The organism is Actinomadura monticuli (assembly GCF_041463655.1).
Taxonomy (GTDB): domain Bacteria; phylum Actinomycetota; class Actinomycetes; order Streptosporangiales; family Streptosporangiaceae; genus Spirillospora; species Spirillospora monticuli.
In genome coordinates, this window is sequence record NZ_JAXCEI010000007.1 from 55,419 (window position 1) to 110,240 (window position 54,822).

Annotated in this window: 60 protein-coding genes (2 of these 60 running past the window's edge); 40 read left to right on the forward strand and 20 right to left on the reverse strand. The window is 73.8% G+C overall.

Going from position 1 to position 54,822, the window contains the following annotated elements; all coding sequences use genetic code 11:
• Positions 1–147, reverse strand: the beginning of a protein-coding gene (locus tag SM611_RS17145; RefSeq protein WP_371950558.1) for an SDR family NAD(P)-dependent oxidoreductase. 285 nt of this gene lie to the left of the window's left edge; only the first 147 of its 432 coding nucleotides appear in the window; its start codon is at positions 145–147; the stop codon falls past the left edge of the window.
• A 74-nt stretch (positions 148–221) separates the two neighbouring features.
• On the opposite strand from SM611_RS17145, the gene SM611_RS17150 reads away from it, so the two are divergent.
• From SM611_RS17150 to SM611_RS17200, 11 genes are all read left to right on the forward strand, one after another.
• Positions 222–695: a CBS domain-containing protein gene (locus SM611_RS17150; RefSeq protein ID WP_371950559.1), complete on the forward strand. Its 474-nt coding sequence runs from the start codon at positions 222–224 to the stop codon at positions 693–695.
• Between the two features lie 247 nt (positions 696–942).
• The gene (locus tag SM611_RS17155) at positions 943–1,119 is read left to right on the forward strand and encodes a hypothetical protein (RefSeq protein ID WP_371950560.1); all 177 of its coding nucleotides are present in this window, start codon (positions 943–945) and stop codon (positions 1,117–1,119) included.
• Positions 1,116–2,096: an inorganic phosphate transporter gene (locus tag SM611_RS17160; RefSeq protein ID WP_371950561.1), complete on the forward strand. Its 981-nt coding sequence runs from the start codon at positions 1,116–1,118 to the stop codon at positions 2,094–2,096. The genes SM611_RS17155 and SM611_RS17160 overlap by 4 nt, the downstream gene beginning before the upstream one ends.
• The gene (locus SM611_RS17165; RefSeq protein WP_371950562.1) at positions 2,093–2,752 is read left to right on the forward strand and encodes a DUF47 domain-containing protein; all 660 of its coding nucleotides are present in this window, start codon (positions 2,093–2,095) and stop codon (positions 2,750–2,752) included. The genes SM611_RS17160 and SM611_RS17165 overlap by 4 nt, the downstream gene beginning before the upstream one ends.
• Before the next feature lie 88 nt (positions 2,753–2,840).
• Positions 2,841–4,034: an ABC transporter substrate-binding protein gene (locus tag SM611_RS17170; RefSeq protein ID WP_371950563.1), complete on the forward strand. Its 1,194-nt coding sequence runs from the start codon at positions 2,841–2,843 to the stop codon at positions 4,032–4,034.
• A 63-nt stretch (positions 4,035–4,097) separates the two neighbouring features.
• The gene (locus SM611_RS17175) at positions 4,098–5,921 is read left to right on the forward strand and encodes an ABC transporter permease (protein WP_371950564.1); all 1,824 of its coding nucleotides are present in this window, start codon (positions 4,098–4,100) and stop codon (positions 5,919–5,921) included.
• Positions 5,922–5,924: 3 nt separating this feature from the next.
• Complete coding sequence (locus SM611_RS17180) at positions 5,925–7,055, forward strand: ABC transporter ATP-binding protein (RefSeq protein WP_371950565.1); 1,131 nt, start codon at positions 5,925–5,927, stop codon at positions 7,053–7,055.
• The gene (locus SM611_RS17185; RefSeq protein WP_371950566.1) at positions 7,052–7,831 is read left to right on the forward strand and encodes an HAD family hydrolase; all 780 of its coding nucleotides are present in this window, start codon (positions 7,052–7,054) and stop codon (positions 7,829–7,831) included. The genes SM611_RS17180 and SM611_RS17185 overlap by 4 nt, the downstream gene beginning before the upstream one ends.
• 190 nt (positions 7,832–8,021) lie before the next feature.
• Positions 8,022–8,840 carry an inositol monophosphatase family protein gene (locus SM611_RS17190; RefSeq protein WP_371950567.1) on the forward strand — a complete coding sequence of 273 codons (819 nt, stop codon included), beginning with the start codon at positions 8,022–8,024 and terminating at the stop codon, positions 8,838–8,840.
• Complete coding sequence (locus tag SM611_RS17195) at positions 8,837–9,655, forward strand: Cof-type HAD-IIB family hydrolase (RefSeq protein WP_371950568.1); 819 nt, start codon at positions 8,837–8,839, stop codon at positions 9,653–9,655. The genes SM611_RS17190 and SM611_RS17195 overlap by 4 nt, the downstream gene beginning before the upstream one ends.
• Positions 9,652–9,789 (forward strand): MBL fold metallo-hydrolase, encoded by a 138-nt coding sequence (locus SM611_RS17200; protein WP_371950569.1) that lies wholly within the window; start codon positions 9,652–9,654, stop codon positions 9,787–9,789. The genes SM611_RS17195 and SM611_RS17200 overlap by 4 nt, the downstream gene beginning before the upstream one ends.
• A 36-nt stretch (positions 9,790–9,825) precedes the next feature.
• Here SM611_RS17200 and SM611_RS17205 read toward each other — a convergent pair whose 3' ends face one another.
• The 3 genes from SM611_RS17205 to SM611_RS17215 form a co-directional block, all read right to left on the reverse strand.
• Positions 9,826–10,752 carry a LacI family DNA-binding transcriptional regulator gene (locus SM611_RS17205; RefSeq protein WP_371950570.1) on the reverse strand — a complete coding sequence of 309 codons (927 nt, stop codon included), beginning with the start codon at positions 10,750–10,752 and terminating at the stop codon, positions 9,826–9,828.
• 76 nt (positions 10,753–10,828) lie between these two features.
• Complete coding sequence (locus SM611_RS17210) at positions 10,829–12,175, reverse strand: phytase (protein ID WP_371950571.1); 1,347 nt, start codon at positions 12,173–12,175, stop codon at positions 10,829–10,831.
• 124 nt (positions 12,176–12,299) lie between these two features.
• Positions 12,300–13,037, reverse strand: a complete 738-nt coding sequence (locus SM611_RS17215; protein ID WP_371950572.1) for a GntR family transcriptional regulator — start codon at positions 13,035–13,037, stop codon at positions 12,300–12,302.
• A 166-nt stretch (positions 13,038–13,203) separates the two neighbouring features.
• On the opposite strand from SM611_RS17215, the gene SM611_RS17220 reads away from it, so the two are divergent.
• The 6 genes from SM611_RS17220 (at position 13,204) to SM611_RS17245 (ending at position 20,708) form a co-directional block, all read left to right on the forward strand.
• Complete coding sequence (locus tag SM611_RS17220) at positions 13,204–14,085, forward strand: TIM barrel protein (RefSeq protein WP_371950573.1); 882 nt, start codon at positions 13,204–13,206, stop codon at positions 14,083–14,085.
• Positions 14,082–15,026 (forward strand): 5-dehydro-2-deoxygluconokinase, encoded by a 945-nt coding sequence (gene iolC, locus SM611_RS17225; RefSeq protein ID WP_371950574.1) that lies wholly within the window; start codon positions 14,082–14,084, stop codon positions 15,024–15,026. Before SM611_RS17220 ends, iolC begins: the two co-directional genes overlap by 4 nt.
• A complete protein-coding gene (locus tag SM611_RS17230; RefSeq protein WP_371950575.1) occupies positions 15,023–15,928 on the forward strand; it encodes a Cgl0159 family (beta/alpha)8-fold protein in 906 nt (301 codons plus the stop codon). The genes iolC and SM611_RS17230 overlap by 4 nt, the downstream gene beginning before the upstream one ends.
• Positions 15,925–17,781, forward strand: coding sequence for a 3D-(3,5/4)-trihydroxycyclohexane-1,2-dione acylhydrolase (decyclizing) (gene iolD / locus SM611_RS17235; RefSeq protein ID WP_371950576.1), 1,857 nt, complete (start codon positions 15,925–15,927; stop codon positions 17,779–17,781). Before SM611_RS17230 ends, iolD begins: the two co-directional genes overlap by 4 nt.
• Positions 17,782–17,792: 11 nt before the next feature.
• Positions 17,793–19,286 (forward strand): CoA-acylating methylmalonate-semialdehyde dehydrogenase, encoded by a 1,494-nt coding sequence (locus SM611_RS17240; protein WP_371950577.1) that lies wholly within the window; start codon positions 17,793–17,795, stop codon positions 19,284–19,286.
• Between the two features lie 105 nt (positions 19,287–19,391).
• Complete coding sequence (locus tag SM611_RS17245) at positions 19,392–20,708, forward strand: alkaline phosphatase PhoX (RefSeq protein ID WP_371950578.1); 1,317 nt, start codon at positions 19,392–19,394, stop codon at positions 20,706–20,708.
• On the opposite strand, the gene SM611_RS17250 is transcribed toward SM611_RS17245, so the two are convergent.
• The gene (locus tag SM611_RS17250) at positions 20,705–21,022 is read right to left on the reverse strand and encodes a hypothetical protein (RefSeq protein ID WP_371950579.1); all 318 of its coding nucleotides are present in this window, start codon (positions 21,020–21,022) and stop codon (positions 20,705–20,707) included. The genes SM611_RS17245 and SM611_RS17250 overlap by 4 nt on opposite strands.
• A gap of 75 nt (positions 21,023–21,097) precedes the next feature.
• Here SM611_RS17250 and SM611_RS17255 point away from each other — a divergent pair, with 75 nt between their 5' ends.
• From SM611_RS17255 to SM611_RS17265, 3 genes are read left to right on the forward strand one after another with little or no spacing between them, the layout of a single operon-like run.
• The gene (locus SM611_RS17255; protein ID WP_371950580.1) at positions 21,098–21,517 is read left to right on the forward strand and encodes a hypothetical protein; all 420 of its coding nucleotides are present in this window, start codon (positions 21,098–21,100) and stop codon (positions 21,515–21,517) included.
• Entirely contained in the window at positions 21,514–21,942 is a 429-nt protein-coding gene (locus SM611_RS17260) for an SRPBCC family protein (RefSeq protein WP_371950581.1), read from the forward strand. The genes SM611_RS17255 and SM611_RS17260 overlap by 4 nt, the downstream gene beginning before the upstream one ends.
• A 15-nt stretch (positions 21,943–21,957) precedes the next feature.
• Positions 21,958–22,542: a DNA-3-methyladenine glycosylase I gene (locus SM611_RS17265; protein WP_371950582.1), complete on the forward strand. Its 585-nt coding sequence runs from the start codon at positions 21,958–21,960 to the stop codon at positions 22,540–22,542.
• Between the two features lie 158 nt (positions 22,543–22,700).
• On the opposite strand, the gene SM611_RS17270 is transcribed toward SM611_RS17265, so the two are convergent.
• From SM611_RS17270 to SM611_RS17280, 3 genes are all read right to left on the reverse strand, one after another.
• Positions 22,701–25,286 carry an FtsX-like permease family protein gene (locus SM611_RS17270; protein WP_371950583.1) on the reverse strand — a complete coding sequence of 862 codons (2,586 nt, stop codon included), beginning with the start codon at positions 25,284–25,286 and terminating at the stop codon, positions 22,701–22,703.
• A 5-nt stretch (positions 25,287–25,291) separates the two neighbouring features.
• Positions 25,292–26,056, reverse strand: a complete 765-nt coding sequence (locus SM611_RS17275; protein WP_371950584.1) for an ABC transporter ATP-binding protein — start codon at positions 26,054–26,056, stop codon at positions 25,292–25,294.
• A 91-nt stretch (positions 26,057–26,147) separates the two neighbouring features.
• Complete coding sequence (locus SM611_RS17280) at positions 26,148–26,933, reverse strand: enoyl-CoA hydratase-related protein (RefSeq protein ID WP_371950585.1); 786 nt, start codon at positions 26,931–26,933, stop codon at positions 26,148–26,150.
• A gap of 177 nt (positions 26,934–27,110) precedes the next feature.
• Here SM611_RS17280 and SM611_RS17285 point away from each other — a divergent pair, with 177 nt between their 5' ends.
• Positions 27,111–27,278, forward strand: a complete 168-nt coding sequence (locus tag SM611_RS17285; RefSeq protein ID WP_083980698.1) for a DUF3117 domain-containing protein — start codon at positions 27,111–27,113, stop codon at positions 27,276–27,278.
• A 110-nt stretch (positions 27,279–27,388) separates the two neighbouring features.
• On the forward strand, positions 27,389–28,855 hold the full coding sequence (locus SM611_RS17290) for a leucyl aminopeptidase family protein (RefSeq protein ID WP_371950586.1): 1,467 nt from the start codon (positions 27,389–27,391) through the stop codon (positions 28,853–28,855).
• 24 nt (positions 28,856–28,879) lie between these two features.
• Here the strand turns inward: SM611_RS17290 and SM611_RS17295 are convergent, their stop codons facing one another.
• Positions 28,880–29,491 (reverse strand): hypothetical protein, encoded by a 612-nt coding sequence (locus tag SM611_RS17295; RefSeq protein WP_371950587.1) that lies wholly within the window; start codon positions 29,489–29,491, stop codon positions 28,880–28,882.
• Between the two features lie 24 nt (positions 29,492–29,515).
• The gene (locus SM611_RS17300) at positions 29,516–30,175 is read right to left on the reverse strand and encodes an O-methyltransferase (RefSeq protein ID WP_371950588.1); all 660 of its coding nucleotides are present in this window, start codon (positions 30,173–30,175) and stop codon (positions 29,516–29,518) included.
• Between the two features lie 183 nt (positions 30,176–30,358).
• On the opposite strand from SM611_RS17300, the gene sigE reads away from it, so the two are divergent.
• The 5 genes from sigE to SM611_RS17325 all read left to right on the forward strand — a co-directional run bounded on the left by sigE (position 30,359) and on the right by SM611_RS17325 (position 35,342).
• On the forward strand, positions 30,359–31,108 hold the full coding sequence (gene sigE, locus SM611_RS17305) for an RNA polymerase sigma factor SigE (protein ID WP_371950589.1): 750 nt from the start codon (positions 30,359–30,361) through the stop codon (positions 31,106–31,108).
• A gap of 65 nt (positions 31,109–31,173) precedes the next feature.
• The gene (locus SM611_RS17310; protein ID WP_371950590.1) at positions 31,174–31,800 is read left to right on the forward strand and encodes an anti-sigma factor family protein; all 627 of its coding nucleotides are present in this window, start codon (positions 31,174–31,176) and stop codon (positions 31,798–31,800) included.
• Positions 31,797–32,924, forward strand: coding sequence for a sigma-E factor regulatory protein RseB domain-containing protein (locus SM611_RS17315; RefSeq protein ID WP_371950591.1), 1,128 nt, complete (start codon positions 31,797–31,799; stop codon positions 32,922–32,924). Before SM611_RS17310 ends, SM611_RS17315 begins: the two co-directional genes overlap by 4 nt.
• Before the next feature lie 137 nt (positions 32,925–33,061).
• Positions 33,062–34,891, forward strand: a complete 1,830-nt coding sequence (locus tag SM611_RS17320) for a trypsin-like peptidase domain-containing protein (protein ID WP_371950592.1) — start codon at positions 33,062–33,064, stop codon at positions 34,889–34,891.
• A 97-nt stretch (positions 34,892–34,988) separates the two neighbouring features.
• Complete coding sequence (locus SM611_RS17325; RefSeq protein WP_371950593.1) at positions 34,989–35,342, forward strand: sec-independent translocase; 354 nt, start codon at positions 34,989–34,991, stop codon at positions 35,340–35,342.
• A 190-nt stretch (positions 35,343–35,532) separates the two neighbouring features.
• Here SM611_RS17325 and SM611_RS17330 read toward each other — a convergent pair whose 3' ends face one another.
• Positions 35,533–36,672 carry an Mrp/NBP35 family ATP-binding protein gene (locus SM611_RS17330; protein WP_371950594.1) on the reverse strand — a complete coding sequence of 380 codons (1,140 nt, stop codon included), beginning with the start codon at positions 36,670–36,672 and terminating at the stop codon, positions 35,533–35,535.
• 110 nt (positions 36,673–36,782) lie between these two features.
• Between SM611_RS17330 and SM611_RS17335 the strand changes: the two genes are divergently transcribed.
• A complete protein-coding gene (locus tag SM611_RS17335) occupies positions 36,783–37,238 on the forward strand; it encodes a MarR family winged helix-turn-helix transcriptional regulator (RefSeq protein WP_371950595.1) in 456 nt (151 codons plus the stop codon).
• A gap of 39 nt (positions 37,239–37,277) precedes the next feature.
• On the opposite strand, the gene SM611_RS17340 is transcribed toward SM611_RS17335, so the two are convergent.
• Together SM611_RS17340 and SM611_RS17345 are read right to left on the reverse strand one after the other, a co-directional pair.
• Positions 37,278–37,757 carry a DUF1003 domain-containing protein gene (locus SM611_RS17340; RefSeq protein ID WP_371950596.1) on the reverse strand — a complete coding sequence of 160 codons (480 nt, stop codon included), beginning with the start codon at positions 37,755–37,757 and terminating at the stop codon, positions 37,278–37,280.
• Positions 37,758–37,771: 14 nt separating this feature from the next.
• On the reverse strand, positions 37,772–39,070 hold the full coding sequence (locus tag SM611_RS17345; RefSeq protein WP_371950597.1) for a magnesium transporter MgtE N-terminal domain-containing protein: 1,299 nt from the start codon (positions 39,068–39,070) through the stop codon (positions 37,772–37,774).
• Positions 39,071–39,299: 229 nt separating this feature from the next.
• Between SM611_RS17345 and SM611_RS17350 the strand changes: the two genes are divergently transcribed.
• The gene (locus SM611_RS17350) at positions 39,300–40,214 is read left to right on the forward strand and encodes an RNA polymerase sigma-70 factor (protein ID WP_371950598.1); all 915 of its coding nucleotides are present in this window, start codon (positions 39,300–39,302) and stop codon (positions 40,212–40,214) included.
• A 16-nt stretch (positions 40,215–40,230) separates the two neighbouring features.
• On the opposite strand, the gene SM611_RS17355 is transcribed toward SM611_RS17350, so the two are convergent.
• Positions 40,231–40,746, reverse strand: coding sequence for a hypothetical protein (locus tag SM611_RS17355; RefSeq protein ID WP_371950599.1), 516 nt, complete (start codon positions 40,744–40,746; stop codon positions 40,231–40,233).
• A gap of 40 nt (positions 40,747–40,786) precedes the next feature.
• Between SM611_RS17355 and SM611_RS17360 the strand changes: the two genes are divergently transcribed.
• Both SM611_RS17360 and SM611_RS17365 read left to right on the forward strand, forming a co-directional pair.
• The gene (locus tag SM611_RS17360; protein WP_371950600.1) at positions 40,787–41,725 is read left to right on the forward strand and encodes an HpcH/HpaI aldolase/citrate lyase family protein; all 939 of its coding nucleotides are present in this window, start codon (positions 40,787–40,789) and stop codon (positions 41,723–41,725) included.
• Positions 41,726–41,992: 267 nt separating this feature from the next.
• Positions 41,993–43,108, forward strand: a complete 1,116-nt coding sequence (locus tag SM611_RS17365) for a CPBP family intramembrane glutamic endopeptidase (protein WP_371950601.1) — start codon at positions 41,993–41,995, stop codon at positions 43,106–43,108.
• Positions 43,109–43,119: 11 nt separating this feature from the next.
• Here SM611_RS17365 and SM611_RS17370 read toward each other — a convergent pair whose 3' ends face one another.
• On the reverse strand, positions 43,120–43,554 hold the full coding sequence (locus tag SM611_RS17370; protein ID WP_371950602.1) for an NUDIX hydrolase: 435 nt from the start codon (positions 43,552–43,554) through the stop codon (positions 43,120–43,122).
• A gap of 84 nt (positions 43,555–43,638) precedes the next feature.
• Between SM611_RS17370 and SM611_RS17375 the strand changes: the two genes are divergently transcribed.
• From SM611_RS17375 to SM611_RS17390, 4 genes are read left to right on the forward strand one after another with little or no spacing between them, the layout of a single operon-like run.
• On the forward strand, positions 43,639–44,295 hold the full coding sequence (locus SM611_RS17375; protein WP_371950603.1) for a DUF6758 family protein: 657 nt from the start codon (positions 43,639–43,641) through the stop codon (positions 44,293–44,295).
• The gene (locus tag SM611_RS17380) at positions 44,295–45,161 is read left to right on the forward strand and encodes a PHP domain-containing protein (protein ID WP_371950604.1); all 867 of its coding nucleotides are present in this window, start codon (positions 44,295–44,297) and stop codon (positions 45,159–45,161) included. Before SM611_RS17375 ends, SM611_RS17380 begins: the two co-directional genes overlap by 1 nt.
• Positions 45,162–45,171: 10 nt before the next feature.
• Positions 45,172–45,876, forward strand: a complete 705-nt coding sequence (locus SM611_RS17385; protein ID WP_371950605.1) for an MBL fold metallo-hydrolase — start codon at positions 45,172–45,174, stop codon at positions 45,874–45,876.
• A gap of 49 nt (positions 45,877–45,925) precedes the next feature.
• Positions 45,926–46,855, forward strand: a complete 930-nt coding sequence (locus tag SM611_RS17390; protein WP_371950606.1) for a RecB family exonuclease — start codon at positions 45,926–45,928, stop codon at positions 46,853–46,855.
• Here the strand turns inward: SM611_RS17390 and SM611_RS17395 are convergent.
• On the reverse strand, positions 46,852–47,760 hold the full coding sequence (locus SM611_RS17395) for an oxygenase MpaB family protein (protein ID WP_371950607.1): 909 nt from the start codon (positions 47,758–47,760) through the stop codon (positions 46,852–46,854). The two genes, SM611_RS17390 and SM611_RS17395, sit on opposite strands and share 4 nt — an antisense overlap.
• 161 nt (positions 47,761–47,921) lie before the next feature.
• On the opposite strand from SM611_RS17395, the gene SM611_RS17400 reads away from it, so the two are divergent.
• From SM611_RS17400 to SM611_RS17410, 3 genes are all read left to right on the forward strand, one after another.
• Positions 47,922–48,380: a MarR family winged helix-turn-helix transcriptional regulator gene (locus SM611_RS17400; RefSeq protein ID WP_371950608.1), complete on the forward strand. Its 459-nt coding sequence runs from the start codon at positions 47,922–47,924 to the stop codon at positions 48,378–48,380.
• Positions 48,377–49,825 (forward strand): MFS transporter, encoded by a 1,449-nt coding sequence (locus SM611_RS17405; RefSeq protein ID WP_371950609.1) that lies wholly within the window; start codon positions 48,377–48,379, stop codon positions 49,823–49,825. The genes SM611_RS17400 and SM611_RS17405 overlap by 4 nt, the downstream gene beginning before the upstream one ends.
• 96 nt (positions 49,826–49,921) lie before the next feature.
• The gene (locus tag SM611_RS17410) at positions 49,922–50,215 is read left to right on the forward strand and encodes a DUF1330 domain-containing protein (RefSeq protein WP_371950610.1); all 294 of its coding nucleotides are present in this window, start codon (positions 49,922–49,924) and stop codon (positions 50,213–50,215) included.
• A gap of 70 nt (positions 50,216–50,285) precedes the next feature.
• On the opposite strand, the gene SM611_RS17415 is transcribed toward SM611_RS17410, so the two are convergent.
• Positions 50,286–50,582 carry a hypothetical protein gene (locus SM611_RS17415; protein ID WP_371950611.1) on the reverse strand — a complete coding sequence of 99 codons (297 nt, stop codon included), beginning with the start codon at positions 50,580–50,582 and terminating at the stop codon, positions 50,286–50,288.
• A 5-nt stretch (positions 50,583–50,587) separates the two neighbouring features.
• The gene (locus tag SM611_RS17420; RefSeq protein ID WP_371950612.1) at positions 50,588–50,773 is read right to left on the reverse strand and encodes a DUF1059 domain-containing protein; all 186 of its coding nucleotides are present in this window, start codon (positions 50,771–50,773) and stop codon (positions 50,588–50,590) included.
• A gap of 152 nt (positions 50,774–50,925) precedes the next feature.
• Here SM611_RS17420 and SM611_RS17425 point away from each other — a divergent pair, with 152 nt between their 5' ends.
• Entirely contained in the window at positions 50,926–52,509 is a 1,584-nt protein-coding gene (locus tag SM611_RS17425; RefSeq protein WP_371950613.1) for an FAD-binding oxidoreductase, read from the forward strand.
• Positions 52,510–52,556: 47 nt separating this feature from the next.
• Complete coding sequence (locus SM611_RS17430) at positions 52,557–54,095, forward strand: serine/threonine-protein kinase (protein ID WP_371950614.1); 1,539 nt, start codon at positions 52,557–52,559, stop codon at positions 54,093–54,095.
• Between the two features lie 305 nt (positions 54,096–54,400).
• Here SM611_RS17430 and SM611_RS17435 read toward each other — a convergent pair whose 3' ends face one another.
• Both SM611_RS17435 and SM611_RS17440 read right to left on the reverse strand, forming a co-directional pair.
• Entirely contained in the window at positions 54,401–54,721 is a 321-nt protein-coding gene (locus SM611_RS17435; protein ID WP_371950615.1) for a DUF397 domain-containing protein, read from the reverse strand.
• 19 nt (positions 54,722–54,740) lie between these two features.
• Positions 54,741–54,822, reverse strand: partial view of a helix-turn-helix domain-containing protein gene (locus SM611_RS17440; RefSeq protein ID WP_371950616.1) — the end only. The gene runs 764 nt beyond the window's last position; the window shows 82 of its 846 coding nt (coding positions 765–846); its start codon lies beyond the right edge, outside the window; the stop codon is at positions 54,741–54,743.

Below are 54,822 nucleotides of genomic sequence, written 5' to 3' on the forward strand. Positions count from 1 at the left end.
CTCGCCGCGCGCCAGCAGTGCGATCTTCGCGCCGCGCCGCGTCGCGCGAACGCGACGGCGGCGGCCCGGCCGATGCCGCCGCTGGCGCCCGTGATCACGACGACGCCGTTCTCGTCGATCCGATGTTTCGTCAGCACCCAGTCCCACTGCCCGAGCCGCCGGCTCTTTAACGCGGGACCGGCCGGACGGCCGTCCGGCCGCCCCTCGGATACGGTCGGAGGGTGCGCGCCCGCGAACTCGCCGTCGACTACCCGACCGTCACCCCGGCCGGCTCCGCGCTGGACGCCGCCCGCCTCCTCGCGGACGAGCGGCTGCCCGGCCTCGTCGTCGTGGACGACCGGCGGCGCGCGGTCGCGGTGATCCCCGGCTCGCAGCTGCTGCGCGGGATCGTCCCGCCGCACGTCCGGGACGATCCGGCGCTCGCCCGCGTCTACGACGAGCGCCACGCCGACCGGCTCGCCGCCAGGCTCGGCGACCGGAGCGTCGGCGAGCTGCTGGAGGACGGCCGGACGGCGCTCCCCGTCGTCGGCCCGGAGGCCACCGTGATGGAGATCGCGAGCGTCATGGCGGGCGCCCGCTGCCCGGTCGTGGCGGTCTCCGACGACGACGAGCACCCCGCGAAGGGCGCCCTGATCGGCGCCGTCACCGCCGCCCACCTGCTGGACCGCCTCCTCGCCGCGCCCGGGGACGGCTGACCCGCGCCGCCTCCGGCCCGTCCCGCGCCCCGGTCGCCGGACCGGGCTGCCAGGTTGTGATGGCTTCAAGTAAGAACGTCTAGATGTAAGAACAAAGTATTGACTGGCGTTCCGGCGCGGGCTAAAAATTGGCGGCAGGCCACACGACGATGACGAGCGAATGATCGGCAGGCGCCAGCCGCCGCCTGTCCCTGTCCCTCAGGTGAACTCGCCATCTGATCGGACCGGACGGGTCAGGGGAGGCGCCATGCTGGTCGGACTGTCGGGCGCGGGGCGGATCGAGATTGGAACGTTCCTAGAGATGGCCGCGGGCAACGCTCCGAGCCCCCGCACCGTGGACGAGGCGGAGGCGTTCCTCGTCGCCGAGGCCGCCACGGCGCCGCTGCGCGAGGGCCGCCGGGTCCAACCTGCGGAGCTGCGATGATCTGGGCGGTGGCGTTCGGCGCGGTCGCGCTGGCCTTCGTCTGGGTCACCGGGGTCAACGACGGCGCCGCCCTGCTCGGCCTGAGCGGGCGCTACCCCCGCTCGCCCGGGCTCCTGCTGATGGCGCTGGCGCTCATGCCGCTGGTACTCGTCCCGCAGCTCACCGTCGCGGTCGCGCGGACGTTCACCGAGGGGCTCACCGACCTCGGCGACCGGCGCGGCGCGCTCGCCTTCCTGCTCGGCGTGACCGTCGCGCTCGCCGTCGTCGCCGGCCTGTCCCGGCGGGGCCTGCCGACCAGCCTGACACTCGCGATCGTCGGCGGCATCGGCGGCGCCGGGCTCGGCACGGGCCTCGACGTGTCCTGGCGCGGGCTCGCCCTCGTGCTGACCGTCGGCGCGGCGGCGCCGCTCGTCGGGGCGTCCGTCGGCTACGGGCTCGGGCTCGCCGCCCGGCGCGTCCCGTCCTTCACCCGGATGGCCGGCGCCGTGCGGGCCGCGCACGTCCTCGCCTACGGCGCCCAGTGCGCCGCCTACGCCGCCAACGACGGGCAGAAGATGCTCGCCGTCGTCAGCGTCGCGCGGCACGTCGTCTCCATGCGGCAACTCGGCGCGATCGGGCCCGTCCAGCCCACCCCGGTGGTGCTCATCGCGATCGCCGTCGTGTTCTGCGCCGGCGCGCTCAGCGCCGTCCACCGGGTGGGGGAGCGGCTCGGCCGCGGGCTCGTGCTGGCCCGGCCGCTGCACGTCGTCTCCACCGAGGCGGCGGCGGCCGCGTCCGTCGCGGCCAGCGCGATGGCGGGCGCGCCGGTCAGCATGACGCAGTCGGTCACCGCCGGGGTCGTGGGCGTCGCCGCCAGCGAGGGCGCCGCGCGGGTGCGCTGGCCGAACGTCCTCGGCGTCGGCGCGGCCTGGGTGCTCACCCTCCCGCTCGCGTTCGCCGCCGGCGCACTCGGCGGCCTCGCGATGAGGGCGCTGTGAGGGCGCCCGCGCGGCCCGTCCGGAGGTTCCGGCTCGCCTGGGACGACCTGCGCGGCCGATCCGGCGACCGGGTGATCGGGCAGGTCGCCCGGCAGGTCCGTGCCGTCCGCGACGGCGCCGAGCTGGCGCGGGAGATGGCCGCCGGGCGGGTCCCGCCGGGCGCCGCCCGCGCCCGGATGACCGAGATCGAGCACGCCGGCGACGCCGAGCGGGCCGCGCTCGCCGCGATGCTGCGCAGCGTCCTCGCCACCCCCATCGACCGGGAGGACCTCTACCGGCTCTCCCGCTCCGTCGACGACGTCCTGGACAACCTCCGCGACTTCGTCCGCGAGACCGACCTGTTCGGGCCGCCCGGACTCGGTTTCGCCGTCCCGCCGCTCGACGCGGTGCTGGAGGGGCTGACCGCCCTCGACACCGCCGTCCGGAAGGTCCTCGCCGAGCCCGCCGCGGTCACCATCGCGGCGCTGGGCGCGCGCAAGGCGGGCAACCGCGTCCGGGAGAACCGGCAGGCCGCGCTCGCGCAGCTGTTCGCCGGGCCGCTCGACCTCGACGTCCTGCGCAGCCGGGAGCTGCTCGACCGGCTCGACGCGGTGGGGCGGCGGCTCGGCGAGGCGGCCGACGCCCTCTCGGACGCGATGCTCAAACGCAGTCACTGACCGTCCCCCCCACCCACCCCCACCCCCACCCCCACCCACCCCATCCAGTCGCAGGTCGGGGGCCTGCGGGCGCAGCAAGGAGACGACCATGATCCGCACCATCCCGAGCGGCCGCGCGGCCCGAGCCGGCGCCGCCATGCTCGCCGTGCTCGCCACGGCCGCGCTGAGCGCGTGCGCGCCGTCCAGCGGCGGGCAGCAGGCGGCGGGCGAGCCGCTGCCGACCGCCACCGTCGAGGACGCCGCGTCGTTCGACCTGAACGCGCTGATCGCCGCCGCGAAGAAGGAGGGCAGCCTCCTCGCCTACGACGGCAGCGGCGACGTCAAGGACATGGCGGCGGCGTTCGAGAAGAAGTACGGGATCAGGGCCGAGGGCGTGAAGTCCAAGGCCGCCGCCACCGCCGAGAAGATGACCCGGGAGGCGCAGGCCAAGAACGTCACCATCGACGTCAGCCTGTTCGAGGACGGCCCGATGCTGGTCGGCCAGCTCCTCCCGCAGAAGATCGTCAAGACCTGGATCCCGCCGGACCTCGCCACGGACATCGACGAGAAGAACCGGAACCCGCTCATGATGCTCTCCAAGGCGTACGTGTTCGCCTACAACCCCAAGCTCAACCCCGGCGGCTGCCCCGTGAAGAACATGTGGGAGCTCACCGACCCCAAGTGGAAGGGCAAGGTGATGATGCAGGACCCGCTGGGCAAGGAGGTCTTCACCCAGTGGTTCACGCAGATGTCGGAGCAGGGCTCGGACAAGCTCGCCGCCGCCTACGAGCAGCTCGGCAAGGGCAGGCTGGAGACGAGCGAGAAGGATCCCGCCCACGAGTGGGTGAAGCGACTCGCGAAGAACGACCCGGTCCTCACCAGCGAGGACGAGGACGTCGCGACCGCCGTCGGCGCCCCCAACCAGACCCGCACCACCATCGGGCTGTTCTCCATCGCCAAGTTCCGCGACCTGGAGGACAAGAAGTTCAACATGAAGGTCTGCGAGGGCCTGGCCCCGTGGACCGGCTTCGCCTACCCGAAGTTCGCCACGATCGCGACCGGCTCCAAGCACCCGAACGCCGCCAAGCTGTTCGTCCACTTCGCCATGGAGAAGGAGGGCTTCGACCTTGAAGCCCACTCGGGCGGCGTGTCCGGCAACGACGCGGTCGGGGTGAGCCCGCACAACCCGCCCGGCCTCACCGACTGGAACACCCAGCTGTACTGGTTCTCCTCGGCGCAGCTGACCGCCGACTTCCGCGCCCGCCAGGACATCAAGGACTTCTGGCGCGTCAACCACTCCTGACCACCGTCTCCCGGCGGGCCGCGGTGGCGGCCCGCCGGGCTCCACCCCCCGGAGGAACCCCCCATGGCGGTCGCCGCCCCCGCACGGCCGGCGTCACGCGGCCGGCGCGTGCTGTACCGGGCACGCGTGCTCCTGCGTGACCCCACCGTGCTGCTCGGCCTCGCGTTGAGCGCCGTCCTGCTCTACCTCGTCATCGCCCCGCTCGTGTCCGTCGTCTCGGACGCCGCCCGGGTCCAGTACGGCGACGAGGCCCGCTCCGGCCAGGAGTCCGGCTCGTGGACGGGGTACTACCTGTGGCGGGTGTTCCGCTCGCCCGTCAGCAGGCTGCTGTTCTGGGAGCCGCTGCTGCACACCGTCACGGTCGCGGTCGGCGTCATCGCGTTCGCGCTCGTCGTCGGCGGGTCGATGGCGTGGCTCGTGACCCGTACCAACGTGCCGGGACGCAAGTTCCTCGCCGGCGCGCTGGTCGTCCCGTACATGCTGCCCTCCTGGACGTTCGCGCTCGCGTGGCTGTCGCTGTTCAAGAACGAGCGTTCCGGCGGGCAGATCGGCTACCTGCAGGGCGCCGGGATCCACACCCCCGACTGGCTCGCCTACGGGCCCCTACCGATCATCGTCACGCTCGGGCTGCACTACTACCCGTTCGTGCTGCTGCTGTTCGGCAACGCGCTGCGCCGCATCGACTCGCAGCTGGAGGACTCGGCCCGCATCCTCGGCGCCGGCGGCCGGACGGTCGTCCGCCGCATCACGCTGCCGCTGATGCTGCCCGCGCTGTCATCGGCGGTGCTGCTCGTCCTCGGCCGCGTCCTCGGCACGTTCGGCACCCCCTACATCCTCGGGCTGCCGAGCGACTACAACGTACTGTCCACCGGCCTCTACCACGCCATCCGCGACCGCAGCACCGGTGTCGCCTCGACGCTGGCGGGCGTCATCGTGCTGATCGGCGTGCTCGTCGTGATCATTGACACCCGGCTCGTCCGGGAGCAGCGCAGGTTCGTCACGGTCGGCGGCAAGGGCGCCATGGACCGCCGCAGTGACCTGCGCCGCTGGCGCTGGCCCGCGTTCGGGCTCGGCATGGCGGTGTTCGCCGCGAGCGTCATCGTCCCCGTGCTGACGCTGCTGCTGTCGACCGTCACCAAGACGCCGGGCGTGTTCAGCGCCGACAACTTCACGCTCAAGTACTGGTTCGGCGCGAAGATCGAGGGCGCCGTCGGGTTTCCGCACGGCGTGCTGCGCGGCTCCGAGCTGTGGGAGGCGGCCTGGAACAGCCTCCGGATCGTCGGGGTCGCCGCGCTGGTGTGCGGTTTCCTCGGGCTGCTGATCGGCTACGTGGTGGTGCGCGGCGCCGGGAGCCGGGTCTCCACGTTCCTGCGGCAGGTGTCGTTCCTGCCGTACCTGGTGCCGGGCATCGCGTTCGCCGCCGCCTGCCTGTCGCTTTTCGCCGTCCGGCGCGGCCCGGTCCCGGCGCTGTACGGGACGATCACGCTGCTCGTCCTCGTGATGGTGGTGACGCACCTGCCGTACTCGTCGCGGTCGGGGATCTCGGCGATGATGCAGCTCGGCCGGGAACCGGAGGAGGCCGCGCAGATCAGCGGGGCCCGCTGGGCGACCCGGATGACGCGGATCATCATCCCGATCCAGCGGGGCGCGCTCGTCACCGGAGTGGTGCTGCCGTTCATCTCGGGGCTGAAGGAGCTCAGCATCGTCATCATGCTGACCACCGCCGGCACCCAGCTGCTGACCACCCTGTCCATCGGGCTCGTCGAGTACGGCTACACCCAGCTCGCCAACGGGGTCGTGCTCGTCATCGCCCTGCTCTCTTTCACCATGACCTACCTGGCCCAGCGGCTCACCAAGAGCAGCCTGGCCTCGGGCATCGGAGGTTGACCCATGCCGGCCATCACCCTCAGCGGAGTGGTCAAGACCTATCCCGGCGGCACCCGACCGGCGGTGAGGGACCTCGACCTCACCATCCCGGACGGCTCGTTCACCTGCCTGCTCGGCCCGTCCGGCTGCGGCAAGACCACCACCCTGCGCATGATCGCCGGGCTGGAGCAGCCCACCCGCGGTGAGATCGCCGTCGGCGACCGGGTCCTGGACGCGGTGGAGCGCGGCGTCTACGTCCCGCCGGAGAAGCGCGACATGGGGCTGGTGTTCCAGAACTACGCGCTCTGGCCGCACCTCACCGTCCGCGGGAACACCGAGTTCGGGCTGCGGATGCGCAAGGTCCCGGCCGACAAGCGCAAGGCCCGCGCCAAGGAGGCGCTGGAGAAGGTGCACGTCGCCGACTGCATGGACCGCTACCCGTCGCAGCTGTCGGGCGGTCAGCAGCAGCGCGTCGCGCTCGCCCGCATGCTCGCCGTCGACCCCGGCGTCCTGCTGCTGGACGAGCCGCTGTCGAACCTGGACGCGCGGCTGCGCCTGGAGATGCGCACCGAGTTGAAGCGCATCCACGACGAGACCGGTGCGACCGTCGTGTTCGTCACGCATGATCAGATGGAGGCCATGACGATGGCCACGCACATCGCCGTCATGTCGGAGGGGGAGTTGCAGCAGGTGGCGCCGCCGATGGAGATGTACGAGCGGCCGGGCAACCGGTTCGTCGCCGAGTTCGTGGGCAGCCCGCCGATGAACATCGTGCCGATTTCCGAAGAGCCGGAAGGGCTCGCCGGGTCGCTGCTCCGCTATGTGGAGAAGCGCTCCGTGGGGACGCCGGGCTGCGTCGGCGTCCGGACGGAGGCGCTGAAACTGGCCCGCACGGCCGATGACGTGCCGGACACCGCCTGGTCGGACGAGGCCGTCGTCGAGACCGTCCTGCCGACCGGCGCGAGCTGGACCGTGCAGCTCCGCGTCCTCGACACCGAGCTGTTCGCCGTCACCCACGAGGACCCCGAGGCCGGGCCGGGCGACCGCCTCACCTGCTGGGCGCGGCCGAAGCGGCTGCACCTGTTCGCCGCGGACGGTTCGAGGATGGACGCCTGGGACGACGCCGTCGCGCCCGTCGCGAAGGCGGCCTCATGACCCTGCCCAAGCCGCGCGCGCTCCTGCTCGACTTCGGCGGTGTGCTCGTCGAGACGTCCCGCCGTCCGGGCTGGTCGGCGGCGCTCGCGAAGGAGGTCCACGCGTCCCTCATCCGCGCCGGATGCCATGCCCTCGACGTCGCGGCCGTCGAGACCGACATCAAGGCGGGCGTCGCGGCGGACCGGTGCTGGAAGGACGCCATGTCCCGCCCGTACGCGCCGCCCGAGATGACGCACGCCGCGTTCTGGGGCGACTACGTGGCCGCCGACTGGCCCGCGTCCGCCCGGCAGCTCGTCATCGCGCACGCGACCCCGCTGTGCAAGCGGATGGGGGAGCTGCGGCAGGAACGCCGCATCCGCCCCGGCATCCCCGAGCTGCTCGACGCCGCCGACGGCCTCGGCATCCCCTGCGCGGTCGTCAGCAACTCGCTGTCGGGCGCCGTCCACCGGGACTTCACCGCCGCGACGGGCTTGGACGGCAAGCTGGCCTTCGAGGTCTACAGCGACGAGGTCGGCGTGCGCAAACCCAACCCGGAGATGATCTGGATCGCGACCCGGGCCCTCGGCATCGAGCCGGCGGTCGCCTGGTACGCCGGCGACAACTTCGACCGCGACGTCGTCTGCGGGCACCGCGCCGGCGTCGGCGGCAACATCCTCATGGTCGCCAAGGGCACCTACGACGTCCCGTACGAGGTCCGGTCGCGCCCGGACGCGATCGTCGACGACGGCCACGGCCTGCTCGAACTGCTCACGAACGCCACAGAAGGAGACGCTTGACGTCCTCCCCCGCTGCAAGGCGAGCCCCGCACCCCGACGACCCGGAACCCCTCATGCACCCCGGCCTTACGCCACGCAGGGCGGCGATGCGTACCGGGGAACGCGGCGCGCGCCGCGGTCAATACCGGGACACGCGCAACCTACCGACCACCACCGACAGAACCCGAACCGACAAAACCAGGAGGCCAAAGTGCCGCAGAACGTCGATGTGCCCGCTTCGCGGGACCTGGCCGGGATCGCCGAGCTCGCCGCCCGGGCCACGGGGGACCGGCTGCGGACGGCGTTCCGGTCTCGTCCAGCGGTCGACACCAAGCGCGACATGCACGACCCCGTCACCGAGCACGACCGCGCGGCGGAGGAGACCATCCGCGAGGTGCTCGCCAAGGAGACCCCGGGCAGCGTCGTCGTCGGCGAGGAGGGCGGCGCCCAGGGCGAGGACGGTGACATCCGCTGGTACGTGGACCCCATCGACGGCACCGCCAACTTCGCCGTCGGCCTGCCGTTCTTCTGCGTGTCCATCGGCGCCGTCGCCGGCGGCGAGGTCGTCGCGGGCGCGGTGTACGACCCGGTGCGGGACGAGATGTTCACCGCGTCCCTCGGCGGCGCGACCTGCAACGGCGAGCGGATCGAGAGCCGGGGCGCCGCCCGGGACGCGACCGCCGTCGTCGCCACGTCCTACCCGAGCGCGCGGGAGCTGCGCGACGACCACGACGGGGCGCTGCGCCGCTTCGGGCTGATGGTCGACGCGTTCGCCACGCTGCGCCGTCCCGGCAGCGCCGCGCTCACGCTCGCGCACGTCGCCGCCGGCTGGACCGACGTCGCGTTCGACCCGTCCATCAACGCGTGGGACGTCACCGCGGCGCTGCTGCTCGTGCGGGAGGCCGGCGGGACGTACCTGCCGCTCGGAGGGGAGCCCGGCGCCCCCGACCACATGGCGCCCGGCTACCTGGCCTGCGTCGGCGGGTTCGACCTCGACGCGTCCGTCATGCTCGAGGTGACCGGAGCATGAGCGCCACCGGCATCCGCACGGTCGACTGGATCGTCACCGACCTGGACGGCACCCTCGTCGCCCGCGACAGGCGGATCGTCGAGTCGAGCCTGGCGGCGCTGCGCCGCTTCATGGACGCGGGCGGCACCGTCGTCATCGCCACCGGTCGCAGTGAGACGGCCGCCCTGCCGTACTACCGGACGCTCGGCCTCACCACCCCCGCGATCCTCTACAACGGCGCCCGCGTGGTCGACCTGAGCACCGGCGCCGTCCTGCACCGCCGCTGCCTGGCCGTCGCCGCGTGGGCGAAGCTCACGATGCTCTTCGGCTCGCTGCCCGACGGAGTATGGCCCGTCGCCTTCAGCGGCGGGCGAGCCCACGTGGTCTCCGATTCCCCTGCCTTGCGGCAGTACGCCCACAGGGACGGCATTACCCTCACCCGTATCGGCGCCTGGGGCGACCTTCCGCTCGACGACATCGTCAAGGTCATGATGATCTGTGACCGCCCCGACCGCATGGACCCCGCCGAGGAGACGGTGTCGGCGAACGTCGAGGGCGTCACCCTCGTCCGCTCGGAGAGCACCTACCTGGAGGCCCTCCCGGTGGGCGCGACCAAGGGCGCCGCGCTGCGCGAACTGGCCGCCGCGCGCGGCGTGGCGCTGGCCGACATCGCGGCGATCGGCGACAACCCGAACGACCTCGACATGATCCAGGCCGCCGGCCTCGGCGCCGCCGTGGGCGACGGCGCCGAAACGGTGCGGGCCGCCGCCGACGTCGTGGTGGCCCCGTGCGCCGAGGGGGCCGTCGCCGACCTGGTCGCCCGCGTCCTGCCGTGATCCTGACCGTCGTCGGCTGCGCGGGATCCGTCCCGGGGCCGGACGCCGCGTGCTCCTGCCACCTCCTGGAGCACGACGGCTTCCGGCTCCTGCTGGACATCGGCGCCGGCGCCCTCGGCCCGCTGCAGCGCTAGGCGCCGACGCGGGGCGCGGGGCGCGGATGGGGAGGGTCAGCCCGGCGGGGCGGTGGTCGCGCGTTCGTCCAGGCGCGGTGGGACGGTACGGCGGCGCGCCCGTGCCGGCGCGCCGTCCTTGATCCGGGCCAGGAGAGTCGCCATCGCCAGGCGGCCCAGGTCGGCGGGCGGGACGGCGCTCGTCGTCACCTGCGCGGCCCGGGCCGTCGGCGGGCTGCCGTGGACGACCAGCGACACGTCCTCGGGGACGCGCTTCCCGGCGCGCAGCAGGGCCGTGAGCGTGGTGGTGCCGGTGGCGTCGCCGAGGGCGAGGACGGCGGTCGGCGGGACGGGCTCGCTCCACAGGGCGTCCGGGTCGGTGACGACCGTGCCCGGCGGGCAGGCACGGCGGAGGGGAGAGGGCCGGGCGCCCACGTCCAGGCAGGCTATGCGGTGGTGGCCGAGGGAGCTCAGGTGGGCGATCGCGCCGTCCACCGCCGCCCTGTCGTCGCCCGTCACGCAGTCGACGCGCGGGGAGCGCAGGGCGCGCCCGATCACGGTGACGGCGCAGCCTGCGGCGGCGCGTTCGATCTCGGCGGCGGCGATCCTCGGGCCTGCCAGGACGACGCCGTCCGGCCGCAGGTCGAGGAGATGGTCCAGGGCCGCCAGTTCCCGGGCGGGCCGACCGCGGCCGGTGGCGACCAGGAGCCGGACGTCGCCGGCGGCCTCGTCGGCGAGGCCGTCGTGGACGGCGGCGTACACCGGGTCGTGCAGATCGGCCAGGAGGGCGCCCACGATGCCCGTCCGCCCGGCGGCGAGCCCCCGCGCCATCATGTTGGGCCGGTAGCCGAGCTCCGCGGCCGCCCGGAGCACCGCCTCGCGGCGTTCCGGGCGGACCTTGGGGGAGCCGCGCATCACCAGCGACACCAGCGCGCGCGACACCCCGGCGCGTGCCGCGACGTCCTCCAGGGTCGGGTGGGCCATGCGTGGTCTCCAGAGGTGCGGCGGGCCGCCGCCATGGCGGAACCATGGCGGCGGCCCGCGTCGGTACGCGGGCGTCCTAGTCTCGCGGGTCCCAGTCGCCGGGCGTGACGTCCAGGTCGAGCGGCTCGGCGACATCCTCCCAGGCCACGAACTTGAAGTTCGTGTTCTCGCGGACCTCGCCGTCGCCGTCCACGGCGTCGGGGGTGTTGACGCCGTCGTGCACGACGAGCAGGCCGTTCTCGAAGCCGCCGACGGGGGCGCTGGTCACCATCGCGCCGTCGCAGACCTCGGAGCCGTCCACGGTCGTGCCGGGGGCGACGCGGAACCGGCCGATGTAGTCGTCCGGGTCCTCGCGGTCGTAGACGACGAAGGTGTTGTCGCCCTGGCTGGAGGCGATCAGGTAGCCCTCGCCGTCGTCCTGCTTGTAGAGGGACAGGCCCTCGGCGTCGGCGGTGATGTGCCGCCCGCCCACGCCGGGGTCGGGTCCGCTCGGGTCGCACTCCTCGGTCTCGGGGTTGTAGGCGGCGGGAACGCCATACTCCTTGACCTTGTCGATGAGCTGCGGCGCGCCGTCCAGCGGGATGCGCCAGATGCCGACGTCCTCCTGCGCCGCGTACAGCACCTCATGCTCGGGGTCGGCGACCATGCCCTCGACCTGCGGGCCCTCGCCCGGGTCCTCGCAGGGCGTCCAGGTGCCGCCGGGCACCGGGAACGAGGTGGGCAGCTCCAGGTCGCGGACGTGCCGGTAGCCGATCTTGCCGGTGGCGGTGACCTGGAGGCGGACGAGGCCGAGCCGGGAGGTGTGCCGGCGGCTGAGCGCGACGTAGCCTCCGCCGTGCGAGTCGCTCCAGGACGCGAGCCCGTAGGCCGTGGCCTGGTCGTTGACCTCGTCGAGGGAGGAGGAGAAGACGAACGGCGCCGACGGGTCGGTGACGTCGGTCAGCGGCGCCTGGTGGCGGACGGCCGCCCGCGGGTCGATCGCGTAGGTGCGGACGGTGTCGCGGCCGCGGTCGGAGACGACCGCCAGGTCGGCCTTGCGGCCGCCGAGCTGGAAGCCGTAGATCAGGTCGACGTTGTTGAACCGGCCGGGCTCGTCGCCGGGGCGGGGCGGGGTGGGCGCGGCGATCCGCTGCATCTCCCGTCCGGCGGAGTCGTACACGACGAGGCCGCCCTCCTTGAGGGTCGCGACGATGAGGTCGCCGGCGCGGTCGCTCGGATGGCTCCAGATCGCGGGGTCGTCGGCGTTGGCGTTGCCGCCCGCCTCGTCGTCGTAGTTCGGCGGAGTCTCCAGGGCCGCGCGGACCTGGGCGAGCTCGTCGCCCTCGGCGGCTGCCGGGGCGGCCGGCAGCACGGCGGCGGCGAGCACCGCGGTGGTGGCGGCGGCTGCCAGCCGGACGCCCTTGGGGGTGGGTCTCAGGTGCATCGGGTTCCTCCTGATGCGTGGTGCGGACGCCTGCACCGTAAGCGTTAGAGCGCTCTAATTCAATAGAGCGCTCTAATCGATCAAGAAGTCTCACCCCGGCATTCGGTGGGCCGCCGCCCCGCGACTACCGTTCGACCAGGGTGAGCGCGAACGAGTAGCGGTCCGCGCGGTACACGTGGCAGCCGTACTCGATCGCGATTCCCTTGTCGTCGTAGGCCGTGCGGTTCATGGTCAGCAGCGGGACGCCGCGCCGCTCGTCCAGCAGCCGGGCCTCGGCCGCCGTCGCGCCGCGCGCGCCGATGGTCTGGTTCGCGATGCGCAGGTTGACGCCGGTCGCGCGGAGCAGTTCGTACAGGCCGTGCTCGCCGAGGTCGGCCTCGGTCACCGCGATCAGGTCGCGCGGCAGGTAGTTGGTGAGCAGGGCGAGCGGCTCGTCGCCGGTGCAGCGGATCCGGCGCATCCGGGTGACCTCGGTGCGGGGCGGTACGCCGAGCTGCTTGGCCACCTCGTCCTCGGCCGGGACGAGGCCGAGCTCCAGCACCCGGGTGCGCGGCTCGCGGCCGGCCGCCGCCAGGTCGTCGTGCAGGCTGGTCAGTTCGATCGAGCGGCGGATCTCCGAACGCACCACCTGAGTGCCGACGCCGCGCTTGCGGACCAGTAGCCCGCGGTCGACCAGGTGCTGGATCGCCTGCCGGACGGTGGGGCGGGACAGCCCGCAGCGGTCGGCCAGCTCGACCTCGTTCTCCAGCCGGGTGCCCGGGGACAGCTCGCCGGCCCGGATCGCCGCCTCGAGCTGCCGGGCGAGCTGGTAGTACAGCGGCACGGGGCTGCTGCGGTCCACGGTCACGCGCGGTCGGTACACCCATCGTCTCCTCTCGTGCGGGACGATCGTACCCCCATTCGTGTATTTAACTTATTACCTCATAATGTCCTAACAAACTATTGACATTCCCTCCTGGCCTTCAGCAGACTCGGCGGGGCCGGTGGCACGGCCGGCGCAGGCACGTCCGCTGGAAGATGGTGAGCCGATGATCAAAGATCGCGTCGCGGGAGCCCCGATCTCATGGGGGGTGTGCGAGGTGCCCGGCTGGGGGTACCAGCTGGCGCCCGCGCGGGTGCTGGCGGAGATGCGCGACCTCGGGCTGGCCGCCGCGGAGTTCGGGCCGGACGGCTTCCTGCCGACCGGGGCCGCCGAGCGCGCCGCGCTGCTGGCCGAGTACGGGCTCCGCCCGGTCGGCGGGTTCGCGCCCGTGGTGCTGCACGAGCCCGCCCGCGACCCGCTGCCCGACGTCCGGCGCGTTCTGTCCGGGTTTGATGTGGAACGCTCCAGAGAGCGCCTCACGCTGGTGCTGGCCGCGGTGACCGGCCTGGACGGCTACGACGAGCGCCCGGCACTCGACGCGGACGGCTGGGCGGCCTTGCTCGGCAACCTCGACCGGATCGCCGCGGCCGTGGCCGAGACCGGCGTCCGGGCGGTGCTGCACCCGCACGTCGGGACGATGGTGGAACGGTCCGACGAGGTGCGGCGCGTCCTCGACGGGTCGGGCATCCCGCTCTGCCTGGACACCGGCCACCTCCTGATCGGCGGCACCGACCCCGGCGACCTCGCCGCACGCGCCCCCGGCCGGATCGCGCACGTCCACCTGAAGGACGTCGACGCCGACCTCGTCGGCGCCGTCCAGGCGGGCGCGACGCACTACACCGACGCCGTCCGCGCCGGCATCTACCGCCCGCTCGGCGCGGGCGACATCGACATCGCCGGAATCGTCGGCTCCCTCGAACGCGCCGGCTACGACGGCTGGTACGTCCTGGAGCAGGACATGATCATCGACGCGGAGCCCGCGCCCGGCGCCGGACCCGTCGCCGACGTGCGCGCCTGCGTCGACTTCCTCGCCGGGATCGCCGCATGACCGGATTCGACGTCCTCACCATGGGCCGCGTCGGCGTCGACCTCTACCCGCTCCAGACCGGCGCCCGGCTGGACGAGGTCGAGACGTTCGCGCGGTTCCTCGGCGGCAGCGCCACCAACGTCGCGGTCGCCGCCGCCCGGCACGGCCGCCGCGCCGCCGTGATCACCCGCACCGGCGCCGATCCGTTCGGCCGCTTCGTCCGCCGCGCACTCGCCGGATACGGGGTCGACGCCCGCTTCGTCGCCGACGTCCCCGGCCTCCCGACGCCCGTCACGTTCTGCGAGCTGTTCCCGCCCGACGACTTCCCGCTGTACTTCTACCGCTTCCCGAAAGCACCCGATCTGGAGATCCGGGCGGACGAGCTGGACCGCCCCGCGATCGAGGCCGCCGGCGTTCTGTGGACGACCCTGACCGGGCTGTGCGCCGAACCGTCCCGGACGGCCACGCTCAGCGCCCTGGGCCTCCGCCGCCGCACGGACCTCACCGTCCTCGACCTGGACTACCGGCCCATGTTCTGGGCGTCCCCGGCGGAGGCGCGCCGCTGGGTGGGCGAGGCGCTCGAACACGCCACCGTCGCGGTCGGCAACCTCGCCGAATGCGAGGTCGCCGTAGGCGAGGACGACCCGGTGCGGGCCGCCCGCGCGCTGCTCGACCGGGGCGTCCGCCTCGCCGTCGTCAAGCGCGGCCCGGAGGGCGTTCTCGCGGTCACGGCCGAGGGCGAGACGGTGGACGCGCCGTCCGTGCCGGTCGAGGTGGTCAACGGCCTCGGCGCGGGCGACGCGTTCGGCGGCGCCCTCTGCCACGGGCTGCTCGCCGGGTGGGACCTCCCGCGCGTGATCGGGTTCGCCAACCGGGCCGGCGCGATCGTCGCGTCCAGGCTGGCCTGCTCGGACGCCATGCCCACCACCGCCGAGGCCGCGGAGCCGGCGGTGGCCCCGTGACCCTCGACACCCAGACCCCAGCCGGGTCGCGGGCCGACCGGATCGCGGCGCTCGCGGAGACGCGCGCCGTCCGTCCCGAGGCCGTCGCCGAGGCCGCCGCGGTCCGCCCCCGGCGCCCGGCGCTGCTCGGCGCCACCGGCCGGCTCATGCTGATCGCCGCCGACCATCCGGCGCGCGGCGCGCTCGCCGCCGGCGGCGACCCGCTCGCCATGGCCGACCGCGGCGAGCTGCTCGACCGGCTGTGCACGGCCCTGGAGCGTCCCGGCGTGGACGGAGTGCTGGCCACCCCCGACGTCGCCGAGGACCTGCTCCTCCTCGGCGCCCTGGCCGACAAGGTCGTGGTCGGCTCGATGAACCGGGGCGGTCTCGCCGGGACGTCCTTCGAGATCGACGACCGGTTCACCGCCTACAGCGCCGACGCCATCGCCGCGTCCCGGTTCGACGGCGGCAAGGTGCTGCTGCGCGTCGACGACGACGACCCGGCCACCCCGCGCACCCTGGAGGGCTGCGCCCGCGCGGTGTCCGCCCTCGCCGGGCACGGGCTGATGGCGATGGTCGAGCCGTTCATCGCGCGCCGGGTGGACGGCCGCGTCCGCAACGACCTCACCCCGGAGGCGATGATCCGCGCGATCGCGATCGCGTCCGGCCTCGGCACGACCTCCGCGCGCACCTGGCTGAAGGTGCCGGTCGTCCCGGACATGGAGCGCGTCATGGCCGCCACGACCCTGCCCGCCCTGCTCCTCGGCGGCGAGGTCGCCGGCGACCCGCGCGCCGCCCGCGACGGCTGGCGCCGCGCGATGCGGCTGCCGACCGTCCGGGGCCTGGTCGTCGGCCGCTCCCTTCTCTACCCTGCGGACGGCGATGTGGCCGGAGCCGTGGACGCTGCAGTGGAGGTCATGTGAGCACGAGACTGACGGTCGCCCAGGCGGTCGTGCGCTTCCTGTCGGCGCAGTACAGCGAACGGGACGGCGAGGAGCTGCGGTTCTTCGCCGGATGCTTCGGGATCTTCGGGCACGGCAACGTCGCCGGGCTCGGGCAGGCGCTGCTGGAGCACGCCGGCGACTTCCCGTACTACATGGCGCGCAACGAGCAGGCGATGGTGCATGCCGCGTCCGGTTACGCGCGGATGCACGACAGGCTGTCCACGTTGGCGTGCACGACGTCCATCGGGCCGGGTGCGACCAACATGGTGACGGGCGCGGCGCTGGCGACCGTCAACCGGCTGCCGGTGCTGCTGCTGCCGGGCGACATCTTCGCCACGCGTCCCGCCAACCCCGTCTTGCAGGAGCTGGAGGACGCCAGGTCCTACGACGTGTCGGTGAACGACTGCTTCAAGCCGGTGTCGAAGTACTGGGACCGCGTCAACCGTCCGGAGCAGCTCCCGAGCGCGCTGCTGGCGGCGATGCGCGTCCTCACCGACCCGGCCGAGACCGGCGCCGTCACCCTGGCCCTGCCGCAGGACGTACAGGCCGAGGGGTACGACTGGCCGGACGAGCTGTTCGCCCGCCGCGTCTGGCGCGTCCCGCGCCCCGTCCCCGAACCCGCCGCCCTGGAGGAGGCCGCCGCACTGCTCCGGGCGGCCGAACGCCCGCTGATCGTGGCAGGCGGCGGTGTCATCTACTCCCGCGCCACCGGCGAGCTGCGCGCCTTCGCCGAGCGCACCGGCGCCCCGGTCGCCGAGACGCAGGCGGGGAAGGGCACGCTGCCGTGGGATCACGAGTGCTCGGTCGGCGCCATCGGGGTGACGGGTACCACGGCCGCGAACGCCCTTGCTCGCGAGGCCGACGTGGTGCTGGGCATAGGCACGCGCTACAGCGACTTCACCACCGCGTCCCACAGCCTGTTCGCGGACCCCGGCGTGCGCTTCGTCAACATCAACGTCGCTCGCTCCGACGCCGTGAAGCTGGCAGGGACGACCGTCGTCGCCGACGCCCGGGAGGCGATCAAGGCTCTCGACGCGTCCCTCGGCGGCCACCGCGTCCCGGACGCCCACCGGACGAAGGCACGGGAACTGGCCGCGCGGTGGAACGCCGTCGTGGACGGCGCGTTCGGGGAGCGGCGCGCGGGGCTACCCGCGCAGGCCGAGGTCATCGGGGTCGTCAACGCGGAGTCCGGGCCCCGGGACGTGGTCGTGTGCGCGGCCGGGTCCATGCCCGGCGACCTGCACAAGCTGTGGCGGACGCGCGACCCCAAGGGCTACCACGTCGAGTACGGCTACTCCTGCATGGGCTACGAGATCGCCGGCGGCCTCGGCGTGAAGATGGCGGCCCCCGACCGCGAGGTGTTCGTCCTCGTCGGCGACGGGTCGTACCTGATGATGGCCCAGGAACTGGCCACCGCCGTCGCCGAGGGCGTCAAGCTGATCGTCGTCCTCGTCCAGAACCACGGCTACGCCTCGATCGGGAACCTGTCCGAGAGCGTGGGCGCGGAGCGGTTCGGCACCCGCTACCGCGCCCGGACCGACACCGGCCTCGACGGCGACCCCCTCCCCGTCGACCTGGCCGCGAACGCCGCCAGCCTCGGCGCGGACGTGCTCCGCGCCGACGGCGCCGACGGCCTCCGGGACGCGCTGCGCACGGCGATCGCGTCCCCGCGCACCACCGTCGTGCATGTCGAGACCGACCCGCTCGCACCCGCGCCGGACGGCGAGGCGTGGTGGGACGTGCCGGTCGCGGAGGTGTCCGCGCTGGAGCCGGCCGCACGGGCCCGCGCCCGCTACGACGACGACAAGAAGACCCAGCGCCGCTACCTGTGAAAGGACTCTTCATGCGTTCGATTCAGCACCGGATCGGCGGCGTCCCGGCCGGCGGGAGCGCCGCGGCGCCCGTCCACGACCCGGCGACCGGGCAGCAGACCGCCGAGGTCGTCCTCGGCCGCCGGGCCGAGGTGGACGCCGCCGCCGGCGCCGCCGCGCGGGCCTTCGCGTCCTGGCGCGAGGTCTCGCTGACCCGCCGGGCCCGTATCATGTTCGCCCTCCGCGACCTGCTGGAACGGCACGAGGACGAACTGGCCCGGCTGATCACCGCCGAGCACGGCAAAATCCTGGACGACGCGCGCGGTGAAATCGTCCGCGGCCGGGAGGTCGTCGAGTTCGCCTGCGGCATCCCGCAGATGCTCAAGGGGGAGTACTCCGACCAGGTGTCGTCCGGCGTGGACGCGTTCTCGTTCCGGGAGCCGCTCGGCGTGTGCGCCGGGATCGTCCCGTTCAACTTCCCGGTGATGGTGCCGCTGTGGATGCACCCGATCGCCATCGCGTGCGGCAACGCGTTCGTGCTGAAGCCGAGCGAGCGCGTCCCGTCCGCCTCGAACCTGGTCGCCGACCTGTACGCCGAGGCGGGCCTGCCCGACGGCGTGTTCAACGTCCTGCACGGCGACGCCGAGACCGCCGCCGCGCTGATCACCCACCCGGACGTGGCGGCGGTGTCGTTCGTCGGGTCCACGCCCGTCGCACGGCACGTGCACGAGGCGGCGAGCACCGCCGGCAAGCGGGTGCAGGCCCTCGGTGGCGCCAAGAACCACGCCGTGGTGCTGCCCGACGCCGACCTCGACCTGGCCGCCGACCAGATCACCGCGGCCGCCTACGGGTCGGCGGGGCAGCGCTGCATGGCTATCTCGGTGGCCGTCGCCGTCGGCGGCGCCGCCGATCCGCTGCTCGACCGGCTCGCCGCCCGGGCCCGCGCGATCACCGTCGGGCCTGGCGCCGACCCGTCCAGCGAGATGGGGCCGTTGATCAGCGCGGCGGCACGGGAGCGCGTCGGCGGGCACGTCGAGGACGCGGCGCGCGCCGGCGCCAAGCTCGTCGTGGACGGCCGCGGCCGGCCCGGCCCCGGCTTCTTCCTCGGCCCCTGCCTCCTCGACGGCGTCACCACCGGCATGCCCGCCTACCGGGAGGAGATCTTCGGGCCCGTCCTGGTGGTGCTGCGCGCCGAGACGCTCGATGAGGCGATCGCGCTGGTCAACGCCAACCCCTACGGCAACGGAACGGCGATCTTCACCGCGTCCGGCGCGGCGGCGCGGCGGTTCCAGCGGTCCGTGCACGTCGGGATGATCGGGGTGAACGTCCCGGTCCCGGTGCCGATGGCGTTCTACTCGTTCGGCGGCTGGAAGGCGTCGCTGTTCGGCGACACCCACGTCCACGGGGCCGAGGGCGTCCGGTTCTACACCCGGGCGAAGGCCGTGACGTCCCGCTGGCCCGAGCCCGCCGGGGCGGCCGGGGCGGGCGCCGAGGCACCCTCGATGGCGTTCCCCACGGCGCGCTGACCCAAGAGTGCCCTGGGGCTTCGCCGAACGGCCGGTGATCGTTCACCGGCGGTTCAGGGACGGCGGCCAGCCTCCTGCGTGATCCCCTCACGTGAAGGAGTGCCCATGTCCGTGACCCGTCGCGGAGTCGTCAAGGGCGGCGCCGCAGGCGCGCTGTCCATCGCCCTCGCCGGAAGCCTGGACGGAATCTTCCAGACGTCGGCGGGCGCCGACGCCGGAGAGGCCTACGGCTACGGCCCGCTCAACCCCGACCCCAAGGGCGTCCTGGACCTGCCCAAGGGCTTCCACTACAAGCAGCTGTCGGTGGAGGGCGACCCCATCTCCGACGGCGTCGTCGTCCCCGGACACCACGACGGGATGGCCACCTTCCCCGGCAGCAGGCACGGCCGGACCCGGCTCGTCCGTAACCACGAGCAGGGCACGAACGGCACCCGCGCCGTGGCGCCCGCCGAACTGACCTACGACCCCGCCGTGAACGGCGGCACCACCACCCTGGAGGTCGACAGCCGCGGCAACCTGCTGTCGCAGTACGTCAGCCTCGCCGGGACGGCCGTCAACTGCGCCGGCGGCCGCACCCCCTGGGGCACCTGGCTGACCTGCGAGGAGACCGAGGGCGTCGGCGGCCAGACCAAGAGCCACGGCTGGGTGTTCGAGGTCGACCCGGACGGCCGGCGCACCGAGCCCGTCCCCCTGACGGGCCTCGGCCGCTTCGCGCACGAGGCCGTCGCCGTCGACCCGCACACCCTCACCGCCTACCTCACCGAGGACGCGGCCAGGCCGTTCGGGCTGTTCTACCGGTTCCGGCCCCGCGCCCACCACGGCGGCTACCACGCCTACATGCGGGGCGGGCAACTGGAGGCGATGAACGTCCGGGGCGTCCCGGACCTCTCGCTCGTCACCGAGCCCGGCACCCGGCTGCGCGTCGAGTGGCTGGACGTCCCGGACCCGTCGGCGAAGCAGACGTCCGTCCGCAAGCAGTTCGACACGATCACCCGGAGCCAGAAGCTCGAAGGCTGCTGGTGGGGGCACGGCAAGGCGTACTTCGTCTGCAGCTTCTCCGACACCGGCGACGGCGCCGCCGCCGACCACGCCGGGCAGGTCTGGACCTACGACCCGCGCCGCAACGAGATCGAGCTCCAGCTGATCTTCAAGCCAGGCGGCCGGTTCGACGGCCCCGACAACATCACCGTCTCCCCGTACGGCGGCGGCGTGATCCTGGCCGAGGACGGCGACGGCGAGCAGTACCTCGTCGGCACCACCCGCGAGAACAAGCCGTTCGCGATGGCGCGCAACGCCCTCAACGGCAGCGAGTTCACCGGCGTGACGTTCTCCCCGGACGGCCGCGTCCTGTTCGCCAACCGCCAGTCGGACCCGGGCGCGACGTTCGCGATCACGGGCCCCTGGCACCGGCTGCGGGGCTAGGCCAGGCCCCGGCGGGCGACGGTGGGGGGCCGGGTGCCCTGGATGGAGGCCACCATGTCGAGCACCTGGCCCATGCCGTCCGCCTGGGACTCCGGCACCCGGAAGTACACCGCGCCGAGCCACGCGTAGACGGACGCTGCGGCGAGGAGCCCCGGATCGGGGTCCCGCGCGTCCGTCTCCAGCGTGACGAGCACGGCGTCCCCGGAGGCGGCGAGCCGTTCCACGCGGCTCGCCGGGGGCGCCGTGCCCGCGTCGACGGCGCCGTCCGGAACCGGCGCGTCCGGTGGAAGGACCTTCCGCTCTTGCATCCCCATGCCGCCAAGCGTGGCACGATCGGAGTCCGGGGATCGTCCTTCCCGTAGGGACACGGGCAGAAGATCGGAGCGTTGATGGTGGTCGTGGTGCTCGTCCTGGCCGGCGTGGCCGTGCTGGGCGCCGTCGTCGTCCTCGCCATGGGCAGGGGCGGGGAGCTGGCCGAGGCCCATCCGGACTATCCGCCCCTCCAACTGGACGCCGAGGGCCGCCCCATCCTGGGCGCGGACGGTTCCCGCCTCCGGTTCCCGGCCACGATCTGGGGGTATCAGATGCAGGTGACGGACGAGGCCGTCCACCGCCTGACCACGGCCCTGCAGGAGCGCGACGCCCGCGTGGCCGACCTGGAACGGCAGCTGCACGACCTCCGGAGGCGCGTCGACGAACCGCCCATCGGTGCCCTGCACGGCCTGGAGGAGCCCGGCGACGGCGTCCCGCTCCGCAAGGAGACCGTCCCCAAGGAGGACGAATCCGGCGCGAAGGAGGACCACCGGTGAGCCAAGTCGCCGTCCACGCGGAGGCCGTGTCCGGCGCCCCGGCACAGCGCGTCTTCGACGTCCTGACCGACTGGCCCCGCCACGCCGAGTGGATGCCGTTCACCAGCGCCGAGGGCGGCGACAAGGTGGGCGACGAGCTGCGCGCCTGGACGGGCGTCGGCCCCGTCGGCTTCCTCGACACCATGATCATCACCGACTGGCGGGAGGGGCGGCGCGTCGCCGTCCGCCACACCGGCCGCCTGGTGCGCGGCGAGGCGTGGTTCAAGGTCGTCCCCGAGGGGCGGGGCAGCCGCGTCGTCTGGGCGGAGCGCATCGACCTGCCCCTCGGCCCGCTGGGCCGCGCCGGATGGCTGGTCGCCGGCCCGGTCGTGAAGGCGTTCCTGACCCTCGGCCTCCGCCGACTCGCCGCTTTGTCGGAGGCGTGAGGTAGAACGGGGAGAGTGACCGCGATCCTCGGCGATGACGGGCTGGCGCGCTGCCCATGGGGGCTTTCGGCGCCCGACTACATCGCCTACCACGACGACGAGTGGGGCCGTCCCGTCCGCGACGACCTCGGGCTCTACGAGAAGCTGTGCCTGGAGGCGTTCCAGTCGGGGCTCTCCTGGCTGACGATCCTCCGCAAGCGGGAGAACTTCCGCGCCGCCTTCCACGGCTTCGACCCGGAGAAGGTCGCCGCGTTCGGCCCCGATGACGTGGAGCGCCTGATGGGCGACGCCTCCATCGTCCGGAACCGGGCGAAGATCGAGGCGGCGATCGGTAACGCCCGCGCCGCCCTCGACCTCCCCGGCGGCCTCGCCGCGACCGCCTGGCGCTACGCCGACCCCGACTCCCCGGCCTACACCGACATGGCCGACGTCCCCGCCTCCACCGACGCCTCCAAGGCCCTCTCCAAAGAGCTGAAGAAGCACGGCTTCCGCTTCGTCGGCCCCACCACGGCCTACGCCCTCATGCAGGCGTGCGGACTCGTGAACGACCACCTGACCGGCTGCGCGTTTCGTTGCGGCGCCCTCGGCGGCAGGCGCTAGAGCGCCTTTCTTCAACGGGCCCTGCGGCGATCGCCGCATCGCATCCGACTCGCCTGGCGGCTCGCTGCGCGATCAGGTCCTCGCAAGCTCGAACCTGCCTTCGGACGTGATCGCGACGCTCCAGGATGTCGCGTGGCCGGGGCAACGGGCTGGGGAAGTCATTCGGCTTTGGTGGCCTCCAGGAGGGGGACGTCGGCGGCGCGCCGGGCCGGGAGGGCGGACGTCGCGAGCGCGACCGCCGCCGCGCCGGCGATGACGGCCGGGAACAGCCACCACGGCGGGTCCGGGGTGAGGAACGAGCTGCCCGTGGCGACGTGCATCAGGAAGACGGCGCCCAGCGCCGTGCCGATGCCGAGCAGGCCCCCGAGCAGGACGACGGTCGCGGCCTCCCAGCGGACGATCGCCCTGATCTGCGCCGCCGTCGCCCCGACCGCGCCGAGCAGCCCGAACTCCCGGGTCCGCTCGCCGACGCTCATCGAGACGGTGGTCGCCATCCCGAACAGCGAGAGGACGAGCGCCATCCCGATGAACCCGTAGATGACCGTCAGCCCGCTCGTCAGCGCGCCCGCGGCCGTCCGCACGTAGGCGCCCTTCCCGAGGACCCCGACGCCGGGCGTGTCCGCGAACGCGCGGGAGAGGTCCCGCTCGGAGCCGCCCCGCACGAGGACGACCTGCGCGGGGGCGTCCGGGTCCAGCCGGTCCATGGTCGCCGCCGACACCACGGCCTGGTCGGCGAACAGGTGCGACGGGTCGTGGTACGCGGCGGCGACCCGCAGCGGGATCCGGCCCTGCGCGCCGCGCACGACGATCGTCTGCCCCTTCCCGATCCTCTGCGCCTCCAGCACCGCGGAGGTGAGGGCGATCTCGCCGTCCCCGAGCCGAGGCAGGCGCCCGCCGAGGTCCAGCACGGCCGGCATCGCGGCCTGGTCGGCGCCCGTCACGGAGAGGTAGGCGGGCTCCGGCGGCTCCTCCGGCGACGGGCGGCGGGGCGGCGGCGAGACGAGCTTGATCTCCGACACCGTCAGCGCCACCGCGGCGGACACGCCGGGCACGGCCGCCGCCTTGGCCGCCGAGTCGCGCGGCAGCGGCGCCGGGCCGTCGGACGTCGTCCCGGTCGCGGCGATCGCGTGCTCGGCCCGCATCACCTGCCGGCCGGTCTCGTCGAACCGCGCGTTCACCGACAGGACGGTCAGCGCGGTCGCGCCGACCAGCGCCACGCCCAGCATGAGCGACGACGCGGCCGACGACACCCGGCGGGGGCTGCGGGTGATCGTGGCGCGGGCGAGCCGCCCGGCCTCGCCGCTCACGGCCGTCCCGACGCGTCCGACGAGGCCGCCGAGGGGGCCGACGAAGAACGGGGCGAGGAGGGCGAGGGCCACGACCGTCGTCATGCAGCCCATGAGGACCATCATCGCGACGCCGACGGTGCGCTCCGGCCCGGGCGGCTCCTCGTACCTGATCCCGAAGACGCCGCCGAAGAAGATCCACGCGCACGCGAACACGGCGAGGGCGCCGAGCACCCGGCCCCGGCGGCGGCCGGCCGTCTCGGCGCTCGCGGCGCGGATCGCCGCCATCGGGGAGATCCGCGCGGCGCGGCGCGCGGCCCGCCAGGCGGCGAGCTGGGTGACGACGATCCCGGCGGCGGCGGGCACGGCGAGCGCGATCCAGCCGTACTGGGCGTCGGCGGCGGAGATGTCGAAGCCGTCCTCGGCGAACAGCCGGGTGAGCAGCGCCGACACGGGGTAGCCGAGGAGCACGCCGCCGGCCGACGCGACGGCGCCGAGGGCGAGGGCCTCCCACCGGATCAGCCGCTTGATCTGGCGCGGCGTCGCGCCGATCGCGCTGAGCAGCGCCAGCCGCCGGGTCCGCTGCCGGACGAGCGTCCCGAACGTGTTCGCCACGACGAACAGCCCGACGAACACCGCGACGGACGAGAGCATGCCGATGGCGCCGCCGATCGACGCGCCCGCCCCCTCCAGGTCGGCCGACTGGGCGTCGCGCACGGCCGCGGCGGTGCGGACGGTGACGTCCTCGCCGAGGGCCCCGGCCAGCTCGGCGCGGAGCTCCGCCGGACGGACGCCGGGCGCCGCCTTCACCCAGACGCCCTGCCACGTCCCGGCGGGGAGGCCCGCCGCCTGCCCGGCCGTCGACGGCGCCGCCAGCAGCAGGTCGCCGCTCGCGACGGCGCTGTGCCCCTGCACGGTGACGATTCCGACGATCTTCATGGTGCGGCTCTGCTTCGGCAGCATGACCTTCAGCGGGTCGCCGACGTCCAGCTTCCCGGCCCGCGCCACGTGCCGGGTGACCGCGACCTCGTCGCCGCCGGCCGGGGCGCGCCCCGACTCCAGGCGGTAGGGGTTCAACCGCGCGTCGGACGTCCACGGACGCAGCGTCGTCCCGGCGCCGGCGGGCGGCAGGATCGTCCTGCCGTCGGAGCCGCTCGCGGTGACCGGGACCATCGCGTCCCCGGCCGCCGCCGCGACCCCCGGCCGTCCCGCCACCGAACGCAGCGCGACCTGGCCGTCCGGGGCCGAGTACGGGTCGTCGGCGTCGGTCGTACCGCCCTGGACGAGCACGTCCGCCGCGGAGTACTCGCTGGCGTCGCTGCCCGACACCGCCTCCTGCGCCCGGAGCGTGAACTGCAGCGAGCCCGCGATCAGCCCGATCGAGAACACCGCCGCCAGCAGCGTGGCGGCCAGCCGTGTCCAGCCCTCGGCGAACGAGCGGCGCGCGATGAGCCACATGCCGCTCAGCCCCCCATCCGGCGCATCACGCCGTGCACCTGGCCGACCGTCGGGCCGTGCAGTTCGTGGACGATCGCCCCGTCGGCGAGGAACAGCACCCGGTCGGCGTGCGCGGCGGCCCCCGGATCGTGCGTCACCATGATCACCGTCTGGCCGTAGGCGTCGACCGAGCGGCGCAGGAACCCCAGCACCTCGGCGCCCGACCGGGAGTCGAGGTTGCCGGTCGGCTCGTCCGCGAACAGCACCTCCGGCCGGGTCAGCAGCGCCCGCGCCACCGCGACCCGCTGCTGCTGGCCGCCCGACAGCTCGGCCGGGCGGTGCGACAGCCGCTCCCGCAGCCCCAGCGCGTCCACGATGGTCGCGAACCACTCGCGGTCGGCGCGCCGGTTCCCGAGCCGCCCGGTCAGCCGGATGTTCTCCTCCGCCGTCAGCATCGGCAGCAGGTTGAACGACTGGAACACGAACCCGAGCCGGTCGCGGCGCAGCTTCGTCAGCCGCGTCCGCGACAGCTTCGTGATGTCGACGTCCCCGATGAGCACCGAGCCGGACGACACCGTGTCCAGCCCGGCCATGCAGTGCAGGAGCGTCGACTTCCCGGAGCCGGACGGCCCCATGATCGCGGTGAACCGGCCGCGCGGGAACGCCGCCGAGACGCCGCGCAGCGCGGTCACCGCGTGCTCGCCCGCCCCGTACGACTTGACGACGTCACGGGCCACGGCGACATGGTCGCGGACCTCACCGGAAGGGGGTGCGGCGGTTGTCTGGGTCATGCCTCAAGCCAACCGCCGGAGCCCCCTCGCCCGCAGTGGCGGAGCCTCCCCACCCGATACGGGGGAAGGCCCCACCCTCACGGCGCGGCCGTCAGCGCCCCTCGAACTCCGGCTGCCGCTTCTTCAGGAACGCCTCGGTCGCGTTCTTGTGGTCGGCGGTCTCCGCGCACTCGTCCTGCAGCTCCGCCTCCCGCTCCAGCGAGGACGCCAGGTCGTGCGCCGCCGCGTGGTCGAGCGCCGCCTTCACCGCGCCGTAGGAGACCGTCGGGCCGGCCGCGAGGCGCCGCGCCAGCTCCACCGCCGCCGGGGCCAGCTCGTCCGCCGGGACGACCCGGTTCACCAGGCCCAGCTCCAGCGCCTGCTCCGCCTTCACCGGCTCCCCGAGGAGCAGCAGCTCGGCGGCCTTCGCGCGGCCGACGAGGCGCTGCAGCGTCCACGACATGCCGCTGTCGGGGGCCAGGCCGATCCCGGTGAACGCGGTCGCGAACCTCGCCCTGTCGGACGCCACGATCAGGTCGCAGGCGAACGCCAGCGCCGCGCCCGCGCCCGCCGCGACGCCGTTCACCGCCGCCACCACCGGCTTCCGCATCCCGGCGAGGGCCAGCACCACCGGGTTGTAATGCTTGCGGACGGTGTCGTCCAGCCCCTTCCCGGCGGCAAGGTTGGCGGCGTGCTCGCGCAGGTCCTGCCCAGCGCAGAAGGCCCGCCCCGCACCGGTGAGGACGACCGCGCGGGCGTCCGGATCGGCGGCGGCGCGCACCACCGTCGCGCGCAGCAGCTCCTTCATCTCGGTGGTCAGCGAGTTCATCCCGTCGGGGCGGTTGAGTGTGATGGTCCCCACACCGTCGGTCACGTCGTACAGCACGGTCTCAGACATCGGCGTCCTCTCAGCTCTCCCGCAGATCTTCCCATCTTCCGATCTGGAGGCTGATCGTTACCACTTCGCGCCCGGAAGACGAGATAATGGACCACTACTGATGACGCGGATGCGACACGCGGCCACGCGGCCACTGGTGTGCGAGGCCGCGGCCCTACGCAGGAAGGGGATGCACGCATGGCGGCGATGAAGCCGCGGACGGGAGACGGTCCGCTCGAAGTGACCAAGGAGGGACGCGGGATCGTCATGCGGGTCCCCCTCGAAGGCGGCGGCCGCCTCGTGGTCGAGCTTTCCGCCGACGAGGCCAAGGAACTCGGCGAGGCGCTCAAGGACGTCGTGGGCTGAGACCCCGCGGGCTGAGCCGACGGCTCCGCCGCTCCCGGCTTGTTGGTGACGGTCCCGGCGACGCCGCCGGGGCCCTTGCCATTTCCGAACCCAGAAGGGGGACCCTCACCATGCCCATCGAGACCCGCGTCCACGGCGCCGGCGGCACCGTGTCGCAGACGGCGGTCGATCTCGGCGCCGAGGTGGTGGCGGTCCCGGTCCGCAAGGGCCCCGTCGCGCCGGCCGCCGAGGTCGCCGGTGCGCTGCCCTTCACGCTGGACGAGCTGCTCGCGCTGCACAAGGCCAAGGGCGATCCGGGGGAGATCGTCGCGACCCAGGTCCGCGTCGGCGACCGGGTCCGGGAGCTGCTGCTGTACGGGGTGGGCGACGCGGCCCCGGCCGACCTGCGCAAGGCCGGCGCCGCGGTGGCCCGCCGCGGCAAGGGGCGGACGGCGCTCCTCGCCGGCGTCCCGGACGGCGACCTCGCCGCCTTCGTCGAGGGCGCGCTGCTCGCCTGCTACGAGTTCACGATCGGCGCCCCGCCGGCCCGGAAGGCGCTCCGCACCCTCGCCGTGCTGACCGAGGCCGGGCCGGAGGCGGACGCTCCGGCCCTCGAACGCGCCACCGCGCGGGCGCGGGCCACCGCGCTGGCCCGCGACCTCGCGAACACCCCGGCGGGGGAGAAGGACCCCTCCTGGCTCGCCGCGCGGGCCGAGCAGGTCGCCGCGGAGGCCGGCCTCGCCGTCCGCGTGCGCGGCGAGAAGGAGCTGGCCGAGGGCGGCTTCGGCGGGCTGCTCGCCGTCGGCGGCGGGTCGGCCCGCCCGCCCCGCCTGATCGAGCTCGGCTACGCGCCCGAGGGCCCGGCCGAGAAGCACGTCGTGCTGGTCGGCAAGGGCATCACGTTCGACAGCGGCGGCCTGTCGCTGAAGCCGAACGAGGGCATGAAGACGATGAAGACCGACATGGCGGGCGGCGGCGCGGTCATCGCCGTCATGAGCGCGCTGCGCGGCCTCGGCGTCCGCGCCCGCGTCACCGGCCTGGTCGCGGCGGCGGAGAACATGCCGTCCGGGTCGTCGATGCGCCCCGGCGACGTGATCACCCATTACGGCGGCACGACGTCGGAGATGCTGAACGCCGACGCCGAGGGCCGGCTCGTCCTCGCCGACGCGCTCGCCTACGCCGACGCCGAACTCGACCCCGACGCGGTCGTCGACGTCGCGACCCTGACCGGCGCCGCGAAGGTCGCGCTCGGCCTGCGGCACGCCGCGCTGTTCGCCACCGACGACGCTCTCGCCGACGCGCTCACCGGTGCGGGCGCGGCGGCCGGCGAGCCGGTGTGGCGGCTCCCGCTCACGGCCGACTACCGCACCGCGATCGACTCCGACGTCGCCGACGTCGCCAACATCGGGCGCGGCGGCCTCGGCGGCGGCGCCATCACCGCGGCGCTGTTCCTGCGCGAGTTCGCGGGCGACCGCCCCTGGGCGCACCTCGACATCGCCGGGCCGGGCCGCGCCACGTCCGACGACGGCGAGATCACCCGCGGCGCGACCGGGTTCGGCGTCCGCCTGCTGCTCGACTGGCTGACCGCCGGAGCGTGAGCGCCGGCCCGCCGGCGGGAGGCGCTACTTCGTCCGGCGGTCGATCACCGGGACCCGGCGGCGCCGCCGGGCCTCCTTGACGATGTCGGGGAGCGCGGCGTCCCAGCCCGGCTCCACCGCGAAGCACCACGGGACGGCCGCCACCGTGGCCGGCACGTCCCGGATCGTGAACGCCACCAGGCCGGGCCGGTCCGACGTGCGCGCCAGCTCCGCCAGCTCGGCGGACGGCAGGAACACCAGGTAGTCCTGCTCGCCCCGGCGGCTGCCGGGCATGCCGCGGCGCAGCGCCGCGATCGCGGCCACCTCGTCCCAGGGGAGCGCCCGCCCGGCCGAGCGGGGCAGCGGCCAGCGCGCCGGGCGGCGCACCTCGTCGCCGTCCAGCTCCAGGACGGGACGGCGCGCCAGCATCCCGCCGCCGGAGATCAGCAGGCCCGTCCCGAAGAGCGCGAGCCCCGCCACCCCGAGCACCATGACCGCGACGGCGCCCACCCCGGCGCCGCGGATCGCGCCGCCCGTGACGAACGCGATCGACGCGGCGAACAGGATCGCCAGGGCCACCAGCTGCCAGGCCCCGCGCCACGTCATCCTGATCCGCACCGCGAACGGCTCGCGGGTCTCGACCGTCTCCGCATCCATGCGCCCGCCCTCCATGCGCCCGCCTCAGTCGCGCTTGACGGCGCAGAGGAGACCGTCGCCGACCGGGGCGAGGAACGGGACGAGCCGCTCGTCCTCGCGGATCATCCGGTGCACCTCCCGGATCGCCTCGGTGTCGGGGTCGCGGTGCGCGGCGTCGGCGACCCGGTCGTGCCACAGCGCGTTGTCGAACGCGACCACGCCGCCGGGCCGCAGCAGCCGCAGCGCGTCCACCAGGTACTCGGGGTACTCCCGCTTGACCGCGTCGCAGAACACCATGTCGTAGGCGCCGTCGGTCAGCCGGGGCAGCACCTCCAGCGCGGGGCCGCTGATCATCCGGGTGCGGAAGTGGGACAGGCCCGCCTCCCGGTAGGCGAGCTTCGCCAGCCGCTGGTTGTCGGGCTCGATGTCCACGCTCGTGAGGACCGCGTCCCTGGGCATGCCGCGCATCAGCCAGACGCCGGAGACGCCGCAGCCGGAGCCGACCTCCACGACCGTCCGCGCGCCGATCAGCGCCGCGATGAAGCGCAGCGCCGCGCCGCCGGCCGGCCCGATCGGGGACGCGCCGACCTCCTCGCCGCGCCGCCTGGCGGCGCGGAGCGGCTCGTCTTCGGGGAGGAAATCCTCCACGTAGGCCCGGGTGGCCTGAATGGCGTCGATGGCTGCCTCCTCGCGGGACCCCCGCATGCCTCATGCTGGAAAGACCATATCGTTGACAGGGAACCAACTGGAGTTTCAGCGCGTTGTAACCAGCGGAAGCGCACCCGCGCGGCCAGCACGCACGTCGGTCCAGAACCGCCCCAGCCCAGGCGAGACCGTGCCGTTCCAAGGCGAGGACCTTGGCTCACGAGAGAGGAACAGCCCGGCACCATGGGAGTCGCAGCACTCAGTTTCAGAAGCGCTGTGGGGGTAGGCGCCAGGCAGGGGAACGCCGCTCGCACCCGCGAGAACGCCCCCGAGGCCGAGTGGGCGCCGCCGTCCTGGGACGAGGTCGTCCGCGAGCACTCCGCGCGCGTCTACCGGCTGGCCTACCGGCTCACCGGCAACCAGCACGACGCCGAGGACCTCACCCAGGAGGTCTTCGTCCGCGTGTTCCGCTCGCTGTCGAACTACACGCCAGGAACGTTCGAAGGCTGGCTGCACCGCATCACCACGAACCTGTTCCTCGACATGGCGCGGCGCCGCCAGCGCATCCGCTTCGAGGGGCTCGCCGACGACGCCGCCGAGCGCCTCCAGGGCCGCGAGCCGACCCCGGCGCAGGCGTTCGACGACACCAACTTCGACGCCGACGTCCAGGCCGCGCTCGACGCGCTGGCCCCCGAGTACCGCGCGGCCGTCGTGCTGTGCGACATCGAGGGGCTGTCCTACGAGGAGATCTCCGCGACGCTCGGCGTCAAGCTGGGCACCGTGCGCAGCCGCATCCACCGGGGACGGGCGCAGCTGCGCGCCGCGCTGGAGCACCGCGCGCCCACGCGGCGCCGGCCCGGCACCAGGAACGACTACCAGGTGGCGGCGCCGGCCTCCGAGGCACGCGCCACCGCCGCCGACGGTGCGGCCGCGGCGCCCGCGGGGGGCGTGCACACGGCCGGCGGGGCGCTGCCGGAGCCCGGCGGCGCTTAGAGCCGAGCACATCGCGCGCGGGGCCGGGACCGCGCGCCCGACCGAATGGAACCGACGGAGGCGGCGTGAGTTGTCTGGGGGAGCGTCTGACCGCTCTGGTCGACGATGAGCTGGGACACGAGGAGCGCGACCGCGTGCTCGCCCATCTCGCGGGATGCGCCCGGTGCAGGGCCGAGGTGGCGGGCCTGCGCCGCCTCAAGGGACGGCTGCGGGGGCTGTCGGAGCTGCCCGCCGCGGACGGCACCGACGACCTGCCGACCCCCGACTTCCTGACCCGGCTGCGCTCCCTGCCCGTGGCCGCCGAGCCGCCCCCGTCCGCCGGCGTCCCCGCGGGCCCCCCGCCGGGCCCGCCCGCCGGCGCGCCGTCGGAACGCCCGGCACGGCCGCTGCGATCATCGACCCGTCCCGCGCGGCCGGCCCCCGCCGCGCGCCCGCGCGACAACCGGCCCGGCGGGCACGCCACCACCGTGCAGCTCCACCCGCGGCGCCGGTACCTGGTCGTGGGCGCCGCGACGCTCTTCCTCGGCCTCGGCACCGCCTCCTACGCCGCGGGCGGACGGCAGGACGCGCCGACCGTCACGCCCGCCTTCGACCGCTTCGCCGTCGAGCACGCGCTCACCTCCGGGGACGCGCCGATGACCGACCCGCTCACCGACCCGGTCTACCAGGTCCAGGTCTCCCCCGGACCGTGACCGCGCCGACCGCGACCGGGCTGGCGGGGCGCGGCCGGCGGTGCGCCCTCCTGGCCGGCGCGCTCGCGGGCGCGCTCGCCCTCGCCGGGCTGCTGTCCGGCGACCCGGCCGCCGTCCGCCGGACGCGCAGCGATCCCGGCGCCGTGGGGCTGCTGCGCGCCGCCGCCGACGCCGCCCGCCGCGTCCCCTACGAGGGCCGGCGGTTCCTCACCACGTGGAACCGCGGCGCGTCCGCCACGTCCCGCGTCGCCGTGACGCACCGGCCCGGCGAGGGCATCCGCTACCGGTCGGCCGCGAATGGGACCGGCTACCGGCCCGAGTCCGCCGCCGGCGACACCACCGGCTTCACCCCCGGCACCCTCGCCCTGCTCACCCGCAACTACTCGGTGGTGCGCGCCGCGGACGCGGCGATCTGCGGCCGGCCGGCCCGCGTCGTCGAGGCCCGCCGGGCCGACGGCAGCCCCGCCGGACGCTTCTGGATCGACCGCGAGACCGGGCTGATGCTGCACCGCGAGCTGATCGACGCCAAGGGCCATCCCGTGATCGTCACCGGGTTCAGCGAGATCAGCTTCACCATGCCGCCGGGGGAGCGGGCCGCGCTCGACCTGCCGCGCAGCGGGCTGCTGCGCTTCCCCGGGTCCAGCGCGTCCGGACCGGTGGAGAGCGCCGGCTCCGGCACCGCCGCGAGCGCGTGGGGCGACCGGCTGGACCGGGCCGGGATCGCCGGGCTCCGCGACCGCGGCTGGCCCGTCCCGCAGGACCTGCCCGGCCGGCTCACCCTCTACGACGTGCGCCGCGAGAAGGGCGGCGGCGCCGTCCACCTCAGCTACTCCGACGGCCTCGCCGCCGTCTCGGTGTTCGTGCAGCGCGGCACCCTCGACGAGCACGGCCTGGCCGGCTGGCAGAAGACCGTCCGCCGGGGCCGGACCGTGTACCGCCGCGAGTCGCTGCGCCGGTGGGCCGTCTCCGCCGGGAAGGGGTACGTCTACACCGTGCTGACGGACGCGCCGCAGAGCACCGCCGACGCGGTCGCCGTGAACATGCCGCGCGGCGCCGAACCGCTGTGGACGCGCCTGTCCCGGGGCGCCCGCCGCCTGGTGTCCGCGGTCGATCCGTTCGACTGAACCGTCGCGGCCGTATCGGCGTCCGAGGTGGTGATCACCGTTCGCCGGCACGGCGGGCGGGTCTTATGCTCGCCACATGCCTTTCGGGGCAGCATGAGCACGGATGACGAGGACCATGCTCGGTAGGAGAGATGGGGATGACGGAAGACAACCGCGGGCCGGTACGGGCCCCGTCGGACGACGACGAGGTCGTCTCCGGCGGGGAGCCTGAGCGGCAGGAGGCGGCGGCTCCTCCCGAGACGGTGACCGACCAGGAGATCCCGCTGGATCAGCCGGTGGACGGTCCGGAGCCGGGGGCCTGGGCGGACGCCGGCGACGACCCGCGCCCGGTCGACGACCCGGAGCCCGGCCGGGAGTTCGGCGCCGAGGGCGCCGAGGGCGCCGGCCGGGGCGACCGCCTGGTGGCCGGCGGGTTCGCGCCGCCGGACTCGCTCGGCGGCCCGCCCGACACCAGCGAGGACGTCTTCTCGCGCGGCGCGCCCGGCGGCGCCTCCGCGGCGGACATGGGGCCGCAGGAGGTCCCGCTGCAGGACGTCCCGCCGCGCGACATGCCGCAGCCCCCGCCGCCGGTCGCGCTCGACAAGCCCGCCGCGGACGACGACCGCCCGCGCCCCGGGTTCGTCCCGCACAACGCCGACCCGCGCGCCGCGCAGGGCGGCCCGTACGGCGGCTGGCCGCAGCAGTCCCACCAGGGCCCGCCGCCGCCCGCGGGCGCCCGGCCGCCGATGGCGCCGCCGCCCGCGCCGATGGGCCCGCCGCCCGGCGGTCCGGGGCCCCGGCCGATGTCCGGCTACGGGATGCCGCCCGGCGGCACCGGCCCGAACTGGGCGCCGGTGCCGGCGATGCCGTCGTCCTCGCGTGGCGGGCCCGGCCTCGGCCTGCTCGCCGTCGTCGCGCTGATCGTCGCGCTGGTGGCGGGCGCGCTCGGTGCCGGGATCGGCGTCGTCGCGACCAACGGCGACGACGGCGGCGGCTCGGTGAGCCTCGGCGGCAGCGACAGCAGCGACACCAAGGTGCAGAACCGCCCGCCCGACTCCGTCGCGGGCGTCGCGCAGCGGGTGCTGCCGAGCGTCGTGATGATCCGCGTGCAGGCGGCGCAGGGCGAGGTCGGCGGGACCGGCTTCATCGTCAACGGCGGCTACGTCATCACCAACAACCACGTCGTGTCCGGCGCCGGCGGCGGCGGGCAGATCCAGATCGTCTTCAACGACAAGAAGACGCTGCCCGCGACCGTCAAGGGCGCCGACCCGAGCTCGGACGTCGCCGTCCTCAAGCCGGAGGGCCAGCACTCGCTGCCCGCGCTGCCGGTCGGCGACTCCAGCAAGATCGCGGTCGGCGACCCGGTGATCGCGATCGGCTCGCCGCTCGGCCTGCAGGGCTCGGTCACGACCGGCATCGTCAGCTCGCTGAACCGGGCCGTTCCCACGCAGGGCGAGGGCGGCGCCGACGCGTCCTACCTGAACGCGATCCAGACCGACGCGGCGATCAACCCCGGGAACTCGGGCGGCCCGCTCGTGGACGCGAAGGGCCGCGTGATCGGCATCAACACCGCGATCGCGACGCTCGGCGGCCAGTCGCTCGGCGGCGAGCAGCAGAGCGGCAGCATCGGCCTCGGCTTCGCGATCCCGATCAACCAGGGCAAGCGGGTCGCCGAGGAGATCATCCGCAGCGGCAGCGTCCGCAAGGCCAAGCTCGGCGTGCTGCCCGACCCCCGCTACCAGGAGGGCGGCGCCCGGATCATGCCGCAGCCGGTCAGCGGGCAGGACCCGGTGACCAAGGGCGGCCCGGCCGACAAGGCGGGCCTGAAGCCCGGCGACGTGATCACCAAGGTGGACGACAAGCCGATCGAGGACGCCACCGACCTGATCGCGCAGATCCGCAGCCGGGCCCCCGGCGACCGGATCACGATCACCTACGAGCGCGACGGCCGGGAGAACAAGGTTCAGGTGACACTGGGCGCCGATTAGAACGGCGGGATGTTCAGGTCCGGTTCATCCGGGCTCGGGATACGCTGAGGGGGTCGGTCCGCGGGGACCGGCCCCCTGACGGCTTGTGGAGGACGGGTTGTTCGACGTCGGACTCGGTGAGATGGCGGTGCTCGTCGTCCTCGCCCTGGTCATCTTCGGGGACAAGCTGCCGCAGGTGGCCGGGCAGGCGGGACGCATGCTGCGGCAGTTCCGGCAGATGGCCGACAGCGCCAAGGCCGACCTGCAGGAGGGGCTCGGGCCGGAGTTCAAGGACTTCGACCTCAACGACCTCAACCCCAAGACGTTCGTCCGCAAGCACCTGTTCGAGGACGAGCCCGGCGGCGGCCTGACGGCGAACGGCTCCGGCGTGTTCGACGACGAGCCGTCCTACGCCACGACCGCGCACCAACTGGACGGCAAGAAGCCCCCCTTCGACGACGAGGCGACCTAGCCCAGGGGCCACCAGTTAGCCCAGGGGGCCACCAGCTCACGGGTCGGGTGGCCGGAGGGCGCTCTGCGCCCGGAGGTCGCACGACCCGCCGGACGAGAGGGCGTTTCGCGAGACGCGCCAGCGGCTCGGGAAACGCCCTCTCGTCCGTAACGGGGGTTCCAGGGGGTCGCCCCCCTGGGCTAGCAAGTCGTCAGCGGCCCTTGGGGGAGATTCCCAGGGACATGCCGGCGAGGCCGCGGCTGCGACCGGCGAGCTTGTCGGCGATGGTGCGCAGCTCCTTGGCGGCGCCCGCGTCCGGGTCGGACAGGACGAGCGGGAGACCGTTGTCGCCGCCCTCGCGGAGCCGCGGGTCGATCTGCACCTGGCCGAGCATCGGGACGCGGGTCCCGAGCGTCTTCGTCAGCGCGTCCGCGACCGTCTGGCCGCCGCCCTCGCCGAAGATGAACTGCTGCTCGCCGCAGTGCGGGCACGACAGGTAGGACATGTTCTCGATCACGCCGACGACCTGCTGGTGCGTCTGCGCGGCGATCGCGCCCGCCCGCTCGGCCACCTCGGCGGCGGCCTGCTGCGGGGTGGTGACGACGAGGATCTCCGCGGACGGCAGCAGCTGCGCGACGGAGATCGCGATGTCGCCGGTGCCGGGCGGCAGGTCCATCAGCAGGATGTCGAGGTCGCCCCAGTACACGTCCGAGAGGAACTGCTGGAGCGCGCGGTGCAGCATCGGCCCGCGCCACACGACCGGCTGGTTCCCGGCGGTGAACATGCCGACCGAGATCACCTTCACGTCGTGCGAGGTCGGCGGCAGGATCATGTCCTCGACCTTGGTGGGGGCGTTCTGCACGCCCAGCATCCGCGGCACCGAGTGGCCGTAGATGTCGGCGTCGACGACCCCGACCTTGCGGCCCTGCGCGGCCAGCGCGGCGGCCAGGTTCACGGTCACCGACGACTTGCCGACGCCGCCCTTGCCGCTCGCCACCGCGTACACCTTGGTCAGCGAGTTCGGCTTGGCGAAGGGGATCTCCTTGGCGGGCTGCCCGCCGCGCAGCTTGGTCTGCAGGTCCTTGCGCTGCTCCTCGCTCATCACGTCCAGGTCGACGTGCACCGAGGAGACGCCGTCGAGCCGGGACACGGCCTCTGTGACGCGTTTGGTGATGGTGTCCTTCATGGGACACCCGGCCACGGTCAGGTAGACGCCGACGCGGACGCCGCCGTCCGCGTCGATGTCGACGCTCTTGACCATGTCGAGCTCGGTGATGGGCTTGTGGATCTCAGGATCGTTCACCGTGGCGAGAGCCTCGGTCACCCGCTCGGTCGTCAACAGGGAGGCCATGCGCCCATGGTATGAACCCTGAGGCCCTACCCGTTAATCAGGGTGTCCGTCTTCACATGTCGGGTGCGTCTCCATCGCGCGGACGGCCCGCCGGCCGTAACATCGGTCCGGTGACAAGCGGCACCCTCTCGGCCGCCGAGCTGGTCGTCTGGCGGACCATGCTGCGGGCGCAGGCGCAGATCTCCCGCCGCCTGCAGGCCGACCTGCTGGCCCGGCACGGCCTCGCGCTCGGCTCCTACGAGGTGCTGATGCACCTCGGCGAGGCGGCGGGCGGGCGGCTGCGGATGAACGACCTGGCCGACCGGGTCCTGCTGTCGCGCAGCGGCCTGACCAGGCTCGTCGACCGGCTGCAGCGCGACGGGCTGGTGGTCCGGCAGTCCTGTGCCGACGACGCCCGCGGCCTGTACGCGGCCCTGACCGACGCCGGGCGGCTCCGGCTCGCCGACGCGACCCCCACCTACCGGCAGGGCGTCCAGGAGCACGTGCTGAGCCGGCTGGACGAGTCCGACCTGCGCGCGTTCCAGCACATCCTCGACAAGCTCGCCGACGAGGGGATTCCCGCCTAGGGCCGGGGGTTCAGGGGCCTAAGGCCTAAAGCCTGGCGCCTAGGGGACGTGCTCCTTCGCGTCCAGATCCTTGATGATCTGCTGGAGCTCCGAGCGCAGGAAGTCGCGGGTGACGACCTCGTTCAGCGCCACCCGCAGCCCGGCGATCTCCCGGGTCAGGTACTCGGTGTCGGCGATGCTGCGGTCGCCGCGCGCCCGGTCCTGCTCGTACTGGACGCGGTCCCGGTCGTCCTGCCGGTTCTGCGCGAGCAGGATCAGCGGCGCCGCGTAGGACGCCTGGAGCGACAGCATCAGCGTCAGGAAGATGAACGGGTACGGGTCGAACTTCAGGAAGTCCGGGGCGAACGTGTTCCAGCCGAGCCATACGGCGACGAACACGGTCATGTAGACGATGAAGCGGGCCGTCCCCAGGAACCGCGCGATCCGCTCCGACAGCCGGCCGAACGACTCGGGGTCGTAGTGGACGCGCGGCAGCAGCGTCCGGCGGACCTCCCTCGGCTGGTCCAGGCGCGCGGTCATCGGGCGTGTCGTCATCATGTCGTCCCCCGGAGTACCTCTTCCTCGGGATCGGCGGTCACCTCGGCGGCGGCGTCCATCACGTTCTCCCGCCAGTCCTCGGGCAGCAGGTGGTCGAGCACGTCGTCGATCGTCACCGAGCCGAGGAGGTGCCCGTTCTCGTCCACGACGGCGGCGGCGACGAGGTTGTAGGTGGCCAGGAACATCGCGACGGCCTCCAGCGACATCGTGGGGCGCAGCGGGTCGAGCTCGGTGTCCACGATCCCGCTGACCAGCGTCGGCGGCGGCTCGCGCAGCAGCTTCTGGAAGTGCACGGTGCCGAGGTACTGGCCGGTCGGCGTCGCGCTCGGCGGCCGGCACACGTACACCTGCGCGGCGAGGGCCGGGTTCAGGTCGGGGCGGCGGATCAGCGCGAGCGCCTCGGCGACCGTCGCGTCCGGCGGGACGACCACCGGGTCGGTGGTCATCAGCCCGCCCGCCGACTCGTCGGGGTAGGTGAGCAGCCGCCGCACCGGCGCCGCCTCGTGCGGCTCCATCAGCGTGAGCAGCTGCTCCCGCTGCTCGGTCGGCAGCTCGCCGAGCAGGTCGGCGGCGTCGTCGGGGCCCATCGCCTCCAGGACGTCGGCGGCCCGGTCCACGCCCAGCTGGCCGAGGATCTCGACCTGGTCGTCCTCGGGCAGCTCCTCCAGGACGTCGGCGAGCCGCTCGTCGTCCAGCGCCACCGCGAGCTCCGTCCGCCGCTTCGCCGGCAGCTCGTGCACGATGTTGGCGAGGTCGGCGGCCTTCATCTGGCCGAACGCGGCGATCAGCCCGGCGGCGCCCTGGCCGTGCTCGACGGCGGAGAAGCCCTCCACGGCGTCCCAGTCGACGACGAGGCTCTCGCCGCGCTTGCGCAGCGCGCGTCCCGTCCGGCGGCTGACGGCGACCTTCACGACCAGCCAGTCGCGGGTGCGGGTCGGCTCCATCGCGACGTCCACGACGGAGACGGGCTCGCCGGAGTCGCGGAACCGGATCGTCCGGTCCAGCATCTCGGCGATGACGAGGGTCTCCGACTCGCGTTTCTGGAACCGCCGCATGTTCAGCCGGCCGTCGAAGATGATCGCGTCCGCCTCGATCACCGTCACCCGGGTGATCGGCAGGAACACCGCCCGCCGCGAGGTGACCTCCACCACCAGCCCGAGCACCCGCGGCGGCCGCGGCGCGAGCCGCAGCGCGACCACGACATCGCGGACCCTGCCGACCTGGTCACCGGCGGGGTCGAACACCGCGATGCCCGCGAGCCGGGCGATGAACACCCGTGTCGGAGCTGCGCTCATGGTCAGGACACTACCCATGATCGCCTGCTTGATCCGGGCCCGCCCCGGTTCCGCCCCCTTCCCGGGGTCCTGAATCGGCTGAGCCGGAGTTCGGAAAACCGATGGCCGTGGCCGGCTTGACGTTCGCGCGGAGCGCCGGGCCCCTCCGGGCGATCGCAGGGGACGTGCCCATGTCACATCGGGGTCCGGCGCTTCGTCGTCCGGGGTGATGGTCGACGAACATTCACGCATGCGAGGCTGGACAACCATGGACGATCCCTTCCGGCTCTTCGAGGAGCACCGCAACCTGCTGTTCGCCGTCGCCTACCGGATGCTGGGCACGGCGGCCGACGCCGAGGACGCGGTGCAGGACGCCTGGCTGCGCTGGTCCGCGGGGGACCGGACCGGGGTGGCCGACCCGAAGGCGTACCTCGTCCGGATCACCACCAACGTCGCGCTCGACCGGCTGCGCTCGGCGCAGGCCAGGCGCGAGACGTACGTGGGGCCGTGGCTGCCCGAGCCGATGCTGACCTCGCCGGACGTCGCCGAGGACGCCGAGATGTCGGAGTCGGTGTCGATGGCGATGCTGGTCGTCCTGGAGACGCTGAGCCCGCTGGAGCGGGCCGTGTTCGTCCTCAAGGAGGTCTTCGGGTACCCGTACGCGGACATCGCGAAGGCGCTGGACCGGTCGGAGGCGTCCGTGCGGCAGCTCGGGACCCGCGCCCGCAAGCACGTCGAGGCCCGCCGGCCCCGCTTCGAGGCGGGCGGCGCCGAGCGGCGCGCCGCGACCGAGCGGTTCCTCGACGCGGTGACCGGCGGCGACGTCAACCTGCTCATGGAGGTCCTCGCACCCGACGTCGCGCTGTGGTCGGACGGCGGCGGCAAGGTCCGCGCCCCGCGCCGCGCGATCTTCGGCGCCGACAAGGTGGGCCGCTTCCTCGTCGGGATCAACGGCGTGCCCTACCAGGGCGTCGAGCCCGCCGACATGCGGTTCCGGCGCGTCGAGATCAACGCCGAGCCGGCGGTGGTGGTGGACGGCCCGGACGGCCCGATCAGCGCCTTCACCGTCGACATCGACCCCGACGGCAAGGTGCGGACGATCCACCTGGTCGCCAACCCGGACAAGCTCCGCTCCCTGGCGGAGGGCCGCCGGCTCCCGATGTGACGCTCCGGACGCGCCCCTAGCGGTCGGCCGCCCGGCGCTTGCCGCCGAACATGCGCGGCGGCGCGCCGGCGGTCGTCGCCGGGGTGGGCACCGGGCGGACGGTCGCGTACCCGTCGTCCGCCGTGACGACCTCGTCCACCGGGGTCAGCCGGACGACCCACGACTCGACGGCCCACGTCTCCACCTGGCCTTCGTGGGTGCGGGCGTTGAGGCGCTCCTTGGCGAGGATCGGCGTCACCTCGTCCCACAGCTCGGTGCCGGGCTCGACCTGCTCGGCGTCGGCGGTGAACGAGATGAGGCGCCCGCCCTTGTCCTTGCTGCGCAGGATCACGGTGACCCGCGACGACTCGGGCAGGCCGGGCAGCGGCTGCTCGCCCTCGCCGCCGGTCAGCACGTAGGCGGAGCCGTCGTGCCAGATGTGCCAGGCCGCCCGCGGCTGCGGCAGGCCGGGCAGCTCCAGCCACAGCAGCCCCGACTTCCTGGCCGCCTCCTCCACCAGCGCCCTGTTCGGACCCGCGCCGTTCAGACCCATGACCGCAGGGTCTCACACCCGCTGGATAGCATCCGGGGCCATGCGCTCTCGACGTACCACCCTCGCCGTTCCGGGCAGCAACCCCCGCTTCATCGAGAAGGCGCAGGGGCTCCCCGCCGACGAGATCTTCCTCGACCTGGAGGACGCCGTCGCGCCGTCCGCCAAGGAGGACGCCCGCGCGACCGTCGCCGCCGCGCTCAACGAGGGCGACTGGTCGGGGAAGACCCGGGTGGTGCGGGTGAACGACCTCGACACGCACTGGGCCTACCGGGACGTGATCGAGGTCGTCGAGGCCGCCGGCGCGAACCTGGACGCGGTCATGCTGCCGAAGGTGTCGGACGCCACCCACGTCCAGTGGCTCGACCGGCTCCTCACCCAGATCGAGCGGGCGACGGGCCTGCCGGCCGGCCGCATCGGCATCGAGGCCCAGATCGAGGACGCGCAGGGCCTGGTCAACATCCACGCGATCGCCGCGTCGTCGCCCCGGCTGGAGACCCTCGTCCTCGGGCCCGGCGACCTGATGGCGTCCCTCAACATGAAGACCCTCGTCGTCGGCGAGCAGCCGCCCGGCTACACCGAGGGCGACGCCTACCACCACATCCTCATGCGCATCCTGATCGCCGCCCGCGCCCACGGCCTGCAGGCCATCGACGGGCCCTACTTCAACGTCCGCGACGTGGACGCCTTCACCCGCGTCGCGCGGCGCTCCGCCGCGCTCGGCTTCGACGGCAAGTGGGTGCTGCACCCGTCCCAGGTCGAGGCGGGGAACGCGGTGTTCTCCCCGTCCCAGGACGACTACGACCACGCCGAGCTGATCCTGGACGCCTACGACCACTCCCTGCGCGAGGGGCGCGGCGCCGCCACCCTCGGCGACGAGATGATCGACGAGGCGTCCCGCAAGATGGCGCTCGTCGTCGCCGCCAAGGGGCGCGCCGCCGGTCTCGCCCGCACGAAGCGCTTCGACCCGGCGGGGAACTGACGCCCCGTACGATTCGTCACGTACGCGAAGGGTTCGCGGGGGATTCGCGGGGGAGGGGTCACGTTGCCAGAACCAGGGGACACCGACGGCTGGGCGCCCCCGGACCCCGTCCGTCCCGCCGACCCCGGGCCGGGGGAGCAGCCTTCGTGGCCGCCGGCGCAGCCGCCCCACCCGGCTCCGCCGCAGCCGTACGCGCAACCGCCCCTGCACCCGCCCGCGGAGCCGCCGGGCCGACCGTACGGGGGCGCTCCGGGATATTCGCCCGGGATGCCCTATTGGCCCGGGGCGCCAGCGCAGCCGGACGGCTGGGGCCCGCAGCACGGCCCCGGCGCGTACGGGCCGGGGTACGGCATGCCGCCCGCCAAGCGGTCCTGGACGGTGCCGCCGCCGGCGGGCAGGCGGTTCCACCAGGTGGCGCGGAACGAGGCGCACCGCTGGTGGCGGCCGCTGGCCGGGAGCCTCGTGGTCGCCGTCGCCGGGATGGGCCTCGCGCTCCTGCTGATGCTCGCCGGGATGATCGTTCGGATCGCGGTCACCGGGGACGTCCCGGACCCGGACGCCTCCGGCGCCGACGCGGACTCGATCTTCGGCAACGACACCGCCGACCTCGCGTTCAACCTGGGGTCCCTCGCGCTGTTCCTGCCGGTCGTGCTGGGGGCCGCGTGGCTGCTGCAGCGGCGGCGGCCGGGCACGCTGTCGTCGGTCGCGGGACGCCTGCGGTGGCGCTGGATGCTGGTCTGCTGCGGCCTCGCGGTCCTGTTCTGCGTCGTGTCGTACGGGACGTCGATCGCGGCGGCCGTCGCGATGGACGACCAGTCCGGCGGCGACGAGCACTGGGTCGGGTGGAGCGCGTTCCTGGCTCCGGCGATCGTGATCGTCCTGCTGGTGCCCTTCCAGGCGGCGGCGGAGGAGTACGTCTTCCGCGGCTGGCTGCTGCAGGCCGTGGGCGCCTGCACGCTGGAGAACGCCAGGGGCCGCGCCGGGCGGGCGTTCAGCCTGGTCTTCCGCACCCCGTGGCCGGGGATCGTGGTCGGGTCGGCCCTGTTCACGGCCGGGCACGGCTACACGAGCTGGGGCATCCTCGACATCTTCCTGTTCGGTGCGATCGCGGCGTGGCTGACGGTGCGGACGGGCGGGCTGGAGTCCGGCATCGCCCTGCACGTGTTCAACAACCTGATGGCGTTCCTGCTCCCGGCGGCGGTCGGCAAGCTGGACATGGAGCAGGGCAGCGTGCCGTGGCAGGTCGTGCTGGCCGACGTCGTCCCGATGCTGCTCTACGCGGCGGTCGTCGTGTGGCTGGCGCGGCGCATGCGGCTGCAGAAGGTCACGGCGGAGGACGGCGTGCCGGTCGCGGCGGTGTCCCAGCCGCTGCCCGTGCCCTGACCGCCCGCGCCCTAAGCGCCCGTGCCCTGACCGCCGCCCGTGCCGCCGCCCTCGGTATCGAGGACGCCCCACTCGGCGAGCGCTTCGAGCAGCCCCGGCGTGACCGGGAGGCCGGTGAGGTCGCCCGGCCGCACCCAGCGCGCGTCGGACGCGTCGTCGCCCGCGCGGAGCGTCCCGCCGGTCACGGTGGCCGCGTAGTCGTGGATCTCGTAGATGACGCCGCCGGGGGCGGGGCGCTCGACCGTCCCGGCGAGGGCGCCGACGGCGACGTCCAGGCCGGTCTCCTCCTTCAGCTCCCGCGCGACGGCGGCCGGGTCGTCCTCGCCCGGCTCGACCCGTCCGCCCGGGATCGACCACAGGCCCTCGCCGGGCGGGCGCCCGCGCCGCACCAGCAGCAGCCGCCCGTCGCCGTCCCGGACGATCCCGCCGACGCACCGCGTTCTCATGGACCCCATTTTGGCCCCTCTTTCCCAGCCGGCGACCAGCCCGAACTTGACGAGCCGGGACATCGCCGCGCAGGGTGGGTAATCATGAGGGCGGAGCCCATGTGCCCGCGCTGCGCGGGTCCTCTTCGCGAGCCGGGCCTCTGGTCGAGCGACTGGACCTGCGGCGTGCACGGCGCCGTCCTGCCGAGGCAGCCGTCCAGGCGTCCGGGCCCGGACGGGCTCGCCGCCGTGCTGCGCGACGCCCGGGTCCCCGTCTGGACGCCCTGGCCCCTTCCGCCGGCCTGGCTCGTCACGGGGTTCACCTCGGTCGGGGACGACCGGTCGGGCGCGCGGGCGACGGCCGTCGCCGTGTCCGGGCCGGGGCTGCTGCGCGGCCCCGCCGACATGCTGCTGATCGCCGAGGAGCCCGGGATCGGGCTCGGCGCCTACTACGCCGGGCTGGAGGGCACCGACCCCGGCGAGGCGTTCAACGGGAGCCCGCCGCACGTGAAGCTCGACGTCAGCGGCCCCGCCGCGACCTGCGGGCGGTCGGTGCCCATGTGGGCGGTCCGCACCGGGCCCGACCGCGCCGACCGCGCCGTGTTCGTCGGCGAGGCGATGGGCAACTGGCTGTGGGCGGTGCTGTGGCCCGCCGACGCCGGCGTCCTGATCCTGGAGAGCCAGAACCTCCTCGACCTGCGCGAACCGGGCATGGAGCTCGACCTTCCCTACGGCGCCCACAGCCCGCGGCTCGACGAGTGATGCGGATCGACCTGCACTGCCACAGCGACGCGTCCGACGGCACCAGGCCGCCCGCGGAGGTCGTGGCGCGGGCGCGGGCGCGGAACCTCGACGTCGTCGCGCTGACCGACCACGACACGGTCGCCGGATGGGACGAGGCCGCGAACGCGCTGCCGGACGGCCTGACCCTCGTCCCCGGCATCGAGTTGTCGTGCATGCAGGACGGCCTCAGCATGCACATGCTCGGCTACCTGTTCGACCCGGAGCATCCGCCGCTCGCCGCCGAACTGGCCCGCGTCTGCGACGACCGCGTCGTCCGCGCGCAGGCCATGGTGGAGCGCCTCCGCGCCCTCGGCGTGGAGGTCACGTGGGGCATGGTCCGCGCGCTCGCGCACGGCGAGGCCGTCGGGCGCCCGCACATCGCGCGGGCCATGGTGGAGGCGGGCGCGGTCGCGACGGCGGACGAGGCGTTCACGCCCCGGTGGATCGCGCAGGGCGGCCGCGCCTACGTCGACCGGTACGCGCTCGACCCGGAGCGGGCGCTCCGGCTCGTCCGGGCGGCCGGGGGAGTGTGCGTGCTCGCCCACCCGCGGGCCCGCCGCCGGGGCTACGTGTTCGACGACGAGGTGATCGAGCGCCTGGCCGCCGCCGGGCTCGCCGGGATCGAGGCCGACCACCCCGACCACGCCCCCGAGGACCGCGCCCGCCTGCACGACCTGGCCGCCGCGCTGGGGCTCGCCGCGACCGGGTCCAGCGACGACCACGGCGCGCCGACCGGCGACCGGCTCGGCGCCGAGACGACCGCGCCGGAGGCGTTCGAGCGGCTCGCGGAGGCCGCGTCCGGCGGTGATCTCCGTGTGCCGGATCGGAGCCGCGAAGCACGGTAGGGTGCGTTGCGTGGACGCGCGCATCGAACAGGTGGTGACGTCGGGGACGCTGACCCTGGACGACACCGAGTACGACGTCGAGAACAACACCTACATCGTCGGCGACGACGACGAGGTCATCGTGATCGACCCGGCCTCCGACGCCGAGGCCATCCTCAAGGAGGTCGGCGACCGCGAGGTCATGGCCGTCATCCTGACCGACGGCAACGAGCACCACCTCAACGTGGTGCTGGAGGTCGCGGCCGCCGGCGAGGAGGACGAGGACGACTGGGCCCCGATCGCGATGCACCGCGCCGACCGGCTGCTGTGGCGCGACTACTTCGGCCGCCTCGCCAAAGAGGAGGAGGACGAGGACGACGCCAAGGCGCTGCGGTCCCTCGAACCCGACATCTGGCTGGAGGACGGCGGCGTCTTCGAGATCGGCGACGCGCAGCTGGAGATCGTGCACACGCCCGGCAACACGCCCGGCAGCGTCTGCGTGATCAGCGAGCAGCTCGGCGTGCTGTTCTCCGGCGACACGCTGCACCGCGGCCGTCCCGGCTCGATCGGCGGCGTCTACGAGGACCTGCGCAAGCAGCTCAACTCGATCGGCGCGCTGCTGACCCCCCTCCCGAAGGACCTGAAGGTCCTGCCCGCGCAGGGCGAGGAGACCACGGTCGGCGACGAGGACGCCCGCTGGGAGACCTGGGGCTCGCTGGCGAACGAAGACGACTGATTCCCGCCGCGGAGCCCGGGAGGGCGCCCTCCCGGAAGGGACGTTGACGGTGGAGCAGCTGGGCTTCGAGGGAATGCCCCGGCGGCTGTACGCGTGCACGCCGTCGCGGCTGAACACCTGGCTGGACTGCCCCCGCCGGTACCGGATGACGTACCTCGACCGTCCGATGCCGCAGAAGGGCCCGCCGTGGGCGCACAACAGCGTCGGCGCGAGCGTGCACAACGCGCTCGCCGCCTGGTGGCGGCTGCCCGCCGGCGAGCGCACGCCCGAGGCCGCCGGGCGCCTGCTCGCCCGGGGCTGGCTGACGGACGGCTTCCGCGACGAGGCGCAGTCGGCGCAGTGGCGTGACCGGGCCCGGGAGATGACCGAGCGGTACGTCGCGGGCCTCGACCCGTACGACGAGCCGCTCGGCGTCGAGCGCACGGTCGCGACCCGCACCGACAGGATCGCCGTCTCCGGCCGCATCGACCGCCTCGACGCGCGCGGCCCCGAGCTGGTCGTCGTCGACTACAAGACCGGCCGGCACGTGCTGACCTCCGACGACGCGCGCGGCTCCCTCGCGCTGGCGATCTACGCGGTGGCGGCGTCCCGCGTCCTGCGCCGCCCGTGCCACCGCGTCGAGCTGCACCATCTGCCGTCCGGCGAGGTCGCGGTGTGGGAGCACACCGACGAGTCCCTCGCCCGGCACATCCGCCGCGCCGAGCAGATCGCCGCCGAGACGGCGGAGGCCGACGAGGCGTACCGGGCTCTTGCGGGGGGTGCTGGGGGTGCTGGGGGTGCGGGGGGTCGTCCACCTACGGGGGACCGCACCAGCGTCCCGAAGCCCCGCCCGGGTGACCACGCGCCGTACGACGAGCTGTTCCCACCGCGTCCGGGCACCCTGTGCTCGTGGTGCGACTTCGCGCGCCACTGCCCCGAGGGCCAGGAGGCCGCCCCGCGCAAGGAGCCGTGGGCGGCGCTCCCGGTGGACGTCGCCTAGACCGGCGCGAGCTCCTTCCGGCTCGGCCAGCGGCGCGGGTCGCGGAGCCCGAAGAGCCCCCGGCTGACGTCGTACCCTTCGGCGGCGAGCCGCTGCCGGGTCCGTTCGAGCATGTCGCGGGTGTTCTTCGCGAACGCGTAGTCGTGCACCCGCTCGGGCACCGAGTTCATCGCGAGCCGGAACGAGCGGAGCGCCGCCGTCACCGCCGGCTGCGGCACCTCGGGCAGCGCCCCGTACATCTGGCGCGCCCAGTCCGGCAGCGAGTAGTAGCAGAGCGCGCCGAACGGGAAGTAGCCCGGCTTCCCGGGGGCGAGGAACCTGAGGTTCTCCGGCATCGTCGGCCACATGAGGAACCGGACGGTCTCCGCCGCCTCCTCGGTGACGCGCAGCTTCGGCCGCATCTCGGCGAAGAACGCCTCCATCTCGGCGACGCTGCCGGGGACGTCCTCGGCGTGCAGCCCGACGAGCGTCGCCGACGTGCGCTGCTCGTACAGGTACCGGTCGGCCATGGCATCGGTCAGCGGCAGCCCGGCGCGCCGCGCCACCTCCAGGTAGGAGTAGACCTCGGCGCAGTGCACCCACAGCAGCAGCTCGGGCTGGTCGAGCCGCTCCTTCTTCCCGGTGTCGTGGTTGAGGATCCGCAGGCTCCGGTGGATCTCCCGGACGCGGTAGGCGGCCTCCTCGACCTCCTCCGGGCTGCCGAAGGTGCCGAGGCCGACGAAGTCGGACGTGCGCTGGAGCCGCCCGAACGGGTCCTCGCGGAAGTTGGAGTTCTGCCAGACCCCCCACATGGCCATGGGATGGAGCGCCTGGAGCATCAGGCTGCGCACCCCGCCGATCCACATGGACCGGTCGAGGTGGACGCGCCAGGTGACGCTCTCGGGTGGCTGGACGGTCGCGGGCATCGGCACCTCCGTGAGACAAACTGGAGTAAGTGTGTCATCCCCCGGTACCGCCCTCGCCACCGCCCCCCTGTCGCGTCCCGTCCGGGGACGCCCGTCCTGCTTCGCCGACCCCTGATCGAGACATGAATAAAGAATATATATAAAACTGCTATACTTCAGGGATGAGTCGCCAAGGCGCCGCGCACGGCGCTTCCGATGCCATCGGGTCGGCCCTCTACGAGCTGGCCACCAGGGCCGTGAGACGCCTTCCCCGCGACATGAGCCTGACGTCCGCCGCCACCTTGGCCACCCTGGACAAGGCCGGCCCGCGACGGATCACCGATCTGGCGGCGGCCGAGGGCGTCACCCAGCCCGCGATGACCGTCCTGGTCCGGGTGATGGAGGAAGCCGGGCTGGTCGAGCGGACGGGCGATCCGTCCGACAAGCGGGTCACGCTGGTACGCCTGACCGAGGCCGGTGCGTCCTACGTCCGGGCGCGGCGCCAGGCGGGCGTCGACGCGTACGCGCGGTTGATCGACGAACTCACCGGTGACGAGGCCGAGGCTCTGGAGGCGGCCCTTCCGGCGCTGCTGCATCTGGCAGAGCTCGAAGCCCGCGCCCGAGAGGAGTCGGACCGGTGACCGCGGCCCAGGGGCCTGACCGGCCTGTGAGTGCCGCCCCGACACGTTCCGAGGCACGTCCGCTGGTCCCCGCCCTGGTGTTCATCGCCCTGGTCGTGGCGGCGGTCGCCAGCCTCGGGACGCCGCTCATCACCAGCGTGGCGACCACGTTCCACGTCTCCCTCGACAGCACGCAGTGGACGCTGACCATCGCCCTGCTCAGCGGCGCCGTCGCCACACCCGTCCTCGGCCGGCTCGGCGCCGGTCCCCACCGGCGGGCCGCGATTCTCGCCACGCTGGCGATCGCCGTCGTCGGCAGCGCGCTCACCGTGCTGCCGCTGCCGTTCGCCTGGCTGCTCGCCGGCAGAGCCGCCCAAGGCGTCGGGCTCGGTCTCACGGCGCTGATGATGGGCGTGGCCCGCGACCATCTTCCCGAGGAGCGCGGCGCGGCCACGATCGCGCTGATCTCCGTGGTCTCCATCATCGGAGCCGGCGTCGGCTACCCGCTGGCCGCGCTGCTCGCCGAGTTCGGCGGACTGCGGGCCGCCTACGGCCTCGGCCTGCTCGTCACCGCCATCGCGTTCCTGACCGCTTGGCGCTCCGTGCCCGCGGCTCCCGGACGCCGATCCGCCCACGTGAACGTGGCCGGTGCGCTCGTCCTGGCGGGCGGACTGCTTCTCGTCCTGCTCCTGGCCGGCGAGAGGAGCCTGTGGAGCCGGCACCTCGCCGTGGCGGTGGCCCTCGCCGTCGCCGCCGCGTTCCTGCTGTGCGCCTGGACCGTCTCCGAGCTGCGCACCGCGACGCCTCTGGTCGACGTCCGGGCGGTACGGCACCCGGCGGTCGCCGGGGCGAACATCGCCATGTTCGTCGGCGGGAGCGGCATGTACCTGCTGCTCACGCTCATCACCCGCTACGCGCAGACGCCGCACGGCGCCGGCTACGGCTTCGGGCTGACCACCTTCGTGGCGGGGCTGGTCCTCATCCCGTTCTCCGTGCTGGGGTTCGTCGCCGGCAAGCTCACGGCCCGGGTCCGCGAACGGATCGACGGCCCCCTGCTCCTCGCCGGCAGCGCCGCCATCGTCGGCGGCGGGTTCGTCCTCTTCGCGGCGGCCCGGTCCAATCTGGCCGAACTGCTCGTGGCCATGGGCGTGCTGGGCTTCGGCGTCGGCGGCTTCTCCGCCGCCATGCCCGGCGTCATCCTGGCCGTCACGCCCAAGAGCGAGACGTCGAGCGCCATGGGCTTCAACTACGTCGTCCGCAGCGTCGGGTACTCCCTGGGCAGCGCCATCGGCGGCCTTGTCCTGGCCGCCGGCACCGGCCGCCTCTTCCCGGCCGAGGGCGCCTACACCACCGCGGCGCTGATCGGCGTCGCCGTGATGGCGATCACGACCATGACCAGCCTCGTCCTCGTCCGCCGTAGCCGACGCCCACCCGAGACCAATCCGATCGCCACCCCAGCCGGTTGACCGAAGCCGTCCGGCTTCGACGCGTCTCGGCCGGCGCGCCGACCCGCAGCGCGCCGGCCATGGATCCGAGCATCAGTCCCGAACACAGGAGGAACCATGCCGAAGGGCTACTGGGTCAGCGTCTACCGCACCATCGCCGACCCCGAGAAGCTCGCCGCCTACAACAAGCTGGCCGGTCCGGCCGTCAAGGCCGCGGGCGGGCGGACCCTCACCCGCGGCGGGCGGGTCGCCGCATACGAGGCCGGCGTCGCCGAGCGCGTCGTCCTGGTCGAGTTCGACAGCTTCGAGCAGGCGGTCGCCGCACGCGAGAGCGCGGCCTACCAGGAGGCGCTGGCCGCACTCGGTGACGCCGTCGAGCGCGACTTCCGCATCATCGAAGGCGTCGACTGACGGCCGATGCCGCAGGAGCCACCCCGCGCGGCAGCGCGCGGGGTGGCCGGCCTTCCGATGAACTACCTGTTCAGAGCGACTCGTCCCGCGAGACGTCCATGTTCAGGAAGCGCGGGCCGTCGGTGCACAGTTCCTCCATCCGCCCGGCGAGGCGCCGGGTCTCGGGCAGGTCGCTGTTGCGCATCGCCTCCTCGTAGGACGGGAACTCGACGATGTCGACGTAGTGGGACGGGTCCTCGCGATCGTGGGTGTGCATTTCGTGCGTCGCGGTGCGCTTGCCCTCGCTGACCTCCGCCCACTCGTCGAACAGGCTTTCCATCTCGTCTTGGCGGTCGGTGCGGTAGTCGATGATCTGTACGAAGCTCATATGGCTCAGCCCCCTGCCGTCGCGTGCTCGTCCTTCAGGTGGGTGCGGATCTCGTCCCGCAGCTCCGGGGTGTCGTCGTGCCCGTGCACCGAGGCCGCGTGCTCGGCGGCGGCGCGGACGACCTCGTCCTCCTCGCCGCTGATGGTGAGCGTGCAGCCCGACTCGCTCGGCATGTCCCTGCAGTCGGCCACCTTGCGCATGATTCCCCCTCGCGGCCCGCCGCACCGCCACATCATGGCAACTCCTCCAATGTAGGCATAACGCCACGTCAGAGGGAAGCCGCGCCGCGGCGACCCGGGCATGCCATGCTGATGGGCACTTCGGCGAGGGACGAGGAGGCGGATTGTCGGCTCAGGGTGGTGGGACGCGGTCCTGGTGGGGCTGGGGCAACCTGGAGGACGCGGTCACGGGCGCGGAACGGAAGGCGCTCATCGGCCGGGTGGCCGCGCTGCTGCCGGACGCCGAGCTGGTCGACCATCGGCCACCGGACATCGGTGAACTGGGCGTCGGGGCCCCGCGAGTCGCGGCGCCGGCAAGCCTGGACCGCCTGTGCTCGGACGACCCGGCCGACCGCGTCGGGCATGCCCGCGGCAAGGCGTTCCGGGACGTCGTCCGCAACCTGCTGGGCGAGGTGGGGGAGGTGCCCGACCTGGTGGTGAGGCCGCGCGGCGAACGGGACGTGGTGGACGTGCTCGACTGGTGCGCGCGGGCCGGGATCGCGGTGATCCCCTACGGCGGCGGCAGCTCGGTCGTCGGAGGCGTCGAGCCGCGGGACACCGGACAGGTGATCAGCCTCGATCTGGGCGAGCTCGCCGACGTGATCGAGGTGGACACCGCGGCCAGGGCCGCCCGGATCCAGGCGGGGATCTTCGGCCCGGCGCTGGAAGACCGGCTCCGCCCGCACGGGCTGACCCTGCGGCACTTTCCGCAGTCGTTCGAGTTCTCGACGCTCGGCGGCTGGCTGGCGACCCGCTCGGGCGGCCACTACGCCACCGTCCTCACCCACATCGATGACCTGGTGGAGTCGCTGCGCGTGGTGACCCCCGCCGGAGTGAGCGAGTCGCTGCGGCTGCCGGGCTCGGGCGCCGGCCCGTCCCCGGACCGGCTGTTCCTGGGGTCCGAAGGCACCCTCGGGATCATCACCGAAGCCTGGATGCGCCTCCAGGCACGGCCGCGCCGGCGTGCCGGGGCCTCCGTCCTGTTCACCCGCTACGACGACGCCGTCACCGCGACCCGGGCCTTGGCGCAATCCGGGCTGAACCCGGCCAACTGCCGCCTGCTCGACCCCATGGAAGCCCTCTTGAACGCCGGCACCGATTCACCCGGCGGCGTCCTGGTACTGGGCTTCGAGTCCGCCGACCACCCGGTCGAAGCGGCCCTGGAGCGCGCCCTGGAGCTGTGCCGCGACCACGGCGGCAGCCCGCAGCCGCCCCGGGCCCGGAACGCGTCCGACACCTGGCGCACCGCGTTCCTGCGCATGCCCTACCAGCGCGACGCCCTGGCCGCCCACGGCATGATCGTGGAGACGTTCGAGACCGCCTGCACCTGGGGCGCCTTCCCCGCGCTGCGCGAGGCCGTCCTGTCGGCGGCGCGGGAGGCGATGCGCGCGGCCGGCGCCCAAGGCGTCGTGACCTGCCGCTTCACCCACGTCTACCCCGACGGCCCCGCCCCCTACTTCGGCGTCTACGCGAGCGGACGCTGGGGCTCGACCGTGGCGCAATGGGACGAGATCAAAACGGCCGTCTCCGACGCGCTGTCAGCCAACTCAGCCACGATCACCCACCACCACGCGGTGGGCCGCGACCACCGCCCCTGGTACGACCGCCAGCGCCCCGACCCGTTCGCCGCCGCGCTGCACGCCGTCAAGTCCACCCTGGACCCGTCCGGGATCCTGAATCCCGGCGTCCTCCTGGACCCCCGCAGGTAGAGGCCGACCGCCCACGTCGCCGGGCCCGCGGACGGTAGTGTCCGATCATGGGCTGGGACGGCGAGGGTGTGCTGGCGGGCCGGTACCGGAATCTGGGGCGGATCGGGCAGGGCGGGATGGGGGCGGTCTGGCGGGCGCATGACCCCGAGCTCGGCCGCGAGGTCGCCATCAAGGAGCTGCGGGTCCCCGAGCAGGTCACCGAGCGGGAACGGTCCGTGTGGTACGCGCGGATGGAGCGCGAGGCCCGCGCCGCCGCCGGGCTGAGGCACCCGGCGATCGTCACCGTCTACGACCGGGTGATGGGCGAGGACGGCCGCCCGTGGATCGTGATGGAGCTGATCCGGGGCCGGTCGCTGGCGCAGCTGCTGGCCGAGCAGGGGGCGGTGCCCGCCCGCCGGGTCGCCGCGATCGGACTGGCCATGCTGGACGCCCTGTCAGCCGCCCACGCGCAGGGCGTCGTGCACCGCGACGTCAAACCGGCCAACGTGCTGCTGGAAGGTGACAGGGTCGTCCTGACCGACTTCGGCATCGCCGCGGTGGAGGGCGACGCAACCCTCACCGGCTCGGGCGCGGTGCTGGGCACACCCGCCTACATGTCCCCTGAGCAGGTGCGCGGCGAACGCGCCACGCCGGCCTCGGACCTGTGGGCGCTCGGTGCGACCCTGTACGCGGCCGTGGAGGGCCGCCCGCCGTTCACCGCACCGAGCCATGGCGGCCTCTTCGTCGCCATCGCGACCCAGGAGCCTGCCCCACCCCGATGCGGCGGACCGCTCGCCCACCTCCTGCACGGCCTGCTGAGCAAGGACCCTGCTGCCCGCCTGTCTCCCGCCCAGGTCCGCGATCTCCTCCAGGCCGTCTCCGACGACGGCGAACCGCCTCTCGCCGAGCACCGCCCGCCGTCCCCGGAACCGGCCACCCGTGTCGAGCCCGCGTCCACGGGCGCGTGCCGCCACCCGGTCGCCGTTCGGGGCGCTCTCGTCGCCGCCTGGATCGCCATCGCCGCGGCTCTGCTGCTGCCGCGCGACTTCGCCGACCCGATCGGACTGTCGATCCTCCTGGAGGTCGCGCCGCGCTGGCTGGAAGTGGCCCTGGTGGTGGCAATCCTTCTCTCGTGCCTGCTGTGGAACATGACGGATCGGCCCGCATTCGTCCTCCCGGCCGTCGCCGTGTTCGCCGTCCTGCTCACCTTGGCCGCGCCGAGCTCCTACGACGCGATCGTGATCAACGAACTGGGCGAGTCGGACCGGGCGCCCGACATCGGCTTCGGTTTGGCCTGGGCCTGGCTGGCGGGCGCGGTGGCGCTCATGTTCGCGTTCGCGGGTGTGAACGCGTCGCTGGAGGCGCGCATGCCGCGTCCCGCCCTGCTCAGGACGGCCGTCGTCATCGAAGGCGCTCTCGCGGTCCTGTGGCTGCCGCTCGTCTTCTGGACCCTGGGGATCGGAATGGACGCCGACATGAGCAGGCACGTCGGCTCCGAAGCCCGCGCCTGGGCTCTTATGGGCGTCCTCGCCGCCGTGTTCACCGTCTGGGTCGCCGCCCAGGCCGCGTCCCGCCGACGCCACCGCGGCCCCGAACCCGCCCGGTGACCCGAATGGGCCGGGCGCCTACAGGGTGTCATTCGATGGCGGTTCTCGTGGCGCCTGCGTGGCGGGTGATCCGGGGGCGCAACTGGACTTTGACGGCTCCACGATTGAGCGCGGCGTCTGTCGCCTTGCTCGACCAGATCCCAGTCTCTCGGAGGTAAGTCGGCGCCGGCACCCCCGCAGGCATCGGGACGCCGTTCGGCACCGGCGCAGCTCTGGTCCGGTCGTCGAAAGGGCTGACACGCGTGGGTGTCGACCGCACCGACAACAGAGGGCAACACGCTGCAACTCAACGTAGATGGGGCTGCTCAGCGTAGGTCGAAGTGGCCGGTCTTCACTGTGGTGAGGAAGGCGCTCCAAGCGTCAGCGCCGAAGCAGAGTACCGGCCCGTCCGGGTCCTTGGAGTCCCGCGCCAGCGCGATTACCTCGCCTGCCGGGATCTCAACGCAGCTGCCTTGTTGGCTGTCGCGCCTGCTCTCCACCCACCTATCGTCGATCTCAAGGCCGTGGCCCTCTTGGTCGGCACCATTCTTGTGCCAGCTGCCGACCTCAACACAAGAACCGTTGTTGGCGCTACTGCGTGCCTTGCGCCATGTGACCCGGGAGAGGCCCATCGTGGAGACCTCCACTTTCTCTTCCGTCAGGCTGCTATTGAGCTATCTGGGTGATCAAGGTGCGTGTCTCGTCGGGGCCGAGTGCTCTCGCGCGTAGCTGATCGAAGAGCTGGGCG

Coding starts and splice junctions, on each gene's coding strand:
- SM611_RS17395 (WP_371950607.1), bottom strand. CDS start 47,760: ATGCCCGCGACCGTCCAGCCACCCGAGAGCGTCACCTGGCGCGTCCAC.
- SM611_RS17370 (WP_371950602.1), bottom strand. CDS start 43,554: ATGAGAACGCGGTGCGTCGGCGGGATCGTCCGGGACGGCGACGGGCGG.
- SM611_RS17160 (WP_371950561.1), top strand. CDS start 1,116: ATGATCTGGGCGGTGGCGTTCGGCGCGGTCGCGCTGGCCTTCGTCTGG.
- SM611_RS17330 (WP_371950594.1), bottom strand. CDS start 36,672: ATGGCCTCCCTGTTGACGACCGAGCGGGTGACCGAGGCTCTCGCCACG.
- SM611_RS17155 (WP_371950560.1), top strand. CDS start 943: ATGCTGGTCGGACTGTCGGGCGCGGGGCGGATCGAGATTGGAACGTTC.
- sigE (WP_371950589.1), top strand. CDS start 30,359: ATGGGAGTCGCAGCACTCAGTTTCAGAAGCGCTGTGGGGGTAGGCGCC.
- SM611_RS17220 (WP_371950573.1), top strand. CDS start 13,204: ATGATCAAAGATCGCGTCGCGGGAGCCCCGATCTCATGGGGGGTGTGC.
- SM611_RS17290 (WP_371950586.1), top strand. CDS start 27,389: ATGCCCATCGAGACCCGCGTCCACGGCGCCGGCGGCACCGTGTCGCAG.
- SM611_RS17410 (WP_371950610.1), top strand. CDS start 49,922: ATGCCGAAGGGCTACTGGGTCAGCGTCTACCGCACCATCGCCGACCCC.
- SM611_RS17365 (WP_371950601.1), top strand. CDS start 41,993: ATGCCCTATTGGCCCGGGGCGCCAGCGCAGCCGGACGGCTGGGGCCCG.
- SM611_RS17250 (WP_371950579.1), bottom strand. CDS start 21,022: ATGGGGATGCAAGAGCGGAAGGTCCTTCCACCGGACGCGCCGGTTCCG.
- SM611_RS17355 (WP_371950599.1), bottom strand. CDS start 40,746: ATGGGTCTGAACGGCGCGGGTCCGAACAGGGCGCTGGTGGAGGAGGCG.
- iolC (WP_371950574.1), top strand. CDS start 14,082: ATGACCGGATTCGACGTCCTCACCATGGGCCGCGTCGGCGTCGACCTC.
- SM611_RS17375 (WP_371950603.1), top strand. CDS start 43,639: ATGAGGGCGGAGCCCATGTGCCCGCGCTGCGCGGGTCCTCTTCGCGAG.
- SM611_RS17360 (WP_371950600.1), top strand. CDS start 40,787: ATGCGCTCTCGACGTACCACCCTCGCCGTTCCGGGCAGCAACCCCCGC.
- SM611_RS17285 (WP_083980698.1), top strand. CDS start 27,111: ATGGCGGCGATGAAGCCGCGGACGGGAGACGGTCCGCTCGAAGTGACC.
- SM611_RS17175 (WP_371950564.1), top strand. CDS start 4,098: ATGGCGGTCGCCGCCCCCGCACGGCCGGCGTCACGCGGCCGGCGCGTG.
- SM611_RS17350 (WP_371950598.1), top strand. CDS start 39,300: ATGCGAGGCTGGACAACCATGGACGATCCCTTCCGGCTCTTCGAGGAG.
- SM611_RS17340 (WP_371950596.1), bottom strand. CDS start 37,757: ATGACCGCGCGCCTGGACCAGCCGAGGGAGGTCCGCCGGACGCTGCTG.
- SM611_RS17380 (WP_371950604.1), top strand. CDS start 44,295: ATGCGGATCGACCTGCACTGCCACAGCGACGCGTCCGACGGCACCAGG.
- SM611_RS17275 (WP_371950584.1), bottom strand. CDS start 26,056: ATGACCCAGACAACCGCCGCACCCCCTTCCGGTGAGGTCCGCGACCAT.
- SM611_RS17170 (WP_371950563.1), top strand. CDS start 2,841: ATGATCCGCACCATCCCGAGCGGCCGCGCGGCCCGAGCCGGCGCCGCC.
- SM611_RS17300 (WP_371950588.1), bottom strand. CDS start 30,175: ATGCGGGGGTCCCGCGAGGAGGCAGCCATCGACGCCATTCAGGCCACC.
- SM611_RS17255 (WP_371950580.1), top strand. CDS start 21,098: ATGGTGGTCGTGGTGCTCGTCCTGGCCGGCGTGGCCGTGCTGGGCGCC.
- SM611_RS17185 (WP_371950566.1), top strand. CDS start 7,052: ATGACCCTGCCCAAGCCGCGCGCGCTCCTGCTCGACTTCGGCGGTGTG.
- SM611_RS17400 (WP_371950608.1), top strand. CDS start 47,922: ATGAGTCGCCAAGGCGCCGCGCACGGCGCTTCCGATGCCATCGGGTCG.
- SM611_RS17280 (WP_371950585.1), bottom strand. CDS start 26,933: ATGTCTGAGACCGTGCTGTACGACGTGACCGACGGTGTGGGGACCATC.
- SM611_RS17240 (WP_371950577.1), top strand. CDS start 17,793: ATGCGTTCGATTCAGCACCGGATCGGCGGCGTCCCGGCCGGCGGGAGC.
- SM611_RS17270 (WP_371950583.1), bottom strand. CDS start 25,286: ATGTGGCTCATCGCGCGCCGCTCGTTCGCCGAGGGCTGGACACGGCTG.
- SM611_RS17295 (WP_371950587.1), bottom strand. CDS start 29,491: ATGGATGCGGAGACGGTCGAGACCCGCGAGCCGTTCGCGGTGCGGATC.
- SM611_RS17180 (WP_371950565.1), top strand. CDS start 5,925: ATGCCGGCCATCACCCTCAGCGGAGTGGTCAAGACCTATCCCGGCGGC.
- SM611_RS17320 (WP_371950592.1), top strand. CDS start 33,062: ATGACGGAAGACAACCGCGGGCCGGTACGGGCCCCGTCGGACGACGAC.
- SM611_RS17345 (WP_371950597.1), bottom strand. CDS start 39,070: ATGAGCGCAGCTCCGACACGGGTGTTCATCGCCCGGCTCGCGGGCATC.
- SM611_RS17210 (WP_371950571.1), bottom strand. CDS start 12,175: ATGCACCTGAGACCCACCCCCAAGGGCGTCCGGCTGGCAGCCGCCGCC.
- SM611_RS17245 (WP_371950578.1), top strand. CDS start 19,392: ATGTCCGTGACCCGTCGCGGAGTCGTCAAGGGCGGCGCCGCAGGCGCG.
- SM611_RS17415 (WP_371950611.1), bottom strand. CDS start 50,582: ATGAGCTTCGTACAGATCATCGACTACCGCACCGACCGCCAAGACGAG.
- SM611_RS17430 (WP_371950614.1), top strand. CDS start 52,557: ATGGGCTGGGACGGCGAGGGTGTGCTGGCGGGCCGGTACCGGAATCTG.
- SM611_RS17205 (WP_371950570.1), bottom strand. CDS start 10,752: ATGGCCCACCCGACCCTGGAGGACGTCGCGGCACGCGCCGGGGTGTCG.
- SM611_RS17195 (WP_371950568.1), top strand. CDS start 8,837: ATGAGCGCCACCGGCATCCGCACGGTCGACTGGATCGTCACCGACCTG.